The organism is Chryseobacterium sp. POL2, assembly GCF_011058315.1.
Taxonomy (GTDB): Bacteria; Bacteroidota; Bacteroidia; order Flavobacteriales; family Weeksellaceae; genus Soonwooa.
Window position 1 is genome coordinate 2595033 of record NZ_CP049298.1, and the last position, 57671, is coordinate 2652703.

At 34.6% G+C, this 57671-nt stretch carries 54 protein-coding genes (2 of these 54 cut by a window edge); 41 read left to right on the forward strand and 13 right to left on the reverse strand.

What is annotated here, in order from left to right; genetic code table 11:
- The 12 genes in view from G6R40_RS12010 to G6R40_RS12065 are tightly spaced (at most 53 nt apart) and all read left to right on the forward strand, a layout consistent with a single transcriptional unit that may run on beyond the window.
- Nucleotides 1–1964: the 3' portion of a GumC family protein gene (locus G6R40_RS12010; RefSeq protein WP_165135818.1), read on the forward strand. It extends 358 nt beyond the left edge of the window; only the last 1964 of its 2322 coding nucleotides appear in the window; the start codon falls outside the window, past its left edge; it ends in the stop codon at nt 1962–1964.
- Between the two features lie 53 nt (nt 1965–2017).
- Nucleotides 2018–3529 (forward strand): oligosaccharide flippase family protein, encoded by a 1512-nt coding sequence (locus G6R40_RS12015; protein WP_228455857.1) that lies wholly within the window; start codon nt 2018–2020, stop codon nt 3527–3529.
- A 9-nt stretch (nt 3530–3538) separates the two neighbouring features.
- Nucleotides 3539–4690, forward strand: coding sequence for a polysaccharide pyruvyl transferase family protein (locus G6R40_RS12020; protein ID WP_165135820.1), 1152 nt, complete (start codon nt 3539–3541; stop codon nt 4688–4690).
- Entirely contained in the window at nt 4690–5547 is an 858-nt protein-coding gene (locus G6R40_RS12025) for a glycosyltransferase family 2 protein (protein ID WP_165135822.1), read from the forward strand. Before G6R40_RS12020 ends, G6R40_RS12025 begins: the two co-directional genes overlap by 1 nt.
- Complete coding sequence (locus G6R40_RS12030; RefSeq protein ID WP_165135825.1) at nt 5547–6446, forward strand: glycosyltransferase family 2 protein; 900 nt, start codon at nt 5547–5549, stop codon at nt 6444–6446. The genes G6R40_RS12025 and G6R40_RS12030 overlap by 1 nt, the downstream gene beginning before the upstream one ends.
- Complete coding sequence (locus G6R40_RS12035; RefSeq protein WP_165135828.1) at nt 6443–7519, forward strand: glycosyltransferase family 4 protein; 1077 nt, start codon at nt 6443–6445, stop codon at nt 7517–7519. The genes G6R40_RS12030 and G6R40_RS12035 overlap by 4 nt, the downstream gene beginning before the upstream one ends.
- Nucleotides 7520–8635 (forward strand): glycosyltransferase family 4 protein, encoded by a 1116-nt coding sequence (locus G6R40_RS12040; protein ID WP_165135831.1) that lies wholly within the window; start codon nt 7520–7522, stop codon nt 8633–8635. It begins immediately after the preceding gene.
- Nucleotides 8628–9725 (forward strand): EpsG family protein, encoded by a 1098-nt coding sequence (locus G6R40_RS12045; RefSeq protein WP_165135834.1) that lies wholly within the window; start codon nt 8628–8630, stop codon nt 9723–9725. The genes G6R40_RS12040 and G6R40_RS12045 overlap by 8 nt, the downstream gene beginning before the upstream one ends.
- Nucleotides 9725–10612, forward strand: a complete 888-nt coding sequence (locus tag G6R40_RS12050; RefSeq protein WP_165135836.1) for a glycosyltransferase family 2 protein — start codon at nt 9725–9727, stop codon at nt 10610–10612. The genes G6R40_RS12045 and G6R40_RS12050 overlap by 1 nt, the downstream gene beginning before the upstream one ends.
- Entirely contained in the window at nt 10609–11739 is a 1131-nt protein-coding gene (locus tag G6R40_RS12055; RefSeq protein ID WP_165135839.1) for a glycosyltransferase family 1 protein, read from the forward strand. The genes G6R40_RS12050 and G6R40_RS12055 overlap by 4 nt, the downstream gene beginning before the upstream one ends.
- A gap of 6 nt (nt 11740–11745) precedes the next feature.
- Entirely contained in the window at nt 11746–12894 is a 1149-nt protein-coding gene (locus G6R40_RS12060; RefSeq protein ID WP_165135842.1) for a CapA family protein, read from the forward strand.
- Nucleotides 12884–14248 (forward strand): phenylacetate--CoA ligase family protein, encoded by a 1365-nt coding sequence (locus G6R40_RS12065; protein ID WP_165135845.1) that lies wholly within the window; start codon nt 12884–12886, stop codon nt 14246–14248. The genes G6R40_RS12060 and G6R40_RS12065 overlap by 11 nt, the downstream gene beginning before the upstream one ends.
- A 75-nt stretch (nt 14249–14323) precedes the next feature.
- Here G6R40_RS12065 and G6R40_RS12070 read toward each other — a convergent pair whose 3' ends face one another.
- A complete protein-coding gene (locus tag G6R40_RS12070) occupies nt 14324–14527 on the reverse strand; it encodes a hypothetical protein (protein WP_165135848.1) in 204 nt (67 codons plus the stop codon).
- Between the two features lie 220 nt (nt 14528–14747).
- Between G6R40_RS12070 and G6R40_RS12075 the strand changes: the two genes are divergently transcribed.
- A complete protein-coding gene (locus G6R40_RS12075) occupies nt 14748–14897 on the forward strand; it encodes a hypothetical protein (RefSeq protein ID WP_262887647.1) in 150 nt (49 codons plus the stop codon).
- Between the two features lie 76 nt (nt 14898–14973).
- Here G6R40_RS12075 and G6R40_RS12080 read toward each other — a convergent pair whose 3' ends face one another.
- On the reverse strand, nt 14974–15837 hold the full coding sequence (locus G6R40_RS12080) for an SDR family oxidoreductase (protein WP_165135851.1): 864 nt from the start codon (nt 15835–15837) through the stop codon (nt 14974–14976).
- 674 nt (nt 15838–16511) lie between these two features.
- On the opposite strand from G6R40_RS12080, the gene G6R40_RS12085 reads away from it, so the two are divergent.
- The 6 genes from G6R40_RS12085 to G6R40_RS12110 all read left to right on the forward strand — a co-directional run bounded on the left by G6R40_RS12085 (nt 16512) and on the right by G6R40_RS12110 (nt 22904).
- A complete protein-coding gene (locus G6R40_RS12085; RefSeq protein WP_410497331.1) occupies nt 16512–16754 on the forward strand; it encodes a helix-turn-helix transcriptional regulator in 243 nt (80 codons plus the stop codon).
- A complete protein-coding gene (locus G6R40_RS12090) occupies nt 16747–19377 on the forward strand; it encodes an ATP-binding protein (protein WP_165135854.1) in 2631 nt (876 codons plus the stop codon). Before G6R40_RS12085 ends, G6R40_RS12090 begins: the two co-directional genes overlap by 8 nt.
- Nucleotides 19364–20053, forward strand: coding sequence for a hypothetical protein (locus tag G6R40_RS12095; RefSeq protein WP_165135856.1), 690 nt, complete (start codon nt 19364–19366; stop codon nt 20051–20053). The genes G6R40_RS12090 and G6R40_RS12095 overlap by 14 nt, the downstream gene beginning before the upstream one ends.
- The gene (locus G6R40_RS12100; protein WP_165135859.1) at nt 20043–20603 is read left to right on the forward strand and encodes a hypothetical protein; all 561 of its coding nucleotides are present in this window, start codon (nt 20043–20045) and stop codon (nt 20601–20603) included. Before G6R40_RS12095 ends, G6R40_RS12100 begins: the two co-directional genes overlap by 11 nt.
- Nucleotides 20604–20612: 9 nt before the next feature.
- Nucleotides 20613–22472, forward strand: coding sequence for a class I SAM-dependent DNA methyltransferase (locus G6R40_RS12105; RefSeq protein ID WP_165135862.1), 1860 nt, complete (start codon nt 20613–20615; stop codon nt 22470–22472).
- A gap of 222 nt (nt 22473–22694) precedes the next feature.
- Nucleotides 22695–22904 carry a hypothetical protein gene (locus G6R40_RS12110; RefSeq protein ID WP_165135864.1) on the forward strand — a complete coding sequence of 70 codons (210 nt, stop codon included), beginning with the start codon at nt 22695–22697 and terminating at the stop codon, nt 22902–22904.
- Between the two features lie 53 nt (nt 22905–22957).
- Here G6R40_RS12110 and G6R40_RS12115 read toward each other — a convergent pair whose 3' ends face one another.
- On the reverse strand, nt 22958–23284 hold the full coding sequence (locus G6R40_RS12115; RefSeq protein ID WP_165135867.1) for a hypothetical protein: 327 nt from the start codon (nt 23282–23284) through the stop codon (nt 22958–22960).
- 805 nt (nt 23285–24089) lie between these two features.
- On the opposite strand from G6R40_RS12115, the gene G6R40_RS12120 reads away from it, so the two are divergent.
- The 3 genes from G6R40_RS12120 to G6R40_RS12130 are packed head-to-tail and all read left to right on the forward strand — an operon-like array spanning nt 24090 to nt 30860.
- Nucleotides 24090–27023, forward strand: a complete 2934-nt coding sequence (locus tag G6R40_RS12120; protein WP_317164519.1) for a SusC/RagA family TonB-linked outer membrane protein — start codon at nt 24090–24092, stop codon at nt 27021–27023.
- A gap of 12 nt (nt 27024–27035) precedes the next feature.
- A complete protein-coding gene (locus G6R40_RS12125) occupies nt 27036–28406 on the forward strand; it encodes a RagB/SusD family nutrient uptake outer membrane protein (RefSeq protein WP_165135873.1) in 1371 nt (456 codons plus the stop codon).
- Nucleotides 28407–30860, forward strand: coding sequence for an alpha/beta hydrolase family protein (locus tag G6R40_RS12130; protein ID WP_165135876.1), 2454 nt, complete (start codon nt 28407–28409; stop codon nt 30858–30860). It abuts the gene before it with no gap.
- Between the two features lie 28 nt (nt 30861–30888).
- Here the strand turns inward: G6R40_RS12130 and G6R40_RS12135 are convergent, their stop codons facing one another.
- On the reverse strand, nt 30889–31152 hold the full coding sequence (locus G6R40_RS12135) for a DUF6520 family protein (RefSeq protein ID WP_165135879.1): 264 nt from the start codon (nt 31150–31152) through the stop codon (nt 30889–30891).
- 11 nt (nt 31153–31163) lie between these two features.
- Nucleotides 31164–32735 carry a MauE/DoxX family redox-associated membrane protein gene (locus G6R40_RS12140; RefSeq protein WP_165135882.1) on the reverse strand — a complete coding sequence of 524 codons (1572 nt, stop codon included), beginning with the start codon at nt 32733–32735 and terminating at the stop codon, nt 31164–31166.
- A 213-nt stretch (nt 32736–32948) separates the two neighbouring features.
- Between G6R40_RS12140 and G6R40_RS12145 the strand changes: the two genes are divergently transcribed.
- From G6R40_RS12145 to G6R40_RS12175, 7 genes are all read left to right on the forward strand, one after another.
- Nucleotides 32949–33137, forward strand: coding sequence for a hypothetical protein (locus G6R40_RS12145; RefSeq protein ID WP_165135885.1), 189 nt, complete (start codon nt 32949–32951; stop codon nt 33135–33137).
- A 308-nt stretch (nt 33138–33445) separates the two neighbouring features.
- On the forward strand, nt 33446–35095 hold the full coding sequence (locus G6R40_RS12150; RefSeq protein ID WP_165135888.1) for a helix-turn-helix domain-containing protein: 1650 nt from the start codon (nt 33446–33448) through the stop codon (nt 35093–35095).
- Between the two features lie 45 nt (nt 35096–35140).
- Entirely contained in the window at nt 35141–36010 is an 870-nt protein-coding gene (locus G6R40_RS12155; RefSeq protein ID WP_228455859.1) for an RteC domain-containing protein, read from the forward strand.
- Nucleotides 36011–36310: 300 nt separating this feature from the next.
- Entirely contained in the window at nt 36311–37066 is a 756-nt protein-coding gene (locus tag G6R40_RS12160) for a hypothetical protein (RefSeq protein WP_165135891.1), read from the forward strand.
- On the forward strand, nt 37020–37472 hold the full coding sequence (locus G6R40_RS12165) for a DUF5675 family protein (RefSeq protein ID WP_228455860.1): 453 nt from the start codon (nt 37020–37022) through the stop codon (nt 37470–37472). Before G6R40_RS12160 ends, G6R40_RS12165 begins: the two co-directional genes overlap by 47 nt.
- On the forward strand, nt 37469–37687 hold the full coding sequence (locus G6R40_RS12170) for a hypothetical protein (protein ID WP_317164522.1): 219 nt from the start codon (nt 37469–37471) through the stop codon (nt 37685–37687). The genes G6R40_RS12165 and G6R40_RS12170 overlap by 4 nt, the downstream gene beginning before the upstream one ends.
- A gap of 3 nt (nt 37688–37690) precedes the next feature.
- A complete protein-coding gene (locus G6R40_RS12175) occupies nt 37691–37888 on the forward strand; it encodes a hypothetical protein (protein ID WP_165135894.1) in 198 nt (65 codons plus the stop codon).
- 291 nt (nt 37889–38179) lie between these two features.
- Here the strand turns inward: G6R40_RS12175 and G6R40_RS15345 are convergent, their stop codons facing one another.
- Complete coding sequence (locus G6R40_RS15345) at nt 38180–38890, reverse strand: LuxR C-terminal-related transcriptional regulator (protein WP_317164523.1); 711 nt, start codon at nt 38888–38890, stop codon at nt 38180–38182.
- A 168-nt stretch (nt 38891–39058) separates the two neighbouring features.
- Here G6R40_RS15345 and G6R40_RS12185 point away from each other — a divergent pair, with 168 nt between their 5' ends.
- The 4 genes from G6R40_RS12185 (at nt 39059) to G6R40_RS12200 (ending at nt 44106) form a co-directional block, all read left to right on the forward strand.
- On the forward strand, nt 39059–40948 hold the full coding sequence (locus tag G6R40_RS12185; protein ID WP_165135897.1) for a hypothetical protein: 1890 nt from the start codon (nt 39059–39061) through the stop codon (nt 40946–40948).
- A 79-nt stretch (nt 40949–41027) separates the two neighbouring features.
- The gene (locus G6R40_RS12190) at nt 41028–42011 is read left to right on the forward strand and encodes a hypothetical protein (protein WP_165135900.1); all 984 of its coding nucleotides are present in this window, start codon (nt 41028–41030) and stop codon (nt 42009–42011) included.
- Between the two features lie 128 nt (nt 42012–42139).
- The gene (locus G6R40_RS12195) at nt 42140–43525 is read left to right on the forward strand and encodes a tetratricopeptide repeat protein (protein WP_165135903.1); all 1386 of its coding nucleotides are present in this window, start codon (nt 42140–42142) and stop codon (nt 43523–43525) included.
- A 65-nt stretch (nt 43526–43590) separates the two neighbouring features.
- A complete protein-coding gene (locus G6R40_RS12200) occupies nt 43591–44106 on the forward strand; it encodes a hypothetical protein (protein WP_165135906.1) in 516 nt (171 codons plus the stop codon).
- A 478-nt stretch (nt 44107–44584) separates the two neighbouring features.
- On the opposite strand, the gene G6R40_RS12205 is transcribed toward G6R40_RS12200, so the two are convergent.
- From G6R40_RS12205 to G6R40_RS15350, 4 genes are all read right to left on the reverse strand, one after another.
- Complete coding sequence (locus tag G6R40_RS12205) at nt 44585–45157, reverse strand: hypothetical protein (protein ID WP_165135909.1); 573 nt, start codon at nt 45155–45157, stop codon at nt 44585–44587.
- A gap of 48 nt (nt 45158–45205) precedes the next feature.
- Entirely contained in the window at nt 45206–47182 is a 1977-nt protein-coding gene (locus G6R40_RS12210) for a hypothetical protein (RefSeq protein ID WP_165135912.1), read from the reverse strand.
- An 89-nt stretch (nt 47183–47271) separates the two neighbouring features.
- Nucleotides 47272–47667: a hypothetical protein gene (locus tag G6R40_RS12215; protein ID WP_165135915.1), complete on the reverse strand. Its 396-nt coding sequence runs from the start codon at nt 47665–47667 to the stop codon at nt 47272–47274.
- Nucleotides 47668–47839: 172 nt separating this feature from the next.
- Nucleotides 47840–48085, reverse strand: coding sequence for a helix-turn-helix domain-containing protein (locus tag G6R40_RS15350; protein WP_165137709.1), 246 nt, complete (start codon nt 48083–48085; stop codon nt 47840–47842).
- On the opposite strand from G6R40_RS15350, the gene G6R40_RS15200 reads away from it, so the two are divergent.
- Complete coding sequence (locus G6R40_RS15200) at nt 48044–48472, forward strand: hypothetical protein (RefSeq protein WP_228455840.1); 429 nt, start codon at nt 48044–48046, stop codon at nt 48470–48472. The two genes, G6R40_RS15350 and G6R40_RS15200, sit on opposite strands and share 42 nt — an antisense overlap.
- 14 nt (nt 48473–48486) lie before the next feature.
- A complete protein-coding gene (locus G6R40_RS12225) occupies nt 48487–49332 on the forward strand; it encodes an IS3 family transposase (RefSeq protein WP_262887648.1) in 846 nt (281 codons plus the stop codon).
- 44 nt (nt 49333–49376) lie between these two features.
- On the opposite strand, the gene G6R40_RS12230 is transcribed toward G6R40_RS12225, so the two are convergent.
- Nucleotides 49377–50786: a tetratricopeptide repeat protein gene (locus tag G6R40_RS12230; protein WP_165135918.1), complete on the reverse strand. Its 1410-nt coding sequence runs from the start codon at nt 50784–50786 to the stop codon at nt 49377–49379.
- Between the two features lie 700 nt (nt 50787–51486).
- Between G6R40_RS12230 and G6R40_RS12235 the strand changes: the two genes are divergently transcribed.
- The 6 genes from G6R40_RS12235 (at nt 51487) to G6R40_RS12260 (ending at nt 56207) form a co-directional block, all read left to right on the forward strand.
- The gene (locus G6R40_RS12235; protein ID WP_165135921.1) at nt 51487–51738 is read left to right on the forward strand and encodes a type B 50S ribosomal protein L31; all 252 of its coding nucleotides are present in this window, start codon (nt 51487–51489) and stop codon (nt 51736–51738) included.
- A gap of 146 nt (nt 51739–51884) precedes the next feature.
- The gene (locus G6R40_RS12240) at nt 51885–53045 is read left to right on the forward strand and encodes a GlmU family protein (RefSeq protein WP_165135924.1); all 1161 of its coding nucleotides are present in this window, start codon (nt 51885–51887) and stop codon (nt 53043–53045) included.
- 111 nt (nt 53046–53156) lie between these two features.
- Nucleotides 53157–53675 carry an RNA polymerase sigma factor gene (locus G6R40_RS12245; RefSeq protein ID WP_165135927.1) on the forward strand — a complete coding sequence of 173 codons (519 nt, stop codon included), beginning with the start codon at nt 53157–53159 and terminating at the stop codon, nt 53673–53675.
- Complete coding sequence (locus G6R40_RS12250; protein WP_165135930.1) at nt 53641–54387, forward strand: hypothetical protein; 747 nt, start codon at nt 53641–53643, stop codon at nt 54385–54387. Before G6R40_RS12245 ends, G6R40_RS12250 begins: the two co-directional genes overlap by 35 nt.
- 8 nt (nt 54388–54395) lie before the next feature.
- Nucleotides 54396–55667: a DUF4252 domain-containing protein gene (locus tag G6R40_RS12255; protein ID WP_165135933.1), complete on the forward strand. Its 1272-nt coding sequence runs from the start codon at nt 54396–54398 to the stop codon at nt 55665–55667.
- Nucleotides 55668–55688: 21 nt separating this feature from the next.
- The gene (locus G6R40_RS12260) at nt 55689–56207 is read left to right on the forward strand and encodes a DUF4252 domain-containing protein (RefSeq protein ID WP_165135936.1); all 519 of its coding nucleotides are present in this window, start codon (nt 55689–55691) and stop codon (nt 56205–56207) included.
- A gap of 65 nt (nt 56208–56272) precedes the next feature.
- Here G6R40_RS12260 and G6R40_RS12265 read toward each other — a convergent pair whose 3' ends face one another.
- Both G6R40_RS12265 and pncB read right to left on the reverse strand, forming a co-directional pair.
- Entirely contained in the window at nt 56273–56728 is a 456-nt protein-coding gene (locus G6R40_RS12265; RefSeq protein WP_165135939.1) for a YciI family protein, read from the reverse strand.
- A gap of 232 nt (nt 56729–56960) precedes the next feature.
- A protein-coding gene (pncB, locus tag G6R40_RS12270) for a nicotinate phosphoribosyltransferase (protein ID WP_165135942.1) crosses the window boundary here: on the reverse strand, nt 56961–57671 show its 3' portion. It continues 468 nt past the right edge of the window; only the last 711 of its 1179 coding nucleotides appear in the window; the start codon falls outside the window, past its right edge — the gene reads right to left on this strand; its stop codon occupies nt 56961–56963.

Below are 57671 nucleotides of genomic sequence, written 5' to 3' on the forward strand. Positions count from 1 at the left end.
TTAAGGAGGTTGAATATTATGATGAGTTACCCATACGCGCAGAGGTTGTTAGTCTAAAGAATCCTGATCAATTTGGGGGTGCTAGTTTTATTTTGGATTCTGGTACGGGGAATAGTTTTAGCTTGTCCTCAGTAGATGGCAGCCATCTTAAGACGTATCAGTTTGGTAGCTTGGTTGATTTAGGATTTGGAAGTGTTATTTTTGAAAAGCAGCCGATTTCGCAGGCTGTTCATCATATCAAAGTCGTCTTCACGAATCCCAAATATGTTGTTTCGGGATTAGAAGGGGCTCTCAATGTTAGAATTTACAAAAGCCTGTTGATGGACATCAACATGGTGAGTCCTACTTATAAGAAATCTGAAGCAATCTTGGCTGAACTTGTAAAAGTTTATAATGATGAAGGGATTAAAGATAAGAACCAGGAGTCGCAGTTTACCGCTGATTTTATTGATAGACGTTTGCAGATTATCACTGATGAGCTAGCGGGCATTGAAAATCAAAAAGAAGGTGTCAAGCGCGACTACCAAATTACGGATCTCGCTACGCAGGCACAGCTTGCCCTTACGAATGTTAATGCTAATACCAAAGAAGTTTTGGGCTATGCCACGCAGTTGGATTTGGTAAGTTCTGTATATCAATTGGCCAATGCAGGAGGCCAAAGCCTTTTGCCTACTGGTTTGGGTTTGTCGGGTGCTATCGATGCGCAGATTAGCCAGTATAATGACTTGGTGCTTACGCGCAATCGTGTGCTAAAACAGGCCACTAATGCCAATCCTGCTGTTATCGAGATGAACAAGCAGATTGGTATTTTGAAGGATGCTATCCGTGGGAATCTTGCCGATGTGCGTCGTAGCTTGCAAGATAATATCTCTCGTTTGCAGGGTGATATCAACCAGGATAAAGGCAAGATTGACCGTTATCCCACGCAGGAGAAAGTTTTCCGAAGTATTGACCGTCAACAAAATTTAAAAGAAGCCTTGTATCTCTTTTTGTTGCAAAAACGAGAAGAAAATGCCATTAACTTAGCTGTGGCATTGCCTAAGGCGAAGGTTATCAATCCGCCCTATACCTCTGGTGTTGTGGCGCCAAAGGGACAGTTGATTATCTGGGGTTCTACCTTGCTGGGTTTTGTCTTGGCGCTAGGCTTTGTGGTTGTGCGAGGCTTAATGGATACTAAGGTGTATAGCAAGGCCGATATACTTAATCTTGTGGATAATGCCACCTTGATTGGTGAAATACCCGAGAGTAAGGCCGATGCGGTTTTGGTAGGTGCTAATGATTTCTCTATGTTTGCTGAATCTTTTAGAATATTGTCTTCTAACCTAAAGTATATTTTAAAGACTAGAAAAACGACGGATGATGCTGCTGTTATCCTTGTTACTTCCTCGGTAAAAGGGGAGGGCAAGACTACGCTATCTATGAATCTGGCGATGAGTCTGGCAGGTAGTTCTAAGGTGTTGATTATAGGGGCAGATATAAGGAATCCCCAGTTGCATCGTTTTGTACCGAGACAAAAATTGGGATTAACGGATTATCTTATCTCGAATGATGCACAAGCTGATGCATATATTTTCTCTTCTGGCTTATCGGAGCATTTGGATGTGATGTTTAGTGGTGCCAAAGCCCCTAATCCTAATGACTTGTTGGATATGGCTAAGTTTGATGAGATGATTGATACACTAAAGGTACATTATCAATACATCATCCTGGACTCGGCCCCTGTTATGCTGGTGTCGGATACTATCCATCTTGTTGATTTGTCGGATGTCATTTTGTATGTTGCTAAAGCGGGTTATACAGAAAAGAGTATGATGCATTTTGCTGATGATTTTAGAAAAGAACATCATATTGACAAGCTCTCTTTTGTACTCAATAGCGTAAAGCCAGAGTTTTCCCGTTATGGGAATAAGTATGGCTATGGGTATTATCATGTGGAATCGAAAAAGGCATTTTTTAAGAAATAATCCTTGTACTTTCTTAAGGCTTTACTTTTATATAGTAATAAACTCATTTTAATTTGTCTAGCAATAAAACCATAGCTAAAAACACCCTGTTTTTGTACTTCCGTATGTTTCTTACAATGGGCGTCGGGCTATATACCTCCAGATTGGTATTGCAAGCATTAGGTGTAGAAGATTATGGAATCTATGGACTGGTTGGCGGTATCGTTAGCATGTTTTCTTTTCTTAATTCTGCTATGTCTGCTGCTACCCAGCGCTATTTGTCTTTTGATATTGGTAAAGGCGATTGTGAGAGATTAAAAAAAACCTTTAATGCAACACTTAATATCCATATTCTTATAGCAGCAATTATTTTGGTATTGGCTGAGACTATAGGGCTATGGTTTGTTAACTATCAACTAAATATCCCTGCGGAGCGTATGTATGCTGCTAATTGGGTGTATCAGTTTTCTATTTTCACATTTATCTTGGGTGTTATACAAGTTCCTTACAATGCCCTGTTGATTGCGCGCGAGCATATGAATGTGTATGCCTATATGAGTATATTGGAGTCTGTGCTGAAACTTGTTACTGTATTGATTTTGGTTAGGTTTGGTAATGATAAATTGATATTGTATGCCGTACTCACCTTTGTTGTCTCCTTTCTTATCCGCATGCTGTATAAAATTTATTGTAAAAAATATTTTAAGGAATCCGAATATGAATTCTATTATGATAAAAGTTATTATAAAGAATTATTAAGCTATTCTGGATGGAATCTTTTTGGGAATATTGCTGCTATTGCACGAGGGCAAGGAAGTAATATTTTACTCAATCTTTTCTTTGGACCTATTGCGAATGCAGCTTATAGCTTGACACTAATGGTACAAGGTATTATAGGGAGTTTTGTCAGTAATTTTCAAACAGCACTCAATCCACAAATTACCAAAAAATATGCGAAAGGAGAAATAGATACCTCATTGAATTTGATATTTAAAAGCTCGAAGTATTCATTTTTTGCGATGTTTATAATCGTTGTGCCATTTCTTTATAATATAGATTATATCATGCAATTATGGTTAGGTAAAGTACCTACTTATGCTATTCAGTTTATTCAATTGGCGTTGATTTATTCTTTAATTGAAACCATTTCTAACCCTTTGATGGTCGGTGCACAAGCCACAGGGAAAATAAAATGGTACCAAATCATTATTGGTAGTTTTATATTTTTAACTCTTCCTATTATATGGTTGGTTTTCAAAATTAATCCTGACCCTAACGCTGTATATTATGTATTGATTGTTAATTCTCTAATTGCATTAATCTTTAGGGTACTCTTTCTAAAAAACATGATAAGTTTAAAAGTTACAGACTACTTAAAAGAAGTTATATTACCAATAAGTGGAGTAAGTGGTTTGACTTTGGCATTATTATATTTTGTAAAATTAAATTTTAATTTTGAGTTAGCAGCATTCTTTTTGATGCTATTAAGTACTATAGTAATTATAATAGCAATATTATTAATAATTTGGACAGTAGGATTAATGAGGTCAGAAAGAGCCTATATAATGAAAAAAATAAGTTTTTAAATAATATTTATGAAAATAGCAATCTTTGGACCTCATGATAGAAATAATTATGGTGATTTATTATTTCCAATAATGATAGAATATGCGATCAATGTTGTGAATAGCAAAGATTATGAGTTCATAAAATATTCTATTGTTGATTCTGATTTAACAAATGTTGGTGCATACAAATCGTATGGATATAAAAAATTTATAAATCAAATTAATGAAGGAGAAATAGATACTATTATTGTAGCTGGAGGAGAAAGTTTAGGCGCAACATGGGGCAGGTTATATTCATATATAAGTCCAATTTATTCATATTTATATGAAAATACTCGATATGCAACATCAAAATATATCTATCCCATAGTATATAAAGTATTGGGAGCACAATCTGAATTTCCTTTTTTTATAAATAAAAAAGATTTTAAAAAGGAAATTAAGGTAATTTATAATTCAGTTGGAGGGATACCGAACGATATAAAATCTAATGAAAGATTTAACCATGCAGATTATTTTGCAATAAGAATAAATTATAATTGTGCTGATAATAATATTTTAATATATCCAGATTCAGCAATAATAATGTCTGATATTTTTGAAAAAGAAAAGTTAATCCAGACAAAGTATAAGGGAATATCCAATTATGTTTTTTTTCAAGTATCTAAGTATAAAATTCAAAATGATATTGAGGATACAATTGCTGAGTTATGCAAAATTTTGGATAATACAAAATACAATATTGTATTATGTCCAATTGGATTGGCAAAAGGACATGATGACCCAGTTATTTTAAAAAAAATTTTTTTATTACTGAAGCATAGTTATAAAAACAGAGTTTCCCTTATAGAACAACCAACTATTTTTGATATTATGGGATTTATATCAAACTCTGCATTTTACATTGGTACAAGTCTACATGGTGTAATTACTGCTATGAGTTATGGTGTTAAATATTTGGCTTTAAATCCAAATCAAAGCAAGATTGTTAACTATATTTTAACTTGGACAGACTTTGAAATAACAAATTTTGTATCCAATACTAATGATTTTTATAAAAATTTTAAAATTATTGATGCATGTGATGAAATACATTCTAAAATATTAAAATCAACCAATGAGCAGAAAATGAAATATTATGAAAGTATAAAAAATATAATTAGAATAATTGAAAAATAATGAAAATTTTAGCTACTATAATTTCATTTAATTCTGAAAAATGGATTTCTAAAAATATACAGTCATTATATAAAAATTCAAAGGATTGTATTGTTGATGTTTTAGTTATTGATAATGGATCAACAGACAAAACATGCCAAATTATACAGCAAAAATTTCCATTTGTTAATTTAATTAGAAATAATGAAAATTTAGGCTTTGGAAAAGCAAATAATATCGCATTTGAATATGCATTAGAGAAACAATATAATTATATTTTTCTAGTTAATCATGATGGTTGGTTAATGTCTGGATTTTGGGAAAAATGTGTTCCTGTTTTAACAAACAATAAAAATTTCGGATTATTATCTCCTTATCATTATGATTCTACAGAAAAAGAATATGATTATAGTTTTAAGCGATATTTACAAACAGTTAAAATGACAGCGGAAACTGAAATAAGAGAAGTTGAATTAATAAATGGTGCATTTTTATTTATATCTAGAGAGTGTTTATTAAAAACGAAAGGTTTTGATCCACTTTTCTTTTTTTATGGAGAAGATATAGATTTATGTCTAAGAGCCAAAGCGCAAGGTTATAAGATAGGAATTATTGAAGGAGCAAATGTCGTACATGATCGTAAAGAAAGATTAATGTCAAAAGAACGGTTGTATTATCATTTAATTGCTAATCATTTAATACAATTTAAGTCTATAAAAACTGGCTTTTATAGTAGTTTTTGTAAAACTATATATAGTGCTATGATTAGTATGTTATCAAAGAATAGAATTACAAGTAGAAAAGATTACATTAAATTAGTATTATATATGTTTGAAAATCGTACAACACTTAAAAAATCCTATGATAGTTTTAAGTAATGACAGGCTCTATAATAATTACAACCTACAATCGTCCCAAATTTCTTAAAAGAGCAATTGACAGTTGTCTGCAGCAAGATACAGATTTTGCATACGAAATTATTGTTGTCGATGACAATGGTCTTGGTACGCCCCAGCAGTTAGAAACCCAACAGCTAGTAGAATCTTACGAAATACTACGTTATTTACCGCTAGAAGTTAATAGTGGTGCTTGCATGGCTCGTAATAAAGGAGTTAATATTGCACAGGGCGATTATATTTTTTTCTTGGATGATGATGATGAGTTTTTACCGATGAAAGTCCAAACACAAATCTTGTTTTTAGAAATTAATAATCATCTTGACGGCTGTTTGGCCGCTTTTAAAAGGATTGATGGCACTACTAGGCAAGAAATTATCGCAACTTCTAATTTTCCAAATATTGGTGATTACAAAAATTTTGTAATACATGGTAATTTTTTCACGCCAATGCTTTGCATACGCAAAGATGCTTTGATAAGAATTGGAGGATTTGATATCATAGATCGATTTCAAGATCGGTTTTTGATGTTGAAAGCGCTTAAAAATGATTTGTCTTTTGCGATAATTGATGTGCCTTTACATATTATGTATGAGCATAACGATTTTAGAATCACAGGTACAAATAGTAAAAAATCCATTATGGCCTTAGATATAATACAAAAAAATATTATTGCAAATAAAGCCGTATTTACTCAGGAAGAGTGGAAACAATATTTGATCAAAGATAATCGCATGCGTGCCGTGATTTATTATAATGCGCCATTATACCATGAAAGATTGAAGGCCATCCCATTATTTTACAAGTCTTTTAGATTAAGTAAAGACACAAAAGATATCAAAATGCTTTTAAAATCTCTTGTTAAATTTAATAGGTTATGAAACTCCTCTACATCACGAACGGCATTAATGGTTCTGGCGGCCTCGAAAGGGTGCTGTCTATTAAAGCATCTTATTTTGCCGAGCAAATGAATTATGAAGTTCATGTGTTGGTGCTTAATAATACACACGAAAGTCGTTTTTATGATTTTAGCTCAAACATTAAGTTTCATTCCATAGAGGTAAAAGGAAATCCGTTTTCTTATTTTTTAAATTATAAAAAAGGAGTGCAGGAGGTTGTTCGTCTTGTAAATCCGGATATTATCTTGGTTTGTGATGATGGTTTGAAAGGTTTTTTTCTTCCAAGTCTTATCACGACTAAAGCCAAATGGATCTATGAGCGACATGTTTCCAAATTAATCGAAATGAGAGATGATTTTGGCTTTGGTAAACGTTTGATAATTCACTTGAAATGGTGGTTGATGGAAAATTTAGCTAAAACCTACGACTGTTTTATTGTATTAACCGAAGGAAACAAAAAAGAGTGGACTTCTTTACAAAACATGCAGGTTATTGCGAATCCGCTCTCTTTTTATCCTGATCGTTCTAGTTCACTTGATCAAAAAGTTGTGATTTGTGTAGGCAAAATATCGTATCAAAAAGGGCAGGATCTTTTGGTCAAAGCCTGGGAAAAAGTACATCAAGCACATCCGGATTGGCAATTGCATTTGTACGGAAAAGAAAATCTTTCGTTTTTAGATACCAATAAACTAACCCATAATATCAAATATTTTCCACCTGAAAAAAATATAAAAGAAAAGTATTTGGAAAGTTCCATTTATGTGATGTCATCACGTTTTGAAGGTTTTGGCATGGTACTAATTGAAGCTATGGCCTGTGGCCTTCCTTGTGTTTCTTTTGATTGTGATTATGGACCTTCAGATATAATTGTTAATCAAGAAGATGGCTATATTATTCCTAAAAACAATATAATTGAGTTTTCTGAGCAATTAATACTATTAATAGAAGATTCTGACTTAAGAAAATCCTTTGGTAATAAAGCTAAACAGGATGTTCGCCGTTATGCTATTGAGAATATATCTCAGAAATGGAACCAATTGTTTAAATCCTTATAAATGAAAATAATCTTCAATACTGACCAAATCCATTTGCACGGTGGCATCGAAAAGGTCATGGCGACGAAGGCTAATTATTTTGCAGCTTTGCCAGAGGTTGAGGTCTATGTGGTAACCACCGAGCAGAAGAATCTACCACCGCGTTATGCATTAGATTCTCGGATAAAGTTGGTGGATTTAGGAGTTGATTATGATCGTACAAAATCTTATTTTTCGATAAAAAATTTAAAGAGAGCAAAACGTCATTATAAAAAGCAAAAGGCTTTATTTAAAAGTTTGAAGCCCGATGTTATTATTTCTCCCAATTTTAATTTTGATCATTATTGGTTGCCTTTTATAAAAGGAAATGCAAAACTTATTAAAGAACGTCACAGCTCCCGTTATCAGGAGGAAGAACAAAGGCAATCGGCATCGTTTCTAAAAAGATTAAAATATAAATTGAGCGATTGGGTGGAGCGACACTATAATCATATTGTTGTTTTAAATGCTGATGAAGCCCACTATGTTAAAACGGGGAATGCTGTTGTTATCCCCAACCCGATAGCATTGTCCCATTTATCCGCAGATATACATTCTAAAAAAGTAGTTGCAGCAGGACGCATTTCACCTGTTAAGAATTTCGGAGATTTAATAAAAGCCTGGGTATTTGTAAAAGCTGAGTTTCCTGATTGGCAGTTGGACATTCATGGCGAAGATTATTTGGGAACCCAAGCAACTTTAGAATCTCAAATTCGTGAAAATGGATTAGAGGATGTTATCAATTTCAAGGGAAGTTCAGACCAGATGCTAGAAGATATGTCGAAGTACAGTATTTATGCGATGACATCAGAAACCGAGTGTTTCCCTATGGTGTTGTTAGAAGCTTTATCGATTGGTCTGCCAACAGTGAGTTATGATTGTCCTAATGGACCTCGTAACATTATTGATAATGGCGAAGATGGCTATCTGGTGAAGCATCACGATGCTGAATCTTTTTCTATGGAGCTTAAAAGTCTTATGCGGAATTTATCGGAGCGTGAAAGATTACAAAAAAATGCGAAACATAATGTGTTGCGTTTTAGTTGTGCCAGCGTTATGAAACAATGGCAGGAATTATTAAATTTACCGCATGTTTGATTGGATTCCTGTAGAACTGTATACATCCTTGCATTATCACGTTTTGTTGCTTGTGATGCTTATTATTTTGGCGCATGCTTTTGTCTATGATGTAAGCGATCAGCAGAGTATTCAGTTTTTCCAAGTATTAGGAGGAATATTGACTTTTTTGCTAGTTCTTTATATGGGGCAGCGGCAGATTAGTGGGCGGTATTTTGGTGATACCTATAATTACGACAAGGCATATAAGCTTTTGCAATCTGGGGAGAGCATTAAAATAGAAAAAGATTTTCTTTTCAATTATATGATGGTCTATTCCAGTAAGATAATGGACATACATGGTTTTCTACAGCTTTGTGTTGTGCTGTACATTGTGCCATGTTATTTTTTTTCTAAGAAGTACTTTGGGAATTATTGGTTTTTCGCTATGTTTATGTTCATGGTGTCATATTCCTTCTGGGCATACGGTGTCAATGGTGTGCGCAATGGATTGGCAACGTCATTGTTTTTGTTGGCTTTGTGCTTATATCATCGAAAATGGCTGATGTATGCCTTGTTAATAATGTCTTATTTTATGCATGCCTCTTTGGTTATCCCCATAGCGGCTTTTGTGGTGTCTGGTCTTTACAAGAATCCTAAAGCTTATTTGGCTATTTGGTTGTTGGCAATTCCTTTGTCGTTAGCTGGAGGTTCTGCGTGGAGCAGCTTCTTTGCAAATTTAGGATTTGCTGAAGATCGGACGCAAGGTTATTTGACTGGAGGTTCGGAGGAGTATAATGATCAATTTTCGCAGAGTGGTTTTCGGTGGGATTTTTTAGCTTACAGTGCTTCTGCTGTATTTGCAGGATGGTATTTTATATTTAAAAAGAAAATTACAGATAAGTTTTATATCCATCTTTTTGGGACTTATTGTATTGCCAATGCCTTTTGGATCTTGGTGATTAACGCTGCTTTTAGTAATCGTTTTGCCTATTTGTCGTGGTTTTTGATGCCCGCCGTGATTGCCTATCCAATGTTTCGGTATAAGCTGTGGGATAATCAATATCGGGTATTTGGGATTATTTTGTTTTTGTATTTTATGTTTACTTATATAATGAATGTCATGTTATAATGAAATCGATTACTGTTTTTACACCAACTTTTAATAGAGCACATCTGCTTCCTAGACTTTACGAAAGTTTGAAAAACCAAACCTCAAAGGATTTCGTTTGGATGATTATTGACGATGGTTCGGTTGATGATACGAAAAGCTTAATAGCACAATGGAGGGAAGAAGCTGATTTTGAAATCCAGTACCATTACAAAGAGAATGGCGGTATGCATACTGCTCATAATCTCGCGTATTCTTTAACAGAAACCGAGTTGAATGTCTGTATCGACTCAGACGATGCAATGACAAAGGATGCTATTGAACTAATCGTAAAGCTTTGGGAATCCATTGATAATAAATCCAATGTCGCAGGAATCATTGGGTTAGATGTTGATAGAGAAGGGAAGATAATCGGAACGAAAATCCCCGAACATTTAGAGAAAGGTAGTTTACACGATTTATATCATCTTCATAATGTTAAAGGTGACAAAAAATTAGTTTTAAGAACTGATGTTGTGAGAAGCTATCCACCTTACCCTGAATATGAAGGTGAAAAATTAGTGCCTTTGGGGATTTTGTATTTAATGATTGGCAAAGATTATAATCTTTTGTATGCCAATGATGTATACTGCATTGTTGAATATCAGGATGGCGGCTCTACGAATTCCATCTTAAAACAGTACAAACAATCACCAAGAGGATTTGCATATAGTAGGAAACTTCAAATTAAACACGGTGATGGCATCTCAAACGAAATCAAGAATTATGTACATTTAATTTCTTCTTCTATTTTTGCAAAAGATATTCCCCTAGCATTTAAAGGCGTTAATCCACTAAAAAGTTTATTCATTTATCCTTTTGGTATCCTACTACATATCTATATTCTATTAAAAATTAAAAGTTCATGACCCAACCCATTCGAATCCTACAAGTTGTTACTATTATGAATTTAGGCGGATTAGAAAGTTTTCTAATGACCATTTATAGGAATATTGATCGATCTAAAGTTCAGTTTGACTTTTTAGTCCACAGACAAGAAAGAGGAGCTTTTGATGATGAGATTGAAAATTTAGGTGGTAAGATTTTTAGATTGAATCCTATTCGGCCCGCACGGTTTTTTCAATATCAAAAAGAACTCAAATCATTTTTCTTAGACCATAAAGAATATAAAATTATTCATTCTCATCTCAATGAAAATAGCGCCATAGTATTAAATGTCGCCAAAAGATTAAATATCCCAATACGTATAGCCCATTCACATGCAAAAGCAACTGCTGGACCTTATAAATTTTTAAGAGAATTTATTAAAACGAGAATTTATCCAAATTCCACCTTGAATCTGGCATGTTCAGAAGATGCAGGAAAATGGCTATATGGTGGAAAAGATTTTGACGTTTTTAAAAATAGTGTGGATGTAGAAAAATTTAAATTCCCCCAAAATTCAGAAAAAATAAAAACTTTAAAAGATGAAGTAGGCATTGATAGTAAAGACTTTGTAATGGGATTAGTGGCGCGATTTAGTTTTACTAAAAATCATATATTTTTAATTGATGTTTTTAATGAATATCAAAAATTAAATCAATATTCTAAACTACTTCTTGTTGGAGATGGTGAGTTGAAATTAGAAATAAATAATTACATTAAAGAATTAAATCTTCAAGAAAAAGTCTTATTTACGGGCAATGTTAGTAATCCCCAAGACTATTTAAGTTTAATGAATATATTTGTCATGACATCATTTAATGAAGGTATGCCTGTTGTCTTAATAGAAGCACAGTGTAATGGCTTACCTGTTTTAATGTCTGATACCATACCAGCAGAGATTGAAATTACAGATTTAACTTATAGAGAATCTTTAAATTCTTCTCCAAAACATTGGGCTAATAAAATAAATGAGATTAAAGAATTGCATAAAGATGACCATAGAGAACTATATAAAACCATAATTAAAGATAAAAACTATGATATTAGTTCAAATGCTCAGAAATTAATTGATCTTTATATGTCTAATTATCAAGAATCATTAAAAAATTAATATATAATGAAAATTCTAATTGCAGGCGATTATTGTCCCATTGGTCGAAACGCCCAAATAATAGAGAAAGAAGAATATGTTTCTTTATTTAATGGTTTTGAGAATCTTACAAAGCAAGTAGATTATTCCATTGTGAATTTAGAATGTCCAATTACGGTTTTTAATGAAAGAATAAATAAAACAGGACCTTGTATAAAAACTGAGGACACGAAGGCTCTGGCTGCTTTAAAATTTGCTGGTTTTGACTTACTCACTTTGGCAAACAATCACATTCAAGATTATGGTTCAAAAGGTGTTAAAGATACCCTCAAAAATGCGCATGATTTTGGCTTTGAAACTGTAGGAGCAGCGGACAATTTAAAGAATGCGAAAAAGCCATTTATTAAAGAAATACAAGGAATAAAAGTAGGTGTCCTCAATGTTGCGGAAAATGAATTTTGTGCTGCGACAGATCAATCAGCAGGAGCTTATACATTCAACTTAATTGATAATCTCCAAGAAGTTAAGCTTCTTAAACAAAAAGTAGATAAACTTATTCTTATTTACCACGGTGGAAGAGAACATTACCAATTACCTTCACCTGAATTACGAAAACGGTTTCGGTTTTTTATTGAAAATGGGGTAGATGCAATTGTAGCCCATCATACACATTGTTTTAGTGGTTATGAATATTACAACAACAAACCTATAGTTTACAGTTTAGGAAATTTCATTTTTGATTATAAGAAGAAATACCAAAAAGGAATATGGACGGAAGGAATGAGTGTAATTTTAAATTTAGTAAATAATGAATTTACGGTTGAGTTAATTCCCCATTTTCAAGGAAGAGAAAATGATTCCACATTGCATTTATTAGAAAACGAAAATAAAAAGGAGTTTTTAAATAAAATAGATAAATTGAATGCAATTATTTCTGATGATACTCTTTTCATGGAAGAGTGGGATAACTATATAAAATCACAAGAGAAGTTTTATTTATCCAGTTTATATATCAAAAACATTTATTTTCGAATGTTATTTATAAAAGGATTCCTTCCTATTTCCCTTCTTCGGAATAAACATAATAAATTAATCTTAAATCTTATGCGGTGTGAAGCACACCGTGAAATTATGATAGATGTATTATCAAATGAATTGGGTTCACATGAAAGATAAAATCTATAAAATATTACCAGACTTTTTACAAAATTTTTTGATAAGTCTTTTCAATATATTGGCTTATAAAGAACGTTACGGCGGAAAGTATCAGTTTTATCTAAAGCGGTTTAAAGATAATCGTCAACTTTCTAGGGCAGCTTTGAAAGATATTCAAAAACAAAGGTTCTCTGAGTTTTTGCACCAAGCAATATCTAAATCTGAATATTATAAAGACTATCCGTTGGTTGACTTAGCAAATATTGAACAATTACCTATTTTAAAAAAAGAGGATTTAAGACAACATATAAAAGAAGTATTTACTATTACTAAAAGTGATGGTATTGTTTCTAAGACAGGTGGAACAACAGGGAAGTCTTTGGAAGTTTTGTTTTCTAAGGAAAATATGCAGGAACGTTTTGCAATGCTAGATGATTTTCGTGGACGATTTGGTTATAAGCTAGGAAAGAAAACAGCCTGGTTTTCTGGAAAAGATCTATTGACAGCTAGTGATATTAATAAGAAACGTTTTTGGAAAACCGATTTTATCCATAAGGTTCGTTATTATTCAACTTTTCATATCAAAGATGATTATCTTAAATATTATGTTGAAAATCTCATTAAATATCAACCTGAATATATGGTGGGTTTTCCATCGAGTATTTTGGAAATTGCAAAATGCGGTATTGCTAATGGATATGATTTTCCGGCTAACTGTATCAAAGCTATTTTTCCCACAGCAGAAACGATTACAGAAGAAATGCGTGCTGTAATTGAAGCTTTTTTTAAAGCCAAACTTATTGATCAGTACGCATCGTCTGAAGGAGCACCTTTTGTTTTTGAATGTCGCAATGGACATTTGCACCTTGAATTACAAAGTGGTGTTTTTGAGGTGTTGGATGACTCGAATCAACCTACTTTTGAAGGTAAATTGGTTGTTACGAGTTTTACTACTGAGGCAACTCCTTTAATTAGATATGATATTGGAGATTCCATTATTTTGGATGATGCTGATAAAGTTTGTGGGTGTGGGAATAACAATCCTTTAGTTAAAAAGATTCTGGGACGTATTGATGATTACATATTTTCACCGCAAACAGGAAAGATTAACTTGGGAAATATTTCTAATACCTTAAAAGATACAAAGGGCATTATTCGTTTTCAAGCCATACAGAATGAATTGAATCAAGTCAATATATTAATTATTACTGATTCTAAAACATTCGATGCTAAAAGTTATGATAAATTTTTAGCGAACTGGAAGGCTCGTGTTGGTGACGAAATGATTATTAATATTCAGGAAACAGATTATATTCCTGTTGAGAAGAGTGGGAAGTATAGAATTGTAAAAAATAATATCAAACATCTGATATAGTGATTTTTTTATGTAGATTTTGGCATCTCGGCTCTGCTCGATGGCCTGAGGGGACTGGGGACTGGGGGTGGTGTGTTAATCTATGATGTATTCTATGACTTTTGCATGTTCTAGCCCTGTGTAGGTGCAGAATTCTTCGATGCTAACGAGGTGGTGCTCTGGTTTGTTATAGTGTTTTCTGATTTTTTGAATGAGCGCGCGGCTGTAACGCTCACTACGTCCTGTAATTCTTTGGATGTCTTTTGGGTAGATGCATAGCCTTGTCAGTTTGCTAATCATGTCTAAGGTTTTTGATAAACAAAGATTGGTAGACTGAATGAATTTTTTACGGTAGTCTTTCGGTAGTACCGAAAGATTTTTTAGCTTTTTGACCTATCCTTGCTGTATTTCTACTGGTAAACCGCTATCCATGCTCCGCTAAAATGAACGCCTATCTTAAGGCGATTGCCGATTTGTGTGGTGTTACCAAAGGTTGAACCATCATGTTGCCCGTTATACATTGGCTACTACAATAAGGCTTTCTAATGGTGCTTCTATAGAATACGTTAGCAAAATGCTAGGTCATAAAAGTATTACAACCACACAGTATTACACTAAACTCCTCGACAAGAACGTGGGTGAAGATATGTTGATTTTAAAAGAAGTATAAAATTAAAAATACGTAGCCCTATTAAATCAATTTAACATTTCAGATGTTTTCAATTTATATATAAATACAGGTGTTCTTATCCGTTTATAATTTCCCCTCCATTAGGATGAATAACCTGACCGGTAATATAACTTGAATCTTCGCTTGCTAAAAATAGAAAACTCGGAGCCACCTCATTAGGCATTCCTGCACGCTTCATTGGTGAATCGCTTCCAAATTCCGAATTTTTTTTTGGTGAGAAAGAAGAACTGATTAATGGCGTCCATATTGGGCCTGGTGCGACTGCATTCACTCGGATCCCTTTATCTACCAGATTGGAGGCTAAACTTCTTGTAAAAGACAGGATTGCTCCTTTCGTTGCGGAATAATCAATAAGTTGGGGGCTTCCTCGGTAAGCTGTTACAGAGGATGTATTAATAATACATGATCCTTTTCTGAGAAATGGTAAGGCATATTTTGTAATCCAGAAATAAGAGAAGAAATTATTTTGAAATGTTCTTAACAATTGGTCAGTAGAAATTTCTTCTAATGACGCGGATTCCCAATGCAAAGCCGCATTATTTATAAGGATATCTATTTTTTTATAAATTTTTATTGTCTTTTCAATTACTTTTTTGCACTGGCTTTCTTTTGCTAAATCTGCTTTTATCAATGTGCATTTTCTTGAAAATGTTTCTACCTCTTTTTTAGTTTGTTTGGCATCGTTGGTTTCGTTGAGGTAGGCAATGATAATATCGGCTCCTTCTTTTGCGAATAGCAGCGCTACAGCTTTTCCAATACCGCTATCTCCTCCTGTAATCAATACTACTTTATCTTTAAGTTTTCCTTCTTTAGAATAGCTGATTGGATTAGTTTCGGGAAGAGGAGACATTTTGTTTTCAGTTCCGGGTCGGTTTTGAGATTGTTTAGGTCTCAAAGCTCTTTTTTTTTGTTTTTTCATAAGCTTTTATTAAAGCTAATGCAATAATTATGCATTAAAAAGTTAGCCTATACAATATTGACTCATAATTTATGCGGTATTCTACTATCAAAGGGGGGATTGATGAATTTGTAGATCATAAAAATTAAAATAAATAATATACTATATTGATTAAGATCTAAACAATAAAAAAAGTAAAAACTATTGATTATAGATGGATGCTATTAATAATCCGATATGCATAGATTATTTTAGTAGACCGCTGTTTGAAATCATAAAATTTACATAAATATTGCTGTATTTTTGTAAAGTAAATTAAAAATATGACCATATATAACATTTTACTTAAATAATAAATGTGAAATTCGAATTTTTGAAAACAATTTCATTTATAACTTGTAGGTAAGTATTATTATGCTCAGTTGTACAAAACAAGGACAAAAAATCCTAATATTCTGATACTACTTTAGGTCTTAAAAGAATAATGATTCAATAGTAATAAGTGTTAATAAAAGTAATAAGGTTTGTATTGTATATGGGGGGATGATAGCATGTCTTTTATCAAAGTTGGTAGAACGTTATTTTATCCTGTTAGTTTTTTTAAATGCAGGTTGGAGACTTTGATATGATTTAGTGCGGATTTATATAGTTATTAATGACTAATAATAGATTGAGAAAATAAACTAGCTGTATTAATGATAATAAAAATCAATATCTTTACACCATATGCAATTTTTATGAGTAAAAAAGTAATTAATAGACTAAAGGTAGTACTTGCAGAGAAGAATGTAAGTAGTAAATGGCTTGCAGAACAGTTAGATAAGAACGAGGCTACAGTTTCAAGATGGTGTACAAACGAGGTTCAACCGCCACTAAAGACTTTTGTAAAAATTGCAGAAAAACTGGATGTTAAATTAACCACATTGTTCAATGACTAATCACAACAATAGCACTAAAATTCCTTTTAAGGTTTCGGCAAGAACTGCTAGGCTTATTGGAAGGGAAAATATAGCTTCTTCCAAAGGAGCAATTATTGAATTGGTCAAAAATGGTTATGATGCTGACAGTAAAATTAGCATTGTGTATTTTGATAATAAATTTTCAACGGTTTTAAATGAAATAACTGAAGAATATGTAAGCGAATTAAATTCTTTAGGAATATCAAAAGTCGAAATCTTTGATTTATACGAAAAGGATATTGAAAACGACAATGCATATGTAATTAAGAAAGATGTTGATGAAGAAAAAAAGAAACAATTCAAAAACATAATAGCTAAGTTTTGTTCATTATACATTATTGATACTGGAGAAGGTATGACACAGAAAATTATTCGTGATTATTGGATGACGATAGGTACAGATAATAAGGCGAATGATGTTTTCACTAAGTCAGGAAGGGTAAAAGCTGGTGCAAAAGGAATCGGTCGATTTGCCCTTGATAAATTAGGTGGCATTTGTGAGATGACAACAATATTTAATCCGGAAGTACACGAAAACGATGTAGATGAGAATGGAGTTGCAACTGATTACTCGGGCTATAGATGGATTGTTAATTGGGAAGATTTTGAAGGAGAGTTTAAAACAATAGACAAAGTTGATGCAGAGTTGATTGGCATAAATGCAAATTCAATAATTGAAGAAATTGAAGCACAAATACCATTCTTGGATTTATCAAAAATTAATTTTGAAGAAGGTGCTCAATTTGGAACGATTTTAAAAATATCAAATCTAAGAGATAATTGGGAAGATTTCTATGTTGACCAAGTTTTTACCGATTTGGAAGTACTTGTTCCACCAAAAGAAGTTGGGGAGTTTGAAATATATCTTTTTAGCTCTCTGGCGCAAAATAAATATGGTGAAGTATTAGGTTCAGTTTGTGATGATTATGACTATAAATTAGTTGCAAAGGCTGATGAAAATCAAAATATTTCAATTACAGTTTATCGTGAAGAGTATGATGTTGAGTTAATTCCAAATGGATTTTTTCAGAGAGAAGCGATGAAGAATGAGCCTTACAGAAAAGAAGATTTCCTTCAAGGATTTTGGAAAAAGGAAACATCATTTTCTCAAATATTGATGGGTTTTAAAGAACGTGACGAGGATAATACGTTTGACAATATTGGGGTTTTTGAATTTACATTTTACTTCCTAAAAAGAAGCTATTCAAGCGATGACGCAAGCCGTTTCTTTTACAAAGGATTTATGTCAAATAATCGTAAAGATTGGTTGAATAAATTTGGAGGAATTAAACTATTCAGAGATAACTTCAGGGTAAGACCATACGGAGAGGCAAAAGATGCAGCGTTTGATTGGTTAAGTTTGGGTAATAGAAAAGCGGCAAGTCCTGCGGGTGTAGCAAAATCGGAAGGCGGATATAGAGTTGAGCCGGAAAATGTGGCTGGGGCAGTAAAAATTTCAAGGTTAACCAACGTAAATTTTGAAGATAAATCAAGCAGAGAAGGTTTGCAGAATAATAAAACCTTTGATGTGTTTAAGCAGCTTTTAGCAGGGATAATTAATGTTTTTGAAGACGACAGGGCATTTATTGCAAGAGAAATGGATGCTTATGATGATGAAAGATTTGGAGCAGAAAGGAATAGAAAAAAAGCTGAAGATTTGGCTAAAAAAATCGTTGCAGATTCCCGTGAGAAAAGAAAGCAAAGGGAAGATAATCCTAATAATGCTACCAATGATAATACATCCGAAGAACAACAAGCAAGTGATAGAGAAAAGGAAATTTTAGCAATTGAGATAGAACGTAAAGAAGAACAAATCGAAAAACTTAAAGACGAACAAAAAGTATTACGAGGATTAGCAAGTAGCGGTATTGTTTTAGCGTCTTTTAGTCACGATTTGAGTAAATTAAACGATGTATTGAGTTCAAGAACTGATAAGTTAAAAGAGCTAATTTCTGAAAAAATTAAAGAGGAAGATTATATTCAAGTTGAACGAAGAAAGAATCCTTTTTCTCAGATAGAGAAAATAAAAACACAGGATGTTAAACTTCAGAATTGGTTAAATTTTTCAATGGGTGCTACTAGAAAGGATAAACGGAAAAGGCCGCAAGTATTCCTTCAAAATTATTTTCTTGAATTTAAAGAAGATTGGAAAACAGTATTGGATGAAAGAGGTACTAATTTAGAAATTTCAGAAATAGAAGATATTGAGTTACGAGTTTTTGAAATCGACCTTGATAGTATTTTTAATAATCTTTTGGTTAACTCTATTGAAGCTTTCAATCTAATGAAGGTAAATAGACAAAGAGAAATACAAGTAAAAGTTCACTCTAATGGGAAAGAAGTTATTTTTGACTATGCTGACAATGGTACAGGATTATCTAAAGATATTGAAAAAGCAGAAATTATTTTTGAGCCATTATTTACAACTCGAAGAAACCCACATACTGCTGAAGAGGAAGGCACAGGATTGGGTATGTGGTTAGTACAGTCAATTGTTAAAGAAAATGATGGAAACCTAAAACTATTATTCCCTGAAAATGGATTTGGTTTAAGAATTTCATTTCCTGTAAAATATAAAAGACAAAAGGATGGACAAGTATAAAATACTCTTTATAGATGAGGAGAGAGATAGCTTTGATGATTTTCTTGATTATGTTGAAAAATCACCCAGGGCGGGTGAAATAGAACCGTTAACACAGCTACCCTTGGAAGATTTAGATTCTATGATTGAAAAAATCATAGACATTTCTCCTGATGCAATCATAACAGATTTCAATCTGAATGAAAAAAGAGTTGATATTGATTATAACGTTCCATATAATGGAACAGAACTCCTTGAAACATTTCTTTCAATAAGAGATGGTTTCCCGTTCATTGTTTTAACTGCTTTTGATGATATTGCTGTTAATCAGGCTGATGATGTAAATAAAGTATATGTAAAAAATATTTTGCACAAGTCAAATAAAGAAGAGATGACAAAAGCAAAGGCAACATTTTTGGATAGGGTAATAGCATCAATAAATCATTATCAAGCAAAATTGAAAAATGCTGAAGAAGAACTCGTTCAATTATTGGAAAAGAAAAAGGCAGGTAAAACGAATTATGATGAAGAGCAAAGAATTATAGAGTTAGATGGTTTTATTGAAAAATCCGTTGACAAAGGTTCGTCGATACCAAACGAGTATAAATTGTCTTCAAATACTGATAGATTAGGAGAATTATTGAGCAGGGTCGATAATATGATTAACAAGTTAAATAAGGATGGTAATGACAATTGATTTTAGAAATGATAATCCACAACGAACTTGTAATAAGACATATGTAAACTATCGGAGTTTCAAACCTTATCTTAGGGCGGATTTTAGAATGAAATGCGGTTATACTGATTGTAGCGATTTTTGGTTTGGAGGTACAAAGACGTTTCATATTGACCACTTTAAACCAAAAAGTAAATTTCCTGAACTTGAAACTACTTATTCTAATTTAGTTTATTGTTGCTCTTATGTGAATGTTCTGAAATCGGATGATGAAAATGAGTATTTGGATCCCTGTGAAGTAAACTATAATGAACATTTTGAAAGGGATAATGATGGAAATATTTTTCCAAAAACTGGGTCTGCAACAGCAGCCTATATGCACAAAAATTTGAAAATGTTTTTAAAGCGTTATCAGATTATTTGGACATTAGATAAATTGATTGAAAAAATTGACCTACTTGGTGAGGTAATTGAAAAGAATGTAAACGTTTCTGATGAAATTAAAAAAGAATACATTAATCTAAATATTGAATTTCATAAATACAGAAAATTTTTAAGTAAGGAACAATAGATTATTCAGATGAACCCAAAAGTTTTTAAATTCCTCGAATCATCTGCTCTACCACCAAAAGATGTGGATAGACTTATTGTTTCTGCTTTTATCGAGATAAACAATCTTAGACTAGTAAATAATCTACTTCTTAAAGATTATTCTATAACCAAGAGAAATACAAAAAAAAGAAAAAAACTAAATGAATTTATTGCAATTGTAAAAGATGAAATTGAAGAATTTAATATAGAAGAGCTAATTGAACTCTTCGAGTTCGTTATTTCCCCTTCTGACAGAATTGTAAATGGTGCAATATATACTCCCTCAGATATTAGAGATTATATTGTAAACGAATCATTTAATAGAGATAATCTTGATATTGAAAACTGCCAAATTGCAGATATTGCGTGTGGTTGTTCGGGATTTTTATATACGGCTGCAAAAGAACTAAAAAGTAGAACGAATAGTACATATCAATACATTTTTGAAAATCAAATTTATGGTTTAGATATTCAACAATATTCAGTAACTCGTAGTAAATTACTATTGAGTTTATTAGCATTGTCTGAAGATGAAGATTTTGAAGAATTTCATTTTAATATTTATCAAGGGGATGCTTTACTTTTCAATTGGCAAGAAGTTATTAATAATTTTAATGGTTTTGAAATTATAGTTGGAAATCCGCCTTATGTTTCAGCTCGTAATTTAGATGAAGATGCTAAAGAAAATGTAAAACTTTGGGAGGTTTGTTCAACAGGAAACCCAGACTTATATATTCCATTTTTCCAAATTGGTTATGAGAATTTAGCTCCTAATGGAATTCTTGGTTTTATTACAATGAACACTTTTTTCAAGAGTTTGAATGGTAGAGCTTTAAGAGCATATTTTGAAAGAAATAATACTTCTATCAAGATTATTGATTTTGGCACTCTTCAGATTTTTAAATCGAAGAGCACTTATACATGTGTTTGCTTTATAGAGAAAACCGAACGGAATTATATCGAATATTATAAATCGGTTAATAAGGAGTTACCAACGAATGCTAATCTTTATCATAAAATTAATTATCAAAATTTAGATGCAAAAAAAGGTTGGAATCTTAATAATAATGAAATCATTTCTAGAATTGAGTGTGTTGGAAATCCTTTTGGAAAGAAATATAAGACAAGACACGGTATTGCAACACTTAAAAATGATATTTATATTTTCAAACCTGTAGAAGAAGATGAGGATTATTTTTATCTTCAGAATGGTAGTCTTTTTCCAATTGAAAAAGGGATTTGTAGAGATATATTAAACTCAAATAAATTGAGTCGAGAAGTTGATTTTGATAATGTTGTTGAAAAAGTTTTGTTTCCATATGATAATAAAGTAAAACCTAAAGCATTAGAAGAAGAGTTTTTGCAAGACACATATCCAAGAGCATTTGAATATTTACAAAGAAAAAGACTAATACTTTCTAAAAGAGATAAAGGTAAAGGAGAATATGAAAAATGGTTTGCTTTTGGTAGAACGCAATCTTTAGAAAAAGTAGGAAATAAATTATTCTTTCCTAAGTTTTCAGATAAGATTCCCAGCTATTTAATAAGCAATGATATTGATTTAATGTTCTACAATGGTCAAGCAATTATTGGTCACTCTGAAGAAGAAATGCATTTGATTAAAAAGATTATGGAATCACGCTTGTTTTGGTATTATATTAAAACAACCAGTAAACCTTATTCTTCAGCATATTATTCTTTAAACGGAACTTATATCAAGAATTTTGGTATTCCAGAGTTTACTAATGATGATATTGATTTTCTAATCAGTGAAGAAAATAGAAATATCATTGATGCTTTTTTAGAGGATTACTATGATATACAATTGACAGACGAAATGGTATTTTAAACCACGCTCTGCCAATCCCAAGAAAAAATACGGCTTTATACAGTAATCTCTGTATAAAGCCTTTTTTATTTGCTGTATCAAAACAAAAACTTGTAATATCCTTACAAGAGCTATCCTAGCTTTATCAATTTGGATTTATCTACTAAAAAAAGATTTAAAAGAAACAGAACAAGTATTACAACAATGTTCGGAAAGATACTATGAGAAAATTGGTAAGCCAGAATGAAAAAGAAATTGGGGTTTTACGATTACAAACAACTCTCTGTTAATGATCAATATGACTTGGTCTTTAAAGAGGGCGTATTTTTAGGGGCAAGCGAGATAGGAAGTCGAAAATTTGCACTATACCAACTTTACAATTTTTATGTTGAGGTGGAATATGATGCTGATGCTAATAAAATTGTAAATCTAGTTTGTAAAAGTTATAAATGAATTATTTCTCATCTATGGTTTATGAAAAGATAAATCGCGAATTTTGTAAATACTTATAAATTTTTATAAAGATTATTTAATCTACTTTTCCCTTTAATAGCATCATCTACTTCTTTGTTTGTAACATTTTGTACTAATTGAAAAAAATAATCAATATTGATATTAAAGTAATTGGATATTAAATATAAATTTTCTAAAGTAGTATTGGGTAAGGTTTCTTCTCTGGCACTATTCCATGATTTATTATATTTCTCAGAAATATCATTGTTCAAATATTGCTGTGTCATAGGTTTTCCTTCAATTAATAAGTCGGTTCTTAATTTTTTAAAAACAATTCCTACAGCAACTTTATATCTAAATATTTCTCTTTGAAATTTCACAGAGTAAAATAATTTATAAAAATTCAGACTTTCAACGACGTTTATGTCGTTATTATTTATTACATTTGTAAAATAAGTTACAATAAAAGTAACTTTGCGATACTTCAACGAAATTATAGAAGCTATTGCTTAGAATCTTGTAATAGAAAACTGGTAATTTTTAAACACACAAGACGATAAGTAAGCGGCTCACGACCTAGGCGTGGGTCTCTTCCTCTTATCTGTGTGTAAGGTATACCAGTACCCCTATTACTGATAATGTAGAGTACCCATGCCGTTTTGTTTCCTATGCTGTCAGCTTTTTCTACGACAAGCGATATTTTCAAAAATACTGATGTGGTCAAGTGATACTTTATCTCGCAGTGCTGCATACAGAACGACAGTAAGAATAGGGTGTACAACCTATTGCGGCTTTTAGTAGCTAACACGTGGAAAATTTCATATCATTAATTTGTTTAGACTGGTAGTGCTGTAGCATTCCCCCACAATGCAAACCTCATTGCAGTGCTACCGTCTTTTTTAGTTGAGAGTCGAGAGATAGGGGACTGGGGACTGGAGACTGGAGACTGGAGACTGGTGACTAGAGATTGGGGATTGGGGACTGGGGATTGGTGATTGGTGGGTGTGACAAGAATATAGTAAGGGACAGAATAAAAATGCTCTTTCCTGATAGTTTGGCGACCATGCAAGGAAAGAGCGGTAGTAATTAATATTAATTAAAAACCATTTCAAAAGTATGAAAAAAAACTTTTGTAGACTAGGCCATTTTCGATTGGGTCTAGGCTTCGCCTTGCTCGTCTCGGGTATGGCATTTGGCCAGATGCGCAGCATCAGTGGCAGTGTGATGGATCGTGACAGGCCTTTATCGGGTGTTACGGTAAGACAAAAAGGAACGGAGCTAATTGCTGTAACCGACAAAGAAGGTAGGTTCCAAATAGAGGTTAATGGCAGTGATGCCGTACTGGAGTTTGAACATCCCGACTATGAGCAGGTAAGTGAGCGCATAGGACAGGAGAACCGCATTAAGGTGTTGCTGTCTAAAGCGATAAATAAGATAGAGGAAGTATTGATTAATGCGGGCTACTACACTGTAAAAGACAAAGAACGGACGGGTAGTATTGCTAAGGTCACCGCAAAGGACATCGAGAACCAACCTGTAACCAATGTGTTGTCGGCAATCCAAGGTCGCGCATCTGGCGTTAATATAGTCCAGAGTAGTGGTGTGCCAGGGAGTAATTTTGATGTTCAGATAAGGGGGCAAAATAGTTTGCGTACTTTGTCTAATAGTGGTATTAATGGTAGTGCTCCTTTGTATGTTGTAGATGGGGTGCCTTTAGGAAGCGATACCTCTACCTTATCGACAGCTTCTCTATTACCAACAAAAAGTATAAACCCGCTTAACACTATAAACCCCGATGATATAGCTTCGATAGAGATCCTTAAAGATGCCGATGCCACGGCTATATATGGCTCTAGGGGAGCAAATGGGGTGGTGCTAATAACGACAAAAAAAGGACGGTCGGGAAGCCCTAGATTGGTGGTAAATACGTCTTACGGTTTTAGTCAGTCGCTTTCTAATCTCAATATGATGAATACCGAGCAATACCTCAAGGTTCGGCGTAAAGCGTTTGCAAACGATGGCATTTCCACGTATCCCACCACAGCATACGATATTAATGGAATTTGGGATCCCAAGCGCTATACCGATTGGAAAAAAACACTCATAGGGCATACGGCAGATTATACAGATACCCGTTTTTCTTTAAGCGGAGGTAGCGAGCAGTTGACGTTTTTAGTAAGTGGTTCTAACAATGTACAACACACTGTTTTTGGCAAAGATTTTAAATATGTAGATAATAATATATCCAGTAGTTTGGCGTATAAATCTGCCGATGGTAAATTGGTGCTTAATCTAAGTAACCGCTATTCTAATCAGCAAAATAATATTCCACAATCTGATATTACAACTCAAGCTTATTTCTTATCACCTAATGCTCCAGCTTTATATCATCAAAATGGGAGTCTAAATTGGGAGAACAATACGTTTTCTAATCCTATTGCAGCTTACGAAGCTACATATTCATATAATAATCGTCAGTTTTTAAATAGTTTCAATGTTGGATATGAACCGGTTAAAAATCTTAAACTAAAACTTAATGGTGGATATAATTATACGGTTTTTCAAGAGTTATTGCTTAAGCCAAATACGATGTATAACCCATCTATAGCTTTAGGGCAATCCAGTGCCAATTCTTCGGCAAGTAAACGAAATCAAAATAAAAATTCTTTTATTGTAGAGCCTCAAGTTGAGTGGTTGTTTGCAAAAAATAATCACAAGGTAGATGTGTTAGTTGGGGGCTCTCTTCAAAAAGATTCAAACAGCCAAGGTTCAATTAGTGGGTTGGGTTTCGAGAGTAATGCATTTATTACAAATATAGGTGCTGCAACTACGAAAAATATTCAGGATCAGATAACAGTCGATTATAAATATGCAGCGGTGTTTAGCCGATTCAATTACCATTATAAGGATCGTTATTTTCTTAATGTTACAGCTCGTAGAGATGGTAGTAGTCGTTTTGGACCAGATAAGCGGTATGCTAATTTTGGTGCGGTTGGCGCTGCTTGGATTTTTTCTGAGGAGGCATGGCTGAAAAATCAACACTACTTATCTTATGGAAAACTAAGGGCTAGCTTTGGCACATCGGGTAGTGATAATATTGGCGATTATCAATATTTAGATTCTTATACGGTGTCGTCTTTGGCTTATAATAATATTACAGGGCTATCACCCATGCGTTTGTTTAATCCTAATTACAGTTGGGAGAAAACCAATAAACTGGAAGCTGCTTTGGAATTAGGCTTTTTCCAAAATCGTATTAATTTCAATTTATCATGGTATCGCAATCGATCTGGTAATCAGTTAGTAGGATATCAGTTGCCGTCCATTACAGGGTTTACAAGTGTAGTTGCTAATTTGGATGCTGTAGTACAAAATCAGGGTTGGGAAATAGAGCTTTCCTCAGAGCCAATTATTGGAGATAAATTTAAATGGAGTAGTAGTTTTAATTTAAGTTTTCCATCGAATAAGTTAATCGCTTTTCCAGGTATAGAAGGTTCTACTTACTCTAACAATTATATCGTTGGTAAGTCACTTAATATTGTTAAGCTTTATCAGTTCGAAGGTATCGATCCTACTACAGGTCTCTATACGTTTACAGATTTTAATAAGGATGGTAAGATTTCGTCTCCCAATGATAATAAGGCGGTAGAAAATATTGGGGTTCGGTTTTTTGGAGGATGGTCCAATAATCTAAAATTTAAAAATTGGAATATATCTTTTCTATTTCAGTTTGTAAAACAAAAGAATCGCAATTATAATTATATTATGCCTTTGCCTGGTAGTATGAATAATTTACCTGTAGAACTACTAGATGTTTGGTCGTCAGATAATCCATCGGGGCAATATATGCCCTATACAAGCATTAGTAAGCCTGCTTTTACTTATTTTAGAGCAAGTACCGCAACCGTATCAGACGCATCATATATTAGGCTAAAAAATATACAAGTTGCCTATAACATCCCTCTAGAAAGTAGATTTGTTAACAACGTTAAAATTTATTTCCAAGGGCAAAATCTACTCACTTTTACAAAGTATTTTGGGATAGATCCCGAGTTTCAATTCATAGGATTTGCTCCTCCAGTTCGTACTTATTCTTTCGGTACTCAGTTTAACTTTTAATTTTTACCTATTATGAAAATACTATCAATAATTACAATAGTTATTCTAATGATATTGTGTTCTGTGCTTTCGTGCGATAAATTAGTAGATGTAGATGTTCCACAAAATCAAATGGATAAATCTACAGTGTTCGAAAATAATCAAACGGCTTATGCTGCATTAAGTAGTCTATATGCCGATTTGCAAAAAAACTCACCTCTTGCAGGGGACAAAATAGCGCCATTTTTAAGCGTTTATACCGATGACCTTATATCGTATTCTCAAAATACCCCCAACTCTACTTATGATCTTTATACTAATTTGTTAATCGATACCAATGATTCGGTTTATACAATTTGGTCAGCTGCTTGGCAACAAATTTATTTAGCGAATTCTATTCTAGAGTCGCTAGAAAAATCAACCTCACTTAGCCAAGATGTACACGATAATATTATGGGCGAAACACTTTTTATTCGTTCTTTAGTTTATTTTTATTTAAATCAAGTTTATGGTGATATCCCTTATATTACGTCTACAAATTATACGATTAATATGTCGTTATCTAAACGACCTGAAACCGAATTATTAGAGCTTATTCGTTTAGATTTTCAAAAAGCGGCCTCATTGCTAAAAGATGATTACAGAAATGCCGAACGTCTTTATCCAAATAAAAAAGTGGTAGCGTTAATGTTGGCAAAAGTTGCTATACTTCAAAAAAAATGGTCTGTTGCGGAAGTTTTTTTGAACGATGTACTTAATTTTTCATTGTATCAACCAGAAAAAGATATTAAGAAAGTATTTCTCAAATCTGGGAAGCATATTTTATGGCAGTTAAAACCACTAAAAGAAGGTGTTCCAACACCAGAAGGGAGTCTCTATTATTTTAATAATGCAGCGCCTACCTTATATTCGTTATCGCCTGATCTTGTTGGTCAGTTTACAGATATGGATCTTAGAAAAGTAAACTGGATTACTGCAGTGTCTTCTAATTCTAATACATGGTACCGTTCGTCTAAGTATAAAAATTTGTCGGCAAATACAGATGAGTATTCTATTATTTTTAGGATAGATGAGGCTTATCTTCTAATGGCAGAAACGCTAATTCGGCAAGGCCGCAGCCTAGAGGCTATCCCTTTTATTAATGTATCTCGTAAAAGAGCTGGTTTAGCTGGATTGTCGGGCGTTTATTCCTCAGATAATCTGATGCTAGAATTAGCATTAGAATACCGTAGGGAGTTTTTTGTAGAACAAGGGCATCGGTTTTTTGATTTAAAGAGATTGGGGCTTTTAAGTCTTTTAAGTGCGAATAAGCCCAATTGGAAAAGTCATAACCAATTATGGCCTATTCCTCAACGTGATATATTGTTAAATCGAAATCTCAACCCTCAAAACGATGGTTACTAGATGAAAAATACTTTTCTTTTGTTCTTGTTTCTTTTATCGGCAAAATTTGGTTGTCAGATTGTTAAGGATTCTTCCCAGTCGAAAGCCTCTATTTATTATGATGTTAAAATAATAGCGTCCTCTTATAATAAGCAATGGTTGGCTTATAGACCATTGTATCTTCTTAATAATGATACTATTGTGATAAAAAATACTCATAGCCATACTATGCCTTCTTTACGATTTGTAGGTTTTAAGGAGAATAGTTTTTTTATTCAAGATAAGGCCATTCTTCTTTGTGATCAGAAGAGGGTAAGGTACCAAGATTTATATTCTAACCTGACTGTGGAATATAATTCGGTTAAAAAGGTCGGTGGTATCGCCAGTCAAGGCTTGTATTATATTTTGGATGACTCCAATAATTTGACTGTTTATAATGCTTTATCTAAACGGATTTTGGTGTTGTCGGGAGTTGTAGATCTCATTTACAATGAGGAAAATGAGCAACTTTTTGTTCATCAGAATAAGGCTGGGAATAATCAAATTGCTAAGCTTGTAGGGACTCGTTTTGTTCAATTGTACTCTACAACAAAAGAGATAGTGGATTGGGAGTATCTTAGTAACGCTGACAAATTACTCATTACAGAGATCGATGCTGATAAAAAGGCTGTTATTGTATTATGTATTTATGATAAAACATTTATGCGTTTGCCTTTTGGTTTTGGAGTGGATGAAGATTTAATGATGTCCGCATTAGCGAATCAATCGGGATTATTGCTAAAAAAAATGATTAAAAATCCTAAAATGGAGGTTGCTGAGGTGTGGTATGCCAATAAAGTTAATTTGACGGAGTTTGATAAAAAACATCAACAGAGGGTGGAGTATTATATTTGGAGGTTTGCCTCTAACGATTTAAAACCTGTTCCTATCAATGATTTTTCATTAATCATGCCTTCTAATAATCCTGATTTTCTAATTGCTTTTAATCCAATCAATGACAATGATAAAATAGATTTTTATTACGATTTAGATTTTAGTCTTTTTAATATCAAAACCTCTTGTTTTCATAAAATTGATAATTTGAGACAGTCTGAAATGGTTATGTCTTTAGATGGGAAATTTTTGGTTTATAGAAATAAGAAAAATCAGTGGCTTGTATTTAATACGCATACATTTACAACGCAAGTTATTGATGCTTTTCAAGCAAAGAATCCTGTGTTTAATAGCAATAATAACTGGCTTTTGTTAGAGACTGATAAAGCTATTTTAAAGTATGATTTAGTTAGAAACGAGTTGTCGGTTTTCAGTTCTAATGTAGATAATGCACAAATAGTTAATAGAAAAAAAGAAAGTCTAACAAGTGTTTCTAATTACAGGATTTATAATTCGACGCTTATTTCAGATTCTGAAATTCTTTTTGAAGAGAAAGATAATAATAGTAATTTAACATCTTATAGCTTATGGAAAAATGGGATTTTGCGTCCTCTTATTTTACCTACACCTAATAAGATTTCGGATTTTATATATGATAAACACTTTAATAGGATAGTATCAGTACAAGAAAATTATAATACCTCGCCTTATATTTCATTGCTTGATATCAAAAGTAAAAAAGAAGATATTGTTTTTAATAAACCGTCAAAATATTCCATTGATAGACATGTAGTAAATTATTTGAGTGTTGATAATAAACCACTGAAAGGCGTTTTGTATTATCCTTTAGGCTATGATGAAACAAAACGATATCCAATGGTAGTTCATATTTATGAGCGACAATTTACAAAGTCAAACACCTATGTGTATCCAGGTTTGGGGTTGAGAGCCCCCTTAGGCTTCGATTTGTATGCTTTGCTTAGAGAAGGTTATTTTGTTTTCTTTCCAGATGTTATTCCAGAGTCTATTGGTGCTGGTCTTTCGGCACTTTATTGTGTGAATAATGCTTTGGATGCTGTTAAGAATATTAAGACTATAGATACGAACAAAATTGGTCTTATTGGTCATTCATTTGGGGGTTACGAAGTCGATTTTATTGCAACGCATTCTACTCGTTTTGCAGCGTATATTTCGGGGGCAGGGCATAGCGATATTATTAAAGCTTACTATTCGTATAACTTCAATAGGGCATATGCTTTTCAATTCGAATCGGGTATCTATAATATGCCTTATCCCTTTCATGTAAATAAGCAATTGTATATCAAAAATAATCCTATTTATTATGCAGACAAGGTTACTGCTCCAATATTGTTGTGGTCGGGTAAAAATGATAAAAATGTGCCATGGGAACACAGCCTGTCGTTTTTTATGGCATTAAAAAGGAACAATAAAAAAACAATTGCTCTCTTTTTTCCAGGAAAGAATCACGATTTGGGAAATGCTACTATAGAGTCTCAGGAGCTTTATGTTAAGATGTTAGATTGGTGGGCTTTTTTTTTGAAAGATGAGAAAGATAAAGCTTGGATAAAAAAAATGCTTTAGAAAAGGATGCCTTTTGGCATCCTTAATTTTAGGGTTCAGATAATTCTTGGCCACACATTGTAGCTTCGGATTCGTCAAGAGCAAATAAATGTTTGCTACTGTCTTGGCTCCATGTACATACAGGCCCAGGATCAGTACTACAACGCTGGCTTGTTTTTATACATTTGCCAGTTGTGGAATCAACTACATAAGCATCTACAATCGCTTTTGGACTTTTCTTAGATGCTTGACTTGCCAATGCAGCGGTTGTTCCAATTAATAAAACAACTGCTGGAATAATAAATCGCTTCATAATACGTGATTTTAGTTTTGCCTACTCTTTGTAAGGTTTTCGGCTTCCCCTTTATTTATTTTTTTTATCATGCGATCGACAAAATGATAGCGGAACAACTGTCGATCTACTATGATGTACAAATACTTATTTTGTAATTGTATACTTTTTATGGTACTGTTTTTAGTGGGTTTGGCAATATAGATACTGCCAAGGTATTCTTGTTGTAGGATAGAGTAGAAATCAATTACAAAAGAATTAGCCCATTGCTTCTTCGATTCATGTCGGCCTCTTAAGTATGATTGTATGCATATTGTTCCATTATTAACTGAGCTTTTTCCATTAACTTTCGGTGGTGGACTAACCATTTTAGATAAGCCATTGCTTAGTTTTTTACTTTTTACTGTTGTTATTGTACTAATGCTTATGGTATTATATCTTTGTATATTCTGTAGATTTTTATCAGTTACAAGAAAATTATTTCTGTAATAGTATACATAAACTATTTTTTTATTTCTATTGTCAATCAAAATATTCCCGTCCACATCAAAAACGCCATCACTTTGTTTTTCTAAAATATTTGATTTAAGTTCTATTTGAGGTAATGAATCTATGTGCAAAGTAGCAAGGGTGTAAGCTTGGTTCTGCCTGCTCTGGGTTCTTAAAACAAAATTTAGACTGTCTATGTTAATTAATTGATTAAAATATCCATTTTTATAACTGATAGTATTAACTTTTGATTCTCCCAGATTTCCACGATATATTATAGGTATTGTGCCATCATATAAATAGTAAAAAGGAGGATTTGTAGATAATTGTAACTTTTTAAAGGGAAGATTTATGTAGTCAGGCTTTATAATTAGTTTTTTTATTTTAGTCGTTTTGGTATTTAATGTATATAGCACAAGAGGTGTTGTGATATTGCCTAGAATTACGTTATCTTTAAATATACCAATTATGTAGTAAGAATCAATTTTTAGATTATAAGTTGTATTGAGTATAGCTCCATGAGGTATAAATCTTCGCGTAAAATTGTTTTCCTTTTTAATAATGTATTCGGATGAAAAGAACATGCTGATGACTAGTGTTGATGATAGCAAGGTGACTATACTAAGCTTAGTAGCTAGCCATATTCTGCTTCTTTTTAACATTCGTCGCTCTTTTATTTCATCTATTTGTGATTTTTCGATTTTGAGCTTATGTTGGGCCATAATAGCATAAAGAGTAAGTAGTACACAGGCTGTATTAAAGATGAGGTGCTCTGTCCATCCCATTTTTTCGAGAATGCCACCACAAGAGCAGGGTACAAAATCGCTATAGTTGAGAATAAGGTATATGTACACAGTAAAGGCTAGCATTAATCCAAATGATGCATAAAGCCCAGCTGGTCTTGCTTTTGGAATCATTAAAAGAGCAACAATTAGTAGTTCTGCAATTATTACCGAATATGATACAAAACCAGCATAGGCACTAAGCAATGGTGATTGTGCAATTTGAACCTGAAAGTTTTCAAAATCCAGAATTTTGCTTATTGCAGCATAACAAAACAAGAGCATCAGGAATGAAGTCGTTATGTTGATAATGGTTTGTTTAAAGTTTCTCATTTAATACTATTTTATGTTCGATTGCTATTAGTACATATTGCTAGCCTTTATGTATGAGTTGCCATAGTACATCTTTGCCCAGGTAAGTTGGCATAATATCGCCTTTTGAGAGAATAATACTCGTGGTGACTAGGCCTACCACGTGCCATTCGCCACTAAAGGGGCATACTTGGCCAGTAGGAACGATGATGTCGGCTTCTTTATTCTGATTTTTTGGCATCTATTGTGGTGTCCGCCATTGTTGGCGGTCTTTTCGGGGTTCTTCATCGTCTGGATCTAGAGCGTTGCTTGTTGAGGTGTTGTCAACAATGCTGTCTTGATGTGGATTTTGCTTATTGGCCTGCAAGCTTATTGGCAGGTGGTCGTCTTGTTCGGTTTGATTTGGTACGCATGAGATGTTAATGCATAACAAAAGAATGCTAAATATTGAAAGGATTGTTTTCATAATGAGATTTTTAAGATTAATCTCGGTACCGATTGTTCGTAGAATTCTGATTCGAAATTAGTTTCAATGCTTTTGAAAAACAAAGCTTTAGGGCAATCGTGGAAGTAAATTAAGGTAACTGTGGTTACATAATGACAAGCTATTTTTTATAATATTGAGGCATATTCTATTTTTATGTAAATTGTTCTAATTATTGTTGGTGGTGTGGGCTGCTAAGAATATGCTAAGGATGGTTATAAAATAAGTTTTGATCTTTTTTTGAGGTATGATTAGATTTGTTTTAGTTTTTCTGTTATTATGTATTGGAAGCGATATATATGGGCAAGTCCATAATGGGACTTACGCAGAAATTGAGCGGTTGTATGAATCTAAAAAAGAAAATGATGAAAGTGCACTGCCCTATATAGAACGACTACTTTATCTTGCTAAAAGAGATTATGACTACAAACGCGTTGTATATGGGTATGAAGATGCCATTTTTTATACGGGGCGTGTTGAGCGGAAGTTGGCCTTTGCTGACAGTGCAGTTGCTGCGGCTCTGCTGTCGCATAAAAATGATCTTATTGCTAAGTCTTATTTAGGGAAAGGCATTGTTCATTATTTTAATCAACGTAATTATAAAGAGGCTTTGTCCAACTATTTGTCTGCTGGACATTATCTGAAAGACTCCAAGGATCTTTATCTTCAAAATAAATTGCGGTATCATATCGGTGTGGTGAAAAGTTATTTGGGTTATTATGATGATGCAGCGAAGGCTTTAGAAAAGACGGCGTCTTTTTTTTCTAAAGAAATGTCGCAAGCCAAACATCAAACAGCGTATTATAATTTTAGCCGAGGTTATCTTAATAGTAGTCATCAGTTGTTGATTATTTATCGCATGAGGAAAGAATGGACGCGTGTAGATAGTCTGTTTGGAAAGGTTGATGGTCTTGTGTTAAGAAGTGGACATGGGTATGCACAAGAAAAGGCTTATCTTCTAAAAGAAAAGGCTATCCGTAAGTACTATCAAAAGGATTACACGACATGTATTGAAGAACTGAAAATGTCCTATAATCAGCTAAAAACTTTTAAAGATGTTGCTGCCGATGCATTGATCTACTTGTACCTTGCTAAATCTTATCATAAGAAAAGTTTGGCGGATTCTTCTGTTTGCTATGCGCAGAAAGTTGATAGTATATTTAACCAGCATTTATACGTTATACCTGAGATACGCAGCAATTACGAGTTGCTGATAGCGGAGGCTGTAGAGCGGGGTGATAAAAAGTCCTGTAAATATTATACTGCACAATTGGTGAAGGCGGACAGTCTTATCGTATCTGATTTTCCACAGTTGGCGACTGCTATTAATCATCATTATTATCCACAGCTAGCCAATGGGATACATGTAGAAACTCATCGTTTTTTTCCATATTATATTTTTGCTTTTGTTATTGTGGTTGGTGTTTTCGTTTTCGTTCTCTTTTTCGTGCGAATGCGAAACACTAAACAGACTGTTGTGCAGGCGATGCCTATTGAAAAAGAAGTTCTTGTTAATCTGAGCAGGAAGTATGATTATTCTGAGGAAGTTGTAAGCACTATTCTTGCAGGTTTGACATCTTTTGAAAAGAGTAAGGCTTTCTTAGATCCCAAGTTGAACTTATCTCGTCTTGCCAAGCGTATCAAAACTAATAATACGCATCTTTCGTATGTCCTAAATGAGCACAAAAAGTTGTGTTTTTATGATTATATCAAGCAGCTAAGGATAGGTTACATCACAAGATTGTTAGAAACCGAACCGAAATATCTTAATTATACCATAGAGGCTTTGGCACAGGAATGTGGCATAGCCAACCGCCAAACTTTTTCCAAGCAGTTTTATGAAATCAATGGGATAAGACCTATTGATTTTATTAAGAAAAGAAGGGAAGTCATGTAGTGCTTAGGAGTTTTTAGTCTTTTACGGGAACTAAACTTTTAATATATGGATTCACATTTACTATTACAAAAAACCGAGGAACTTTGGGAGGAACTCCTTAGAAAAAATCAACACCTCCAAAGGCAACAAAGCAATGAGTTGCTGTGTGCCCAATATCAGCTCATGGAAGTGGATGCATGCATCCAGCTGTTGAAATCATGGGTACTAAAGCATGAGTTTGCGGATTGGTCTAGTGAGATCATTTTTTTTAAAAAGTGGAAGGCAAAATTTTGTGGTCATTTTATTTTTCTTTCAAAAAAGATAGAATGTTTGGTTTCTTTTCCAGTGAATTCTCCACGTATTACCAAGCGCCTTATTGAACATCAGTTGGAGCAAATGAATTTATTTTGTTGTGAGCACCGCGATTTTATTTCCTACTACCGTCGTGGTGCGAGTCATAATGACAAACGTTATTTTTTACGTTTTAGGTTTGATCTTAATGAAAAAATTCCGAATGATTACCACAGTTATGACAATCGTTTTTGTACTGCTTATGATCATCTTTTAGCACAGGTATTTGCCAATGAGTCTTTTGAGGTCTTTTTACAACAAAAATTAGATAGGCTGAAAAACAGGTCGGCAGAAGATCAGTATTCTGAATCTCCGCTTACGGCTCTTCAGTGGACGGGATCGAAATCCGCTCTTATCGAATTGCTATTCGCATTGTACCATAGCCGGTCTATAAATGCGGGCTCTATTGAATTGGCGGAGTTTATACGGGTTTTTGAAAAGTTGTTTAATACAGGTCTTGGAAATTATCATAAGACTATAGGTGAGCTTCGGTATCGAAAAGTTGATCGCACGAAATTTTTGCATCATTTAGAAGAGGTGTTGTGTTTGTATATGGATGGTTTTGATGAGGCTGTGGGGTGTTAGGGATTGGGGATTGGGGATTGGAGACTAGAGATTGGGGATTGGGGATTAGGGATTGGGGATTGGTAGATATGTTAGATGCTTTGACAGGTTCAGTATGATAATTTACGAGAAGGAAAGACTTACAAGTTTGATTATAATTGGGTAATGAAAAAGGCAAAAAAGAAATGAATCGGCAAAATCGGCTTGTTTGCACTTAGTTGTTTGTTTTACAGGTGTTTAAGTTTAATATTTGTGCTGTGATCACAAAGGTTTGAGCAGGTGTACCTAACACCTGAGCATTAATAAAAAAACTTAAATATTATGGCAAGACAAAAAGGTATCATAAAACTTCATGGTACAATAGGCGATATTACTTTTTATCGTTCCAAAGATGGCTATATGGCCAGAGAAAAAGGCGGTGTTTCCGCAGAGCGTATATTGAATGATCCTGCTTTTCAGCGTACTCGAGAGAATGGTGCAGAGTTTGGACGAGCAGGTAAGGCAGGTAAGCTTTTGCGGAATTCGATACAGGCTTTACTTAGATCTTCCGCTGATAGTAGAATGGTGGGGCGTTTGACTAAAGAAATGCTGAAAGTTATTCAGATGGATGCTACCAATCCTCGTGGTTTGAGAAATGTCATAGATGGAGAGGCAGAACTTTTGGAAGGCTTTGAGTTTAATATTCAAGGAAAGCTAAGTACAACATTATTTGCTCCTATAAGCGCTACGCTAGATCGGGTAACAGGTGATGCTCATATTGAGCTTGCTGCGTTTGTTCCGACAGATTATGTTGTTGCCCCCAGTGGTAGTACTCATTTTAAAATTGTGTCTGCGGCAGTTGAGATTGATTTCGAAAATGCAGTCTATATTAGCGCGCAATCTGAGTCTGCCACGCTTGAGTTGGACAACAATGTGACATCGATAATCCAATTACAAAATGCCTTGACAGCTGGTAGTACACATCCTATGTTCTTGATAATGGGGATTTCTTTTTATCAGGAAGTGAATGGTGAAACCTATGTTTTAAAGAATGGGGCCTACAACGCACTACAGATTATTAAAGTATTGGGAACTTAATATGAAGGTTATGGAATTACAATTATTAAGAACCTATATGTCTAAAGGTACTAATGGCAGATTGTATCATGATGGGCGTGAGTTGTGTAAATGTATAGAGCTGGGATGGCATAAAAATGCTAAGCAACGTTCTTGCGTGCCAGAAGGTGAATATAGACTTTCTAAGCGTTATAGCTCACGGCACGGTTGGCATTTTCAGCTTATGGATGTTCCTGGAAGGAGTCTGATTCTTGTGCATCCTGCGAATTGTGCAGAACGTGAGTTGCTAGGCTGTATAGCTCCTGTCACAGGTCATACTGGAGAAGGGAGAGGCTATTCTTCGCGATTGGCAATGCAAAAGCTAAAAGATTTGCTTTTTCCTATTATGGATCAGGGGCATATTGTTAAACTTTTAATAAGCTCATGATGAATAAGATAATTAAAAGAATGCAGTCACCGACGCCTAAATTTTTTCAGAGTATTCGCAATATCGGTTTAGTCCTAACGGCGATAAGCGGTGTTATAAGTACCGCCCCGATTAGTCTTCCTTTGATTGTTGTAAAGATCGCTGGGTATGTGGCTATTGCAGGGGGTATTGCCAGTGCTATAAGTCAAACTGCAATAAAACAAGAAGAGCGATAAGTTATGTATTATAATGATGTATATCAGCGGGCTAGCACATTGTTCGGAGTAGGTTTGGTGCTTTTGGTTCAGTTTGAGAAGAATGAGGTTTTGAAAACAATTTTGCTAGCAGGCTTGGGAGGTGCTTCTAGTTATGCATTTAGTCAAGTAGTTATGCTAATTATTTTCTTTATTAAAAACCGATGGTTATCTAAGAAATAAAACAAATATTAACAATGGGGCTGCATCTGAAATGGTGCAGCTTTTTTGTTTTCAATCTCGGCTTCGCGCGGTGGGATGGGGGCTAGAGATTGGAGATTGGAGATTGGAGACTGGGGACTAGGGACTAGGGACTAGGGATTAGAGATTAGAGATTGGAGATTAGAGACTAGAATCAAGAATCAAGAAACTGGGGATTGGACACTAGAGATTAGAGATTGGGGACTTGGGATTGGAGACTAGAGATTAGAGATTAGAGATTGGATACTGGTGACTAGAGTTAAGAGCCAAAAATTAAGAAATTAAATCAAAAGCTAAAGCAAAACGCAGCAATTCGGCAAAGGATTTTACATCTAATTTTCGTATAATATTTTTTCGGTGCGTTGCAACGGTTTCTTTTGAAATAAAAAGCTGATCTGCAATTTCGGGTGACGATTTCCCTGCGCTTAGTAATGCTAAAATTTCTTTTTCGCGTTTGGTAAGTAATGCAAATTTCTTGTAATTGCGTGTAATGTATTCATTTTCATCTAACACCCGTTTTACCTTTTCCATCAAGGTACCAACACCATCAATCGGGGTTGAAAGCATAATTAATCTTTGCTGATCCCCCTTGTTGTTTTCCAATAATTTGCATACTGTATAAAACCACTGATGCTTATCAGCTTTGTAAAGTTTTACCCGCTGAAAGAAATTGAGTTGCGTGGTATGATTCCCTTCGCTGCAGTAAGCTAAAAGTTTCGGATAAATATCTTCCAGATCTTCACGGATAAAGAACTGGTCGTAGTAATGTGCCTGCATGGCATTAAGCTCATCCAGTTCCACTCCTAAATGATGGCAGCCCCAGGTATTCATATAGGTAATCTGCTGCGGAACTCCCTCACTTAAACTATGAACCATTATCGAAGCGGGAATAACTTCCGATATATCGGCTATTTCAAAAGAATCTTTAGAGAGATTACGCTCAATCTGGTAAAGCTTTTGCGAAATGTTATCAAATTCTTTCATATTTTAAGGAATAGATAAATATTTTTGGGTAAAACATTCCGAAATATTTTGATTATGGGAATTATAGGTATCAAATATATAAATTTTTATTAAAATACCCTCTAGTGGGTATTGCTTTACGTATTTACCCAAAATACCTTTGATTGATCAATTCTAATTTAGAAAAACATGAACACTATTACTAAAACTATAGCAGGCATTTTTGGGATGATTTGTTTGCTTATCGCAGTAGATGCAAGGGCACAGTCGCAGTGGTCAAATCCAGCAACAGTTGGTTCTCGCCCAGAAGTGGTTCTTTTATACAGTTACCAATGGGTAACTGCTGGGAAAGGACATCAAGATTTAAAAATTGTTTGTAAGAATATAACAACAGACAAAATAAAATTCAAGATTAATTATGAGGTTCATTTTCATAACGGAGATGTAGAACGTGTAGCTTCGGAGAATACGATTGAATTAAAACCAGGTGAAGTTTATGACCCAAAATCTGTTGCAGATTGGGGAGGTGTTTATATGCGTTATTTTCTTACACCAACAGGAGGAAAATATGGCGCAAAAGAAAAGTGGTTTCAGTTTGGAAAAGACAGTTATGGGACACCTTTATATACTGCTATACATAGCGTAATGAATATGAAAATTACAGATTTTGAAAATCTTAGTCTGAAAGAACGGGAAGAAAAAGAAAAATTAGATAAACAGAAGAAAGAAGCCGAAGAGAAAAAGAAAAAAGAAGAGGAAGAAAAGAAACGTAAAGAAGCCGAAACTAAAAATCAGCAAACAACGTCTAAAAAAGAGACATCTAATAATGATACGTCTAATGAAACAACATCAAACAACAAAACTACTGATGATTTTTGGGGAGATGGATCTTCTTCTAAAAAGTCAACAACCTCAAACAATAACAACAAAGACTTGTATCCGAAAGACGAAAATTTTGTTGCCGATTCTAAATTTAAAGATAAGTTGAGTGGCGTTAAAGAAGGAGAATATTTTACTGATGGTGCTGGTGGTTATTATAAAAAAGAATTAGGTGGCGCGCGTAAAGTAGATAAAATGGTTTATGAACGCGAAGCAGCGAATAAGATTTACGAAAAAATGGAACGCCAAGAAGCAGAACGCCAGCAACGCGATGCCGAATTTAAACAAAACTGGGATAATATGAGTACCAGCTTTTATGCGATGTCGGCAGCTAAAGAGGGGATGCGAGATGCTAAAGATTTGGGCAGTGGTTATTCGAGTATTGAAGAACTCAATGCCGCTTTTAATCAAAAAATGCGTCAAGTATCGGCAATGGGTAGTCAAATGCAAGCATCTACTAACCAAGCTGTACAAGCTTATTCAAATGTAATAAGTACAGGTTCCAGTGGCTATGATTACTCAGGATATACCAATGCTATAGGAACTATTGCTTCTGCAATTTCGGCAAATAAAGCAGAAAATGAGGCAAGAGAAGAGCTGAAAAGACAACGCGCAGAAGAAGAAGCACGAATAAAAAAAGTACAATTAGACGCTTTAATCGCTATCCGTACGGAGATTGGTAAAGTCTATACCGAAGGCGGAATGCCGTTAAGTGCACACAAAATAACCGCTCCCGTGTTGTATGTATTTGCCTATAACAGCAACAAAGCCGATTGGGATAAAAACCAAAGCGTACCGATGAGCATCAGCAACATAATTCCTGTTTATCGTTACAGCGACGGAACGTATCCTTATACATCCAATGTAAAGCGAACCTTTGAAAACGCCGGTATCAGCAGTCCGGTTTTAATGGGGTATTTTACCAATAAAAGTGAAGCCGAAAATTACCGCAGTTCCCTGTTAGAGGTTGCACCTAATGCCAAGTTTGCTGTAAAAGAAGTGGAAGTAAAAGTAAAAGAACAAAAGCCAAATACAACAACCACTACTTCGGAAACTGATTTTTGGGGAACAAAAACCGAAACTAAAAAACAAGACAATACCCAAAACACCGAAACCGACTTTTGGGGTACACAAACAAAAGATAAAAAAGCAGAGCCTAAAAAGGAAACAAAAAAAGAAGTTGATTTTTGGAGTAAGTAATTATTCGTAAGTGTTCTGCTTTTCTATTATCAAAAACCTACAATTAAAATCAATTACAAATAGTATACTTAAAAAAAATATGAAACAGTTTTTACAAATTTTAATCTTTTTATGCGTAGCAACAGTTACTTACGCACAAAACCCTACCGAGGCCAAAATGGCGTACCAAATGGCTGAGGAAAAGTTTGATGCCAAACAATATCCCGAAGCGTTGGATTATCTTCAAAAAGCCGAAACCGCTTTGGGCAGTACCAACCCGCCTATGTTGTTTTTAAAGGTTATGATAACCAATCAAATTGTTACCGCCAAAGAAAGCGCAGATAATTACCAAAAGTTAGAAAAAGCCATTGCCGATTTCGACAAACACAAAGACAAAAATGCCCTTGGCGAAGACAAGCTAATGGACGTTTACCGTATAAAAATGGATTTGGATAAACGCAAAAATGCTTACGAAAAAGAAGCAAACCGCACAGCAGATTTACAAAAGCAATATAACGAAATGGTCTATCGCTTAGCTGCGGATTTTCCGATAACAGAAACAACAGTAGGTGATTTTATAGCAAGTGTACCTACAACTTGGGTAAGACCTTCCTGGGGAAGTGGATGGGATACAAGAATTTCAGACAAGGATATTAACAAATTTGTTAATTGGGGAGGAATAGGTCTTCACACAGGTAATGAGAGTAAAACCGATGGGAAATTTTATTTAACCCAATTAAGGACTCATACTCCAGGAGAAGATCGTGTAAAAGATTATAAAATACAGAAAAAAATAAAATGGCACAATAGAGCAAAAAATAATATAGAAAGAAATTTAACTATTGAAGAATTTTGCGAATTTTTAAATATAACGACGAAACAATGGAATGATTTTACAACAGGAGCAAAATCTCTTATTAAAAAAGAAACAAAACCAGAAGGATATAGAATTACTCTTATATCTAATGAAAAGAGAGTAGATGGAGAATATAAAATGTTTCAAATGTATATTTATGGAAAAACATCGGTTATAGATGGAAATTGGGAAGAAATGCGAATTGACATTTTCGAGAATACTCTCTAATTTAACTCATCTAATTTAGACAATCACGTAGATTTTAAATTGTCCAATGTTGAAGTCAATTATATTCAGAGATACATCCACGCACCTTTCATTGGAATTACTTATAACTTAACAAAATAATCAACATCATGAGAAAACTATACACATTTTTAATTTTAATCTTCGCTTTTACGTTTGCCCAAGCACAAAACGATATAAAAGCCCGCATAGAGTTTGAAGAAGCCGAAAAAGCTTTTACAGAAGAAAACTACGAAACAGCTATAAAACACCTAAATCAAACCGAAAAGGAGTTAGGTAGATGGACACCTAATGTGTCGTACCTTAAAATAGAAAGTTTGTATGCTGTTACCGATATGGGAAATTTTGGAGCACCAACTATGCAACCGCTTTACGAAGAAGTGACCCAATATATGGCATACCTCAACAAACTAAAAAGCGATGATGTACCTATGGAAAAATACAAAGTGGTGTACGGCATCGAAAAAACATTAAAGGCTTTAAAGTTGGAAGAACGCCAGAGTGCCGATTTCCAGAAAGCTAAAAAAGAACATGATGCCAAAAACTACGATATTGCCATTCCGCTATACGAAAAATTGGCACAAAAAGGCAATAGCTGGGCAATGCGTAACTTGGGAGTCGTCTATGAAGTAAAAAAAGATAACGAGAAAGCCAAAGAATGGTATTTAAAAGCGTTGGAAAATGACAATGGTGATGCAGCTGAAAAACTCGCCGAAATTGACAAAGATAATGCCCAAAAATATTACGAAAAAGCAACACAATTAGGATATCCTTATGGTTTTTACGGATTGGGTTGGTATGCCGATAAAGATGGTAATGCAACAAAAGCTATGGAATATTACCAGCAGGCAGCCGATTTAGGGAGTGCGGACGGTTTGTTTGGTCTAGCAGTATTATATTATAATAATAAAGAAAATGAAAAAGCAATTTCACATTTTAAAAAATCACAATTAAAAGGTAATCTAACAGCCATATTTAATTTAGGGGTAATTTATTGTAATGGAGACAGAGTTCCTAAAAATCCTCAGGTTGGTATGGAATATTATAATAAAGCAGCAAAAGGAGGGTTTTTGAATGCTATGAAAAACCTTGGTGAAATATACGAGGAAGGGTTATATGATGTTCCTAAAGACGATGAGAAAGCAGCATATTGGTATGAAAAAATGAGTGATATTGACAAAGGTTTGGGATACGAAAAATTAGGTGGTTTATATAGAAGCAAGCAACCGAAAAAAGCCTTAGAATATTACGAAGGAGCTATGAATGCTGGACAGCTTCGGTCAAAATATTTAGTAGCACATATTTATTTTAGTGGAGAGGGAGGCATTACAAAAGATTACGCCAAAGCCATTAAATATTATGAAGAATATTACAACAGCGAAAAGAAAAACGAAAGCTATATAGATAACCTTATCGAAATGTATAACCGTGGCGGTAATGGCATAGAAAAAGACAAAGAGAAAGCTAAATATTGGAAAGATATTAGGAGAAAATAATAACCATTAACGCATTTAATTTCGGCTGTTTAATAGTAACAGATCTTATTAAAAAGTATTAATCAATGTCTAATTCTTCTAACATGAAAACCAATCCGTATCAATTAAAAAACATTGATTTTATAGATTCGATAGCGATTGTTTGTCCACGGTGCAGAAAGAAAGCAGTTGTTTCTGGCGGGCAAGCTGTTAGTAATACGCTTGGTTTTGAAGATGATATACAGTTTTCCTGTATGCAATGTGGGCATGCAATAAAGTATGCTAATACGCCCAAGTTTCCGGTTTTTACGAATAGTAGAGGAATTACAAAATATGCCCGGGTTTTGTTTTTTGATTCGCAAACCGATCCGTACTTCAACTTTCCGTTATGGTATATTATAGAAACGCCTTGGGGCATTATCTGGGCATATAACCTAATGCATTTAGAAGTTATAGAAAATTATATCGCTAGCAAAGACCGAAATAGAAACGGAATTCCCACACAAAACGACAGTATTGCTTCGCGTTTGCCACAATGGGCTAAAAGTGCTAAGCACAGAGAAACTTTATTAAAGTTGATTCGATTAAAAAAAATACAGTGAATTAAAAAAATTAGACGACCATGAAAATAATAATATAAATGCTTGTTTTGGTATTTTACTGTACGAGGGTATAAGCGCAAAATATTACAGCATCGGACTATATCTTTGATGCTACATTGGACAAGTTTAGCTCCCAATGATTATTAAGATGTGTTTTATGGAGACTGGAGACTGGAGACTGGAGACTGGGGACTAGGGATTGGAGACTGGAGATTGGAGACTGGGGACTAGGGACTAGGGACTAGGGATTGGGGACTGGAGATTAGAGATTGGAGATTGGAGACTAGGGATTGGGGACTAGAGATTAGAGACTAGGGATTGGGGACTAGGGATTGGGGACTAGAGATTAGAGACTAGAGATTGGAGATTAGAGACTAGAGTCAAGATATAAGAATTGAGAGGGGTGGGTGGCTGAGCGGCGTCGAAGTCATCGTGTTGTTGGGTACTTCTCAATACGAATATAATTCAGTTAGTCGGTTTAGGGTTTCCAATATGTCCATGCTTTACCGTTGTAGACGGCTAATCTTTTAGCGCCTGTTTTATTAATGTAAACTAACATGCCTGGCGCGGGGTCGATAATTTGGTCTGTACTCTCTATCATTGGCAATACCATGGCTTTGGTATCAGATTCTAAAACCAATGCGCCAGGGTTTGTAGAATTTGCAGCACCGATGACTACTTTAGAATTGGAATTTTCATTAACAGCTAGTGGTTGATGCAATAAGGCTGATGTAACATCGGCTTCGTTGTCACTGCTTAGATCAAACCAACCATCAGGATTTGTCGCATTGATGATACCATTGTAATATTTGACTTTGGCTTTTGATGGGTTGCTTGCATCAAGGACAAATGTACCTGTGCAAACTTCTATGCCTGCGGGGAGTGTTCGTACGTAGGGGAGGATAATGCCTTTTTGTTGGCCAACAGCAAACTCAAGTAAAACGGATGATTTTTGGCCGTTTGGAACTGTGCCTATATTATCTCCAATAATGACTTGTGCATTTGATATTACAACGAGGCCTAAAGCGATGATGCTAATTATTTTTTTCATGATGTTATTTTTTTGATACTAAAGCTACTACGAATATATATAAGTTGCCTATGGACAAGCTGGCGTATTAAAACATTTCCAGGCGCCATCAGCATATAATTTTATGCAATTAAGATCTGTATCATAAACCATCATTCCTTCCTGTGGATTACTTATTTTCGGAGCTATAAAGGATGGCGAAGTTTGGCCTTCGATTTCGACAGTAGATAGTCGGTTGATAACAAAGCCTTTTTTATTTGATTCTATGGCGATATGGCCTGATTTTCTGAGCATTGGCCAGTTGTCTAGGTTTTGTGTGCCTGCTCTCTGTAATAATGTTATTCCCATTTTAGTGTCGGGGCCATTACCTGAGGTAGCAGGATTGAAGCACGGACAAGGGTAGTCTGGTTCGGTCGAACTATAGTAGGAAACTGTTATGATGGAGCCTACTAATCTACATTTTCCTGCTGCTACAGTATAGAAGGCGTAGTAAGTGCCTGGTCCTACTGCTTTGATATTTGTTACCAGTGGACTTTCAGGATCGTTGGCGGTGTGCCATTCAACTTCATTGGGATTATCTTCTAAAATAGCATTTGTAAGATCTGCAGTTTTGTTAGGGCATATTTTTAAATTTTTAACACTTGGGCCTAAGTCTGTACCACATACAATGAGAATGGAAGTTGCATAGCTAAAGGTGTTGGGGTTGGAGCTAGTATCGGTGCCATCGCCCATACTTCCATTGGTTCTGTGGCCAATATAACCGAAGTTTTGTGAGCATTTTTTTACATTCACTGTCGTATGTCCTCCAGTTTCAACAGCGATTACTTCATCTGTTAGGCTAAGGCCATTGGCATTGGTGCTGTTCCCAGGCATAAAAATAGGGTTGTAATAACTGTTGCTTAAAGCTCCTCCAATCATATTGCCACTGTTGGAACCCCAAGCCCATTGTTTGTTATTTTTAGTTAATACATTGATGGCGGCCGAATTGTCATAATTGGAATGTTCATTTGGAGACATCCAAGCTATATTTCCTCCTAAAGTATTGGATCCAGATGTGGCTGTTACTTCTTTCCAGTTGTTGCTAGATGTTGTTGAATTATCGCCTAACTGACGATTGGCATTGTTACCCATGGCATATAGCTTCCCCTCTGTAGAAAGTAAATAGTATGTCTGTTGACTTGCCGATGCTTGCGTCATTCCTATCATTTTGGGAGTTGCGCCACTCGGTAAAGAGATTTCAGTAGCATAGGTCCTGTTAGATGAGGTCGCATTGTTGTTAATATAAGTGCTTGTTCCCCAGGTAAATACTTTGCCTTCGGAGGTTAGAGCTATCAAGGCATTTGGTGTTCCGCGCAGTGCCACCACTTTGTCAAGATTGGGATTGCCTGTGGCTGATGTTTTGACACGATGCCAAATTACATTATTTGTCGCGTTTTGCGTTGAGCCATCCCCGTTTTTTGATCCTAACATTGACAATACCCAAGCTTCTCCTTGGCATGTTACAATGGCTAAGGTTTGATACGAGCCAAACATCATTTTAACATCAGAAGGGGAAACGCCTGCGGGTAGGCCATCTGCCTTGGCATTTATTGTAATTTTACCAAAAGCAGTAGTGCTTTTTATTGTAGAGCTTATTAAAGTGTTTGTATTTCCCCAAGCATATAGTCCATCGGTTGTTAACAGTACAAACTGATGACCAGTGTTGCTTATGCTGCCTGTAGTTGCCTTAAGTGGTGTTCCTGTATAGTTAAAATTGGCATTTCCAGTCCCTGCTTCTATTTTGGTTGGGCTTAATAAATCGGAGGAGCCATTGCTACCACTATTTTGTCCCCAAACTTTAAAGTTTCCATCTTTTTCTTTGGCTATAGAAGCGTGAAAAGAAGATACTAGGTTGTCGTATTCAATTGTATTGGGATCCTGGCTATTGATGTACGCGTTTGAATTACATCCTAAAGTACAAAAGTTCTGGGCTTTGAGTTGAGATAAAAGGCTAGAAGCCATTATAAACATCGATGCTAAAACGAAATTTATAGTATAATTTTTCATTTGGTTTTTTATTTAAAAATTGCAGATAAGCAGGATTATGAGTGAATCACATAAAGCTTTGTAGCGTGGCCATACTTGGTATAAAAGCGCTATGACCAAAATGGAAAGATGTATGCAGTAGTAGCAAGATATACTTTTAGAAATGACAGATTGTAAGCTTTTAAATCTCGATTTTTGTTACTCATTCTCAAATCTTTATTCTGATGAGGTTGAGATCTATTAATGGTATCCGTAGGCTTAGAAAGATATTTTTTTTCAGAATCTAATTCGCCTTTTGAAGCATTCGATTTATTTTTTGAGTTTATGTCGCTTTGGAAAATAAATGAATTGTCTTTGGTAACAATACTTGTATTACTCGAAATGTAAATTTGAGAAGAATACCAATTGATGGATAGTGCAAAAAGTAGTGCGGTGTAATAAATGCCGTTACGCCTGCAATTGTTGGTGATTTTTTTTCGATTAATTTGCTTTTTAGAACCTAACATGTGTCATCATTTATGCTGCAATATTAAGTCGTCATGAAGAGCTTTTGCAAATACATGTAGGTACGAATTCGTGAAAATGCTTGCTTGTTTTTAACCTCTATTAAGCTGGTGTTGTGGTGTTTATGGTGTTTTGGTGTTGGTGGGTTAAGTGCTGGTTTTTTAAGTCTATTTTTTATCCGTTTTCCTTCAAATGCTTGATAAACTCCGAGGGCGAAACAGAAGTTACCTTCTTAAAAGCAGCAGCAAATTTACTTTGTGATGAGAAACCAATTTCTTCGGCAAGGCTTGAGATTTTGTATTTTAAATATTTAGGTTCTTTTTTTAATTTTCCAATGTCCCGTCCTGAAATAGCGATACAAAAAAAATAATCGTTATTATGGAAGAAAGAAACAATTATGTCAAACGCACTCAGCGAGATTACAGTATGTCTTTTAAGTTGAGTGTTGTAAAAGAAATCGAGTGTGGGGAGTTATCTACTGTGGGTGCTTGCCGTAAGTATGGCATCCAATCTCGAAGCACAGTTGTGAGTTGGCTCAGAAAATTTGGTACCTTTGATTGGGAGAACCAAACACCTTCGAATATGCCAAAGTCACCACAACAAAAGATTATGGAGCTTGAAGCTCAAGTAAAACTTTTGCAAAAACAGAAGACCTTTCTTGAAAAACAGGCTTATGTGGCTGATAAAAAAGCCATTATTTTCGATATGATGATTAACCTTGCCGAAGAGGAATATCAAATTGATATACGAAAAAACTCACCACCCGAACTATCGAATCTTTCCGAAGGGAACAAAAAGAAACTATAAGTTTCTCCTGTGAATTGTTCGGGGTTGACCGACAGGTTTATTATCGTCATTTGAAACGAAGAGCAAAGCGGCAACAAAATGCACAGCAGGTTGTGGATTGGGTAGCAGAGCTGCGAATGATTCATCCAAAAATGGGTGGAAAGAAACTGTATTTTCTTTTGAAAGAGAAACTTGAAAATTTAAGAATTGGCAGAGACAAATTCTTTGACTTCTTAAGGGCTAACCATTTGTTAATCATTCCCAAAAGAAGTTATCACAAAACTACCAATTCGTATCATCGTTTTAAGAAACATAAAAATTTGATTAAAGATTATCAATACAAAAAACCAAATAATGTATGGGTGTCGGATATCACCTACTTGGGAAACAGAGAAAACCCAGCCTATTTAAGCTTGATAACCGATGCTTATTCTAAGAAAATCGTAGGCTTTGATGTGTCGGATTCTTTGGCTACAGCATCTTGTTTAAATGCTCTAAAAATGGCATTGAAAAAAGAAAACCCGAAGAGTCTTATTCATCACTCAGACAAAGGTTTACAATATTGTTCCGATGATTATCAAAAGCTATTGAAAAAGCATAAAATCCGTTGTAGTATGACACAAGAATCAGATCCTTATGAGAATGCCATAGCCGAAAGAATCAATGGAATTTTAAAACAGGAATATGATATTGATAAATTTAATGTAGATTTGAATACAAGAAAGATTTTGGTCAAACAAACCGTAGAGATTTATAATGAGTTAAGACCGCATTTGTCAAACTATTATTTAACACCGATGCAAATGCACCAGCAACAAGATTTAATACCAAAATCGTACAAAAAGAAAAACAGTACAAATACGAATATATGTACTGTTTAAAATAAAATTTTATTGGTCTAATCCTGTATCATTTTTTCAGGACGTTACACAATGATGTAATTAATCCTGAGACCATTAATGTAATTGTTAAAATCTTTTCCTTTGTGGGTATTAATGACATAGGAAAGATATTTGGTATTGGTGTCAAAATTGGCTGCAAGAAAGGGCAAAGAAATGCTGTTCTGAACAAATTTGGACGATGATTCGAAGTTCTCGAGCTGGGAAAGTATTTTTTTTTCAGTGGCATCTGTCATTAGACTTTGCTGTGTATTGCCGTTATTTTCCTTGCTGATTTCTTCTGAGCGGGCGTCAAGTGGATTGGGGCTTGGCGTGTTTTGTTTAGAATAATCTATGTTGTCAAGTATTTCTTGGATTTTTTTAAACTTCTGTTTTTGACGTTTTTTATAAACACACAAATACATCACAACACACAAAAGAATAACAAAGATAATAATTGAAACCATTGTTTTCTCTTGCGACTTTATCGCCATCTGTTCATTTTCCTTTTGTAAACCGGTGTAAGAAGAATTTATAAATTCTACCGATTTGTCGCGTATTTTTTCGATGACAGAATCTTGCTTAGTTTGTGTTTCCTGGACTTTGTCAATATCTTTTGTGAGGATATAAAAATCTTTTGACGTCTTATAGATTTCATTTTTTAAGCTCAGATAATTAGATTCTTTTGCAATAAGTTCTGCTTCTTTCAGGTTTTTTTCAGCCTTTTTGACATCTTTTTGTTTGATGTACACATTGGCCTTTCCATTATACAAAAGTGCAGTATAATAGTTTTTGGGTAAGTTTTTTATACGGTCCAATCCTAGGTCGTAGTACTCAAGAGCTTTGGCAAAATCATTTAGGTAAAAATAATTTAATCCCAAGAGCTGGTCGTTGTTGGAAGATATAAAGGGATTATTTTGTGATGTGAGATCAAAATAATGTTGAGACGATTTGATTAATTCAATTGATTTTAAATAATTCCTTTGATTCAATTCGTAATATGCCTGTTCTTGCTTGATAAAGCCTATTGTTTGGTTGTAGAAACGTGGGTTATCTATATTGTTCAGAGCCTTTATGCTTTCATCAATATGTATTTTTGATTGATCAAAAAGGCCCAGATTTCTATATTGTGTAGCTAGAAAACCAGCAATTTTGGCCTTCCAAATGTCCTCGTCTCTCTCCGAAGTAAGCTGTTTCGCTTGTAAGGCGTAATTGACAGCCTTGTTGACATTGCCCGATTGTTGAAATAGCGATGCTGATAGCATGAGACTTCGGATTTTGAAGTATGGCGTTTCAGAAGTTTGGTATAATGAATCTGCAATTTGCAGCGCTTTAGGGAAGTTTTTTTGAGAAATATCGAGATAGGTGGTTGTGTAGATACGGTTGTATTCTTCATAATTTTGAGCCCTACTAGTCATGCTTGTAAAAAAGAAGATTGTATATAATAGATACCTCATTAATAAAATGTTTTTTGTAAAAATTACGAAATCGCAAATATATATTACGTAGGCCTAAAATACGTGTTTTTTTTAATAAATATGCTCCATTTTCGCGAATATGGATAACTATTTTGTGTGTTTTCCTGATTTTGAAAGGCTTTTCATAAAGTCCGAAGCCTGTTAAGATAAATGACTATTTTTATTTTGTTTTTAAAATTATGTTAGTCTTTTGTAGATTTTATTTTTATGTTGTACAAGAATATGTTTTGTCATTTATATATGTTTTTGTTTTTTCTAAAATAATTTCATTTTTGAAAAATTTCGAGAAACAGAATTTGAATAAAGATTGATAGAGCATGGCTGCTGACGGAGAAGAGCCGAAGTCATCGTGTTGTTGGCGCTTTGACAAGCTCAGTGACCGATTGGGGACTAGAGACTAGAGACTAGAAACTGGAAACTAGAAACTAGAGACTGGAGACTGGAGACAAGAATTGAGAGGGATGGGTGGCTGAGCTTGTCGAAGCCGTGTTGTTGCACTTCGACAAACTCAGTTACCAACTTTGACGGGCTCAGCGACCTGTTGTCTCAAATATATATTAAAAAAAGATTTGCGAATTAGAAAATAATGTTTAATTTTGCAATCTCAAATACCAGAGTGGTAGGATTCCATTACATCCGAAACTCATATTTAAACAAAAAATTTTAAAAAATTCTGAAAATGAAACAAGGTATCCACCCAGAAAATTATAGATTGGTAGTTTTCAAAGATATGAGTAACGACGAAATGTTCCTTTGCAAATCTACTGCTGATACTAAAGACACTATCGAATTCGAAGGTCAAGAATATCCATTAATCAAAATGGAAATCTCTTCAACATCCCACCCGTTCTACACTGGTAAAACTAAATTAGTTGATACTGCTGGACGTGTTGATAAGTTCATGAACAAGTACAAGAAATTCTCTAAATAATTTTAGATTATTAAAAGAAATATAAAAGCTTTCGGAATTTCCGGAAGCTTTTTTTGTTAAATTTGTTTTTTAACAGAAATAGAATCGATTGGCAAATGCCATTTTGGTCTAGTTTCGAATATCTAACTTCTAACATCTAACTAACAATGCAACTTGTATTTTCGGACGCACAATATTGGGAAGATTTTCTTCCATTAACTTTTACTAGGCCAGTCGCAGAGATGCGTGTCGGCATTTTGACCTTTACAGAACGTTGGAAAAAACTTTTGAATATTGACCAACACTTCTATATTACCGAAGATTTTCTTCAAGAAAAATTTGTAAAACCAAAGACTGGACAAAGCCTCTTTATAGTACCGAATTTTTTACCATCTAATGAGATTTTGCAACAGATAAAAGATCTTAAACTAGGCGAAGCTTTGGTTTATGATAATGAATTGCTTGTTGCCAATATCAATATGGAGAATTTTTCTCTTAATCAGATTGAGAAAATGACAGATGTGACGGAGGACTTATTGTTTTTCAAAAAACCAACAGATTTGTTTTCGTATAATGATAAAGCCATAGATTTTGATTTTGAATTATTGACGAAAGGTCGCGCTTCTCAAGAGCTATCTTCGACATGTGGTTTCCTAGGAAATAAAGAAGATTTGTTTATCGAAGAAGGTGCAATGGTAGAGTTTGCAAGCCTCAACTGTAAAACTGGCAAAATCTATATCGGAAAAGATGCAGAGGTCATGGAGGGGTGTAATCTTCGCGGACCTATTGCTTTGTGCGAGTATTCTAAGTTTAATCTAGGTGCAAAAGTATATGGCGCAACCACTGTTGGCCCACATTCCAAAATTGGTGGCGAGGTTAACAATATTGTCGTGTTTGGGTATTCCAACAAGGGTCACGACGGTTTTGTCGGGAATTCTGTGATTGCAGAATGGTGTAATCTTGGCGCCGATACCAATTCTTCAAATCTTAAAAACAATTATGCTTCAGTAAAACTTTGGAATTATAAATCCAAAAGATTCGAAGATACAGGGCTGCAGTTTTGTGGATTAATTATGGGAGATCACTCCAAGACAGCGATTAATACGCAGCTTAATACAGGAACTGTTGTAGGTGTGGCTTCTAATATTTTTAAATCAGGTTTTCCACCGAACTTAGTTGAAAGTTTTTCGTGGGGCGGTATGAAGTGCGATGAAAAGTTTAAGCTCGAAAAAGCTTACGAAGTCTGTGAGAAAGTCATGGCGCGTAGAAAAGTCGATCTTACAGAAACGGACAAGAATATTTTAAAATATATTTTTGAAAATTATTAAAATTTATTTTATTGAAAATCAAGCGTTTAAATTTATTTGAGCGCTTTTTTTATTTTAAATGTAATATTTTTGTCCCGATAGATGTCTTACTTATAAACCGGCAAACAACTCATGACCAAAGAACAATTTCAAGAATCGATATATACGCTCAAAGATGAGATGTATCGTTTTGCGAAAAGATTTGTGATGAGCGTTGACGAAGCCGAAGATGTCACGATGGATTTATTAATGAAGTTTTGGCAAAAAAAAGAAGAATTACTTTCTGTTGATAACCTAAAGTCTTATGTCTTAAGATGTGTAAAAAATGAATGCCTCAACCGGCTGAAGCATCATGATGTTAAACAAAATTATGCACAATTAGAATACGGAAGATCTGAACTTTATCAAATAGAAACCAATAATTTGAAAGAGCAAATTCTGAGATTTATCAACGATTTGCCAGAAAAACAAAAGATGGTCATCCACCTAAAAGATGTTGAGGAATACGATATTTCTGAGATCGCCGGGATTCTCGAAATGGAGGAAAATGCAGTGAGGATAAACCTGATGCGGGCCCGTCAGAAGGTGCGAGATGCCATTAACAAACTTTACGCGTATGAAAACCGACAAATACAAGGATTGGGAGTATAAATTCTTCGAAGGTGAGGAGCTGTCACCAGAAGAAGAACGACTTCTAAAACAAGAAAGCGACGATCCTTATTTTTCTTTTCTACGAGAAGAAAAACAAGAAAAGATGAAACTGGACTTCGATGATTTTTTGTCGAAAGTAGAAGGAGAACAGGTCGCACCGAAAATGGAACAAACATCTATTATGCCGTTGGGTTCTGCAAAACCAAAATTCGGAAATGGATTCAAAAACTATTGGATGGCTGCGAGTCTGGTGATGTTTATGGGAGTTTTGGGAGGTTATCTTTTTGTGAACCAAGAAAGTGGAGATGTTAATAAGCCTTTGCAGCCCGTTGTAAAACAAGATGCAGAAGCTACCGTTGAGCAGCAATCCCAAATTTTAGCACAAAAGAATATTGAAGATAATGCAAATGTAGCACAACAAAATGTGGCAAAGAGATTAGCCCAGAAACCAGAATTGCCAACTTCAAAAACAAAAAATATGGTAAGTGTAAGTCAAACAGAAATACATAATTTAGTAGAAACTGAAACAGATAATGTAAATTATCAAGAAGCTTATAATCCTAATTATGTCGTCATCAATGGAAAACCTGTTTACAACGAACAAGAAGCCATCGCATTAACAGAAGATGCGGTTAATTATTTGGCAAGCAATGTAAGCCAAACGGTAGATCACGCACAAAATGCAACCAGTCTTTCACTTGATTTAAAATAAATAAAAAAATGAAAAAGTTCTCAATAATATTAGTTTTATTCTTTCTTTCAACGAATATTTTCGGCCAGTCAGAAAAGATTAACCAACTGTTCACACAGTATCAAGATGCACAAGGTGTTACGACGATTAAGATTGCAAAGCCCATGTTCGGGATGCTCAACAAGCTTAATATCGGAGACTCTGAACTGAAAAAAATTAAACCACTTCTCAAAAAAATCCAAGGCTTGAATATTATGATTATGGAAAAGCCAACTTTCCCAGCCGATTTAGCTGCCGAAAATGTTGTGCCTTTGCAAAATTATGAAACGCAACGTAGCGCGATTTTGTCGGCAATTAGTAATCTTAAGTATGAGGAATTGGTGACGGTAAATAGCCGAGACAATAAAATTAAATTTTTGGCATCCGACGCAACAGACGGCATATTCAATGATTTGTTACTGAATATCACAACGAACGACAACACGATTTTGATGATGTTGGATGGGAAAATTTCTATGGATGATGTTTCCAATCTAATAGAAGAAACCAAGAATGTTACGGCGCTTAATCCGATTTCGAGTATTAATTCAACCACTCAGCAGAATACCGCAAGTGTTAGAAAAGTTTCCGCTTTCGATGGCATCGAAGTATCTACGGGTGTAAGTGTTAAATTTACGCAAGCTGCCAATCATTCCGTAGTGGTGGATGTTGAGCCAGACAAGCTACAATATGTAATTACGGAAGTAGAGAATAATGTTCTTAAAATATTTATCAGAAATAATGGGGTTAAAAATTTGAATATTAGAAATCTTATTGTAAAGGTTTCTTCTCCTAAAATGAACCGAATTGTTACCAAGTCTGGGGCAAGCTTTCAAGCCATGAATACCATTAAAGACAGAGCCTTAGCGATAGAAGCTTCTTCTGGTTCCAGAGTAGATGGCGATTTTGATATTTCATCTTCCTCAGCGATAGAATCGACTTCGGGGTCAACAATCAAGATGAAACTTCAGACAGGCAGCGTGGCGTTGGATGCAAGCAGTGGTTCTTTTGTGCGACTAAATGGTTCTGCCGACAATGTTGCGTACAGTGTGACGAGTGGCGCGACTCTGGACGGTGCCAATTTCGCAACCAAAAAAGCAACGGTAAGTGCTTCATCTGGAAGTAGTGTTAAAGTAAATGTATCGGACGCGTTGACAGCTTCGGTTTCTTCGGCGGCATCGGTTCAGTACAAAGGTAATCCATCAAGCATTGTGACGGATGTTAAGAAGATTACTGGTGCTAGTTTAACACAAATCAATTAAGATCAAACTTAAAATTAAAGCATGAAAAAATATATATTTTTAGGATTTAGTATATTGACGATGCAGTCTTGTCTCGTTTCGCAAAAACCTTCCGTTGATTTTTTCAATACGCCGTATTATCGCAATCAAGCCAATTTTATGAGTATTAATGTTCCGACTTTTTTGGCTAAATCATTTCTTAAAAATCAATTAAAAGAAGATGGTGAGAGCGAAGAAGTTATCAACCTCGTTAAGAAAGTCTCAAAAATAAAACTGATGACTTCCGAGAATATGGATTCTAAAATGATGGCAGAATTTACCAATTACCTCAACCAAGAAAAGTTTGAAGAATGGGCGTCTATCCGTAATGATGGCGATGTTATCAACATCAATGCGCAACAATCGGATGATGTAATTAAAAAAATAATGATTGTTGTAAACTCAAAAGATAATGATGCTGTTTTTATAGATGTAAGTGGAACATTCACCATTGATGATATCTCCAAGCTTGTGGAAGCGGGCAAAACATCTAACATTAAAATTAATCGTAAAAAATCATAACATACATATTAACACTAGAACTTAAATTTTTCACTAAAAAATCCCTCACATTTCGAGGGATTTTTTTATGGATTTTCCTGAGATATTTTGTCGTGATAACGCAGATACATTGGCAAAGCTGCGGAGCCGTACCATTTGAAACTTTCATAACTGAACACTCCAGCAGCTACAGCAGGATCGCTTTTTACCAAGGCGTCCGCTTCTTCTGTTGTTTTGACATTAAAGATGAACATACCACGATAATCGCGATTGTTTTTATCAAAGAAAGGACCTGCTACAGACAGTTTTCCTTCTTTTGCAAGTTTTCCTATATTGTCGAGATGTCCACGCATTAAGCTAGCCATTTTCTGTTTGTCCTCAATTTTGTTAGGTCCCGTTTTTAGCATGACAATGACGTAAGGTCGCATGCCATATTTGTCGGCGGACAAAGAGTCTGCTAGTTTTTTATCAAAATTTTTGTGTTGCGCAAAACTTAAGCTTGCACAGAAAAACAGTATAAGACTAAATGATAAATGTTTCATGATTTTTATATTTAATTGGGGCGTGTCCCGTTGTTTTCCTTGGCGCGTCCATTGCCACAACAAGCGGGTCGCTACGTTCGCTGCTATCTTTGGTATTCGGGGCTTCGGCTCCGCTCAGCCGCCGAATACCAAAGGATATCCGCTATCATCGCTCACGCATACAGCATATTGCGACAACAAGGCTCTTTTGGCGCTCGCTTCGCTCGCGCCTCAAATTCACTTCTTAATTCTATTAGTCTTTAATTCTCAAAAACTCTTTGGCGAGTTCAATCATTTTTGGATCGCCTGTATATTTTCCTCTTTCGTCCGAAAGCTTCACTGTTGGGATCCATTCGTTGTTGATACCTTTTACGCCGATTAGCTTCATTACGATGTTCATAGGTTTCAGTCCGACATCATTGGTAAGATTGGTTCCAATTCCGAACGAAATTCCAATTTTCCCGCGGCAAGCCTTTGTTATTTCGTGCACTTTTTCAAGATTAAGACCATCCGAAAAAATAATGTATTTGAAGAGCGGATTAATTCCTAGAGACTCATAATGTTTTATCGTTTTTTCGGCAAATTCTATGGGGTCACCACTATCGTGTCGCACGCCATCGAAGAGTTTTGAAAACTTTTTGTCAAACTGTTGGAAGAAAACATCCGTTGTGTAGGTGTCGGACAATGCAACGCCCAAATCGCCGCGATAGACATCAATCCAATGTTCCAAGGCTAGAGAATTGGCCATCTTGAAGCCGTATTCTGCTGCATGGAACATAAACCACTCGTGGGCGTGTGTGCCGATGGGTTTCACATTAAACTTCATAGCGAAATGCACATTGGATGTGCCTATGAAAGTTGAGTTTTTGTCTTGTAGCAAAGCTTCCATAACCAGACCATGTACGCGATAAGAATGGCGTCTTCTTGTCCCGAATTCTGCAAAAGAAACGCCTAGTTCTGTAAG

What these genes read in the sequence shown, in the direction of transcription:
- G6R40_RS12020 (WP_165135820.1), top strand. Translation starts at nt 3,539, where the DNA reads ATGAAAATAGCAATCTTTGGACCTCATGATAGAAATAATTATGGTGAT.
- G6R40_RS12025 (WP_165135822.1), top strand. Translation starts at nt 4,690, where the DNA reads ATGAAAATTTTAGCTACTATAATTTCATTTAATTCTGAAAAATGGATT.
- G6R40_RS12030 (WP_165135825.1), top strand. Translation starts at nt 5,547, where the DNA reads ATGACAGGCTCTATAATAATTACAACCTACAATCGTCCCAAATTTCTT.
- G6R40_RS12035 (WP_165135828.1), top strand. Translation starts at nt 6,443, where the DNA reads ATGAAACTCCTCTACATCACGAACGGCATTAATGGTTCTGGCGGCCTC.
- G6R40_RS12040 (WP_165135831.1), top strand. Translation starts at nt 7,520, where the DNA reads ATGAAAATAATCTTCAATACTGACCAAATCCATTTGCACGGTGGCATC.
- G6R40_RS12045 (WP_165135834.1), top strand. Translation starts at nt 8,628, where the DNA reads ATGTTTGATTGGATTCCTGTAGAACTGTATACATCCTTGCATTATCAC.
- G6R40_RS12050 (WP_165135836.1), top strand. Translation starts at nt 9,725, where the DNA reads ATGAAATCGATTACTGTTTTTACACCAACTTTTAATAGAGCACATCTG.
- G6R40_RS12055 (WP_165135839.1), top strand. Translation starts at nt 10,609, where the DNA reads ATGACCCAACCCATTCGAATCCTACAAGTTGTTACTATTATGAATTTA.
- G6R40_RS12060 (WP_165135842.1), top strand. Translation starts at nt 11,746, where the DNA reads ATGAAAATTCTAATTGCAGGCGATTATTGTCCCATTGGTCGAAACGCC.
- G6R40_RS12065 (WP_165135845.1), top strand. Translation starts at nt 12,884, where the DNA reads ATGAAAGATAAAATCTATAAAATATTACCAGACTTTTTACAAAATTTT.
- G6R40_RS12070 (WP_165135848.1), bottom strand. Translation starts at nt 14,527, where the DNA reads ATGATTAGCAAACTGACAAGGCTATGCATCTACCCAAAAGACATCCAA.
- G6R40_RS12080 (WP_165135851.1), bottom strand. Translation starts at nt 15,837, where the DNA reads ATGAAAAAACAAAAAAAAAGAGCTTTGAGACCTAAACAATCTCAAAAC.
- G6R40_RS12085 (WP_410497331.1), top strand. Translation starts at nt 16,512, where the DNA reads ATGATAATAAAAATCAATATCTTTACACCATATGCAATTTTTATGAGT.
- G6R40_RS12090 (WP_165135854.1), top strand. Translation starts at nt 16,747, where the DNA reads ATGACTAATCACAACAATAGCACTAAAATTCCTTTTAAGGTTTCGGCA.
- G6R40_RS12095 (WP_165135856.1), top strand. Translation starts at nt 19,364, where the DNA reads ATGGACAAGTATAAAATACTCTTTATAGATGAGGAGAGAGATAGCTTT.
- G6R40_RS12100 (WP_165135859.1), top strand. Translation starts at nt 20,043, where the DNA reads ATGACAATTGATTTTAGAAATGATAATCCACAACGAACTTGTAATAAG.
- G6R40_RS12105 (WP_165135862.1), top strand. Translation starts at nt 20,613, where the DNA reads ATGAACCCAAAAGTTTTTAAATTCCTCGAATCATCTGCTCTACCACCA.
- G6R40_RS12110 (WP_165135864.1), top strand. Translation starts at nt 22,695, where the DNA reads ATGAAAAAGAAATTGGGGTTTTACGATTACAAACAACTCTCTGTTAAT.
- G6R40_RS12120 (WP_317164519.1), top strand. Translation starts at nt 24,090, where the DNA reads ATGGCATTTGGCCAGATGCGCAGCATCAGTGGCAGTGTGATGGATCGT.
- G6R40_RS12125 (WP_165135873.1), top strand. Translation starts at nt 27,036, where the DNA reads ATGAAAATACTATCAATAATTACAATAGTTATTCTAATGATATTGTGT.
- G6R40_RS12130 (WP_165135876.1), top strand. Translation starts at nt 28,407, where the DNA reads ATGAAAAATACTTTTCTTTTGTTCTTGTTTCTTTTATCGGCAAAATTT.
- G6R40_RS12135 (WP_165135879.1), bottom strand. Translation starts at nt 31,152, where the DNA reads ATGAAGCGATTTATTATTCCAGCAGTTGTTTTATTAATTGGAACAACC.
- G6R40_RS12140 (WP_165135882.1), bottom strand. Translation starts at nt 32,735, where the DNA reads ATGAGAAACTTTAAACAAACCATTATCAACATAACGACTTCATTCCTG.
- G6R40_RS12150 (WP_165135888.1), top strand. Translation starts at nt 33,446, where the DNA reads ATGATTAGATTTGTTTTAGTTTTTCTGTTATTATGTATTGGAAGCGAT.
- G6R40_RS12155 (WP_228455859.1), top strand. Translation starts at nt 35,141, where the DNA reads ATGGATTCACATTTACTATTACAAAAAACCGAGGAACTTTGGGAGGAA.
- G6R40_RS12160 (WP_165135891.1), top strand. Translation starts at nt 36,311, where the DNA reads ATGGCAAGACAAAAAGGTATCATAAAACTTCATGGTACAATAGGCGAT.
- G6R40_RS12165 (WP_228455860.1), top strand. Translation starts at nt 37,020, where the DNA reads ATGGGGCCTACAACGCACTACAGATTATTAAAGTATTGGGAACTTAAT.
- G6R40_RS12170 (WP_317164522.1), top strand. Translation starts at nt 37,469, where the DNA reads ATGATGAATAAGATAATTAAAAGAATGCAGTCACCGACGCCTAAATTT.
- G6R40_RS12175 (WP_165135894.1), top strand. Translation starts at nt 37,691, where the DNA reads ATGTATTATAATGATGTATATCAGCGGGCTAGCACATTGTTCGGAGTA.
- G6R40_RS15345 (WP_317164523.1), bottom strand. Translation starts at nt 38,890, where the DNA reads ATGAAAGAATTTGATAACATTTCGCAAAAGCTTTACCAGATTGAGCGT.
- G6R40_RS12185 (WP_165135897.1), top strand. Translation starts at nt 39,059, where the DNA reads ATGAACACTATTACTAAAACTATAGCAGGCATTTTTGGGATGATTTGT.
- G6R40_RS12190 (WP_165135900.1), top strand. Translation starts at nt 41,028, where the DNA reads ATGAAACAGTTTTTACAAATTTTAATCTTTTTATGCGTAGCAACAGTT.
- G6R40_RS12195 (WP_165135903.1), top strand. Translation starts at nt 42,140, where the DNA reads ATGAGAAAACTATACACATTTTTAATTTTAATCTTCGCTTTTACGTTT.
- G6R40_RS12200 (WP_165135906.1), top strand. Translation starts at nt 43,591, where the DNA reads ATGTCTAATTCTTCTAACATGAAAACCAATCCGTATCAATTAAAAAAC.
- G6R40_RS12205 (WP_165135909.1), bottom strand. Translation starts at nt 45,157, where the DNA reads ATGAAAAAAATAATTAGCATCATCGCTTTAGGCCTCGTTGTAATATCA.
- G6R40_RS12210 (WP_165135912.1), bottom strand. Translation starts at nt 47,182, where the DNA reads ATGAAAAATTATACTATAAATTTCGTTTTAGCATCGATGTTTATAATG.
- G6R40_RS12215 (WP_165135915.1), bottom strand. Translation starts at nt 47,667, where the DNA reads ATGTTAGGTTCTAAAAAGCAAATTAATCGAAAAAAAATCACCAACAAT.
- G6R40_RS15200 (WP_228455840.1), top strand. Translation starts at nt 48,044, where the DNA reads ATGGAAGAAAGAAACAATTATGTCAAACGCACTCAGCGAGATTACAGT.
- G6R40_RS12230 (WP_165135918.1), bottom strand. Translation starts at nt 50,786, where the DNA reads ATGAGGTATCTATTATATACAATCTTCTTTTTTACAAGCATGACTAGT.
- G6R40_RS12235 (WP_165135921.1), top strand. Translation starts at nt 51,487, where the DNA reads ATGAAACAAGGTATCCACCCAGAAAATTATAGATTGGTAGTTTTCAAA.
- G6R40_RS12240 (WP_165135924.1), top strand. Translation starts at nt 51,885, where the DNA reads ATGCAACTTGTATTTTCGGACGCACAATATTGGGAAGATTTTCTTCCA.
- G6R40_RS12245 (WP_165135927.1), top strand. Translation starts at nt 53,157, where the DNA reads ATGACCAAAGAACAATTTCAAGAATCGATATATACGCTCAAAGATGAG.
- G6R40_RS12250 (WP_165135930.1), top strand. Translation starts at nt 53,641, where the DNA reads ATGAAAACCGACAAATACAAGGATTGGGAGTATAAATTCTTCGAAGGT.
- G6R40_RS12255 (WP_165135933.1), top strand. Translation starts at nt 54,396, where the DNA reads ATGAAAAAGTTCTCAATAATATTAGTTTTATTCTTTCTTTCAACGAAT.
- G6R40_RS12260 (WP_165135936.1), top strand. Translation starts at nt 55,689, where the DNA reads ATGAAAAAATATATATTTTTAGGATTTAGTATATTGACGATGCAGTCT.
- G6R40_RS12265 (WP_165135939.1), bottom strand. Translation starts at nt 56,728, where the DNA reads ATGAAACATTTATCATTTAGTCTTATACTGTTTTTCTGTGCAAGCTTA.